This window comes from Micromonospora sp. A200 (assembly GCF_029893845.1).
GTDB classification, from domain to species: Bacteria; Actinomycetota; Actinomycetes; order Mycobacteriales; family Micromonosporaceae; genus Micromonospora; species Micromonospora purpureochromogenes.
On sequence record NZ_JARXXY010000008.1, the window covers coordinates 112,334 to 167,638 of the forward strand.

Sequence of the window (55,305 nt, forward strand, 5' to 3'; positions counted from 1 at the left end):
ACCCCAACGTGGCGAGCGTGCACGACTTCGGCACCTCGACCACGCTGCCCGGCCGCGAGGCGCCGTACATCGTGATGGAACTGGCCGAGGGCGAGACGCTCGCCGCGCACCTGCGCGCCGGGCCGCTGGACTGGCGGATCGCGGTCCGGGTCTGCGCGGAGGTGGCGGCCGCGCTGGCCGCCGCGCACGCGCACGGCATCGTGCACCGCGACGTGAAGCCGGCCAACGTCATGCTCACCCCGTCCGGGGTGAAGGTCCTCGACTTCGGCATCGCCACCCCGGCCGGCGCGCCCGACCACAGCCCGGACGGCATGGTGGTGGGCACCCCGGCGTACCTGGCCCCGGAGCAGTTCGACCGGAAGCCGGCGACCCCGGCGGCCGACATGTACGCCCTCGGCGTGCTCCTCTACTACTGCCTCACCGGCCGCCTGCCGTACGCGGCGGGGACGACCGCCACCCAGCTGGTCGGTGCCCGCCGACGCGTGGCGGCGGAGCCGCTGCCGCCGATCGAGGGGCTGCCGCCGGAGGTGGCCGAGCTGTGCCGCCAGTGCCTCGCCGACGACCCGACCCGCCGGCCGACCAGCCTGATGGCCGCGCTGCTGCTGGCCGAGGTGGTGGACGCCCGGGTGTACGTGCCGATGCTGGCGTCGGTGCCCCGGCCCCGTCCCGCCCCGGTCTCCGAGTGGACCGAGCGCGCCGCGACGGAGGCGACCGAGGCGGTCGCTCTCGACGACTGGTCCCGCACCGGGTCGGCCTGACCGGCGTTTCACCCGATCGAGTCCGGGAACCCGGGCCGGTGACTGACGGGAGGAACGCGATGCCGGATCCCAGTTCCTGGCTGAACGAGGCCACCGCGACCGCCTCGGGCGGCCACGTACGCACGGACGACGGCGGCTGGTCCACGGCGCTGGCGTCCCCGCTCGCGCCGCACTGCACGGGCCTGACGCCGGAGCAGCTGCTGGCCGCCGCGTTCGCGTCCTGCCTGCACCACGCGGCGGTGGAGGCGGCCGGCGAGATCACCGACGAGGCGCACACCCTGCAGGTGACCGCCGAGGCGAAGCTGGGCCGCGACGACGACGGCCGCTACCGGGCGGACGTGCACGCCTCCATCTCGTCGGTGGGCCTGACCCGCGAGCAGCTGGCCGACCTGGTCGAGTACGCCGACCGGATCTGGCCCTTCTCCAGCGGCGACGCCAGCCGGCACCGGTTGACCGTGACGCCCGCCGACGGGCGGCGCTGAGTCACCAGCGGAAGCCGGCGGTCACCGCCCGGTGGTCGGAGTCCGGCGTGCGCAGCACGTCGGCCGTGGTGGGCGTGAGGCCGCGGTAGAGCACGTGGTCGGGTCGGGTGACCGGCACCGACGAGGGCCAGGTGAAGCCGAAGCCGCGGCCGGCGTCGGCCTGGGCGTCGCCCAGCAGGCGGGTCAGCGGGTCGAAGACCCGGTCGGTGGTGGCGGTGTTCAGGTCCCCGAGCACCAGCAGCCGGTCGGCGCGGTCGGCGCGCACCGCCCCGGCCAGGGTGCGGACGCTCTCGTCCCGGGTGGCGGTGTCGCCGGCCCGGGCCGATCCGAGGTGCACCACGTAGACCGTGAGGTCGCCCCGCGGGGTGGCGACGACGGCCCGCAGCGCGCGGGTCCAGCCCAGCCCGGTGTCCACCCCGGCGGAGTCCCGGATCGGGTAGCGGCTCCACAGCGCGACGGTGGAGACCGACGCGCGGTGCGGGTAGCGCTGCCGCAGGTCGGCGGCGAGCCGGCCGGCGTCGTCGACCTCCTGGAGCGCGATGAGGTCGACCCCGGCCTCGGCGAGCGGGGCGACCGTGCCGGCGGGGTCGGGATTGCCCGCGCGCAGGTTCTGGCTGGCCACCCGGATGCCGGCCGGACCGCTGCCGGCGGCCGGTGGCAGCCAGACGCCGGCGTACATCAGCGCCCAGACCGCCGCCGGGAGCGCGACGGCCACCAGCGCCCGCCGGGAGCGGCGCAGCAGCGCGGCCAGGGCCAGCACCGGCACCCCGAGGCCGAGCAGCGGCGTCGCGCTGTCGAGCAGGCTGCCCAGGCCGCGCACGTTGGGCACCGCGCGGTGGCCGGCCAGCACCGCCGCCAGCAGCACGGCGAGCAGCATCAGGACGAGTCCGCGCCGGTCACCGGGGCGGTGCGCGGCACCGCTGACGGGCTCGTCGATCATGCTGTCGGTCACCGTCCGAATCGTACCGAGCCGCCGCCGGGGCGGCGGCGACAACACCTCGACCGCCGGCGACCTGGGCTTCCGCCGCGCGGTGGGCCGGCGGATCGGCGGTACGGCCGGCAGCCGTCGCCCGAACGGAGGAGGGCCGCCGCTCGGGCCCGCGCGGTCGGATCGCGCCGGATTCCTCCGGTTGTTTCCGACATCAAGGATAAGTAGGACTGGCGAGTTCGGCGCGGTTCCTGACCGACCGCCGGTAATGCCCAGTCGGATCATCGCAAATTGTGGCGCATGCCACCAATGACCCCGATGGCAAGCGGCGGTGGGCTCTCTAGCCTCGGCGGGTGCCTGCCGACGACTCCCCCCAGCAGCAGCCGCCCGGAACCCGACCGCATACCCGTACGGTCGATGCCGCATCGGGCGAACGGCGGATCGGCCGACACCGCGCCCCGGAGCCACCCCGACGCGGAGCGCGGGCCGTACTGGCCTCCACCCCGGCCCGAGTGGCCCTGGCCGGGGGCGTGACCTGCTGCCTCGGGTTGGTGGCGTTCGCCGGCGCGCACGACCCCGCCCCGCGCGGGAACCCGGTCAGCGAGGTGCTGGCGGACCGGGCCGAGGCCGCCGACCGCGCCTCCCGATCGCTGGACCGGGGCGCCTCACCGATCGCCGTCCCGGTCACGCCGATCCCCACGGCCAGCCCCAGCCCGTCGGCCACCCGGCAGGCCACGCCGAAGCCGAAGAAGCCGACCAAGCCCCGGCGGCCCCGGCCGGTCGCCGGCCTCACCCAGGCGCAGATGGACAACGCCAAGGTGATCGTGGACGTCGGCGTGCAGCTGCAGGTGCCCCGGCGCGGCCTGGTCGTCGCCATCGCCACCGCGATGCAGGAGAGCAACCTCTACAACCTGGCCAGCGACGTCCTCCCCGAGTCGTACGACTATCCGCACCAGGGCAGCGGCTCCGACCACGACTCGGTCGGATTGTTCCAGCAGCGCCCGAGCAGCGGGTGGGGCACGGTGGCCCAGCTGATGCGTCCCGCGTACGCGGCCCGGGCGTTCTACACGGCGCTGGCCGAGGTGCCCGGCTGGCGGGAGATGAGCGTGACCGCCGCCGCCCAGGCCGTGCAGGTCTCGGCGTTCCCCGACGCGTACGCCCGGCACGAGCAGCGGGCGACCACGGTGGTGGCGGCACTGACCTGAGCCGAGTCGGCGCGCTCAGGCCACCCGGGTGCCCGGCTCGGGCCGCTGCGCCGACACCTCGGGCGCGCCGGCGGCCGCCCGGGTCGCGGGCACACCACTCGTGGACGCGGCGGCGGTGGGCGTGTCGGCCGGCACCGCGTCGCCCACCATCCCGGCGAGGAGCTGGTCCACCCGGGCCTCCCGACGCCGCCGCTCGTGCAGCGCCGCCTCGAACTCGCGGCGGGCCTGCACCGCCTCGGCGTACACCCGCTCGCGGAGCTGCCGGGCCTCCTCGCGCGCGGCGTCGAGCTCGCCGCGGGCCCGTGCCAGGATCTCGGCGGCCTCCCGCTCGACCGCCGAGGCGGCACGGCGGGCCGCCGCCGCGGTGTCGTCCGTCGGCGAACCCTGGCGGTCGACCAGGCCGCGCAGCAGGGTCGCCTCCTGCCGGATCTGGTCCCACTCCCGACCCGCGCCGGCGGCGACCTCCGCCCGCGCCGCGAGCCGGGTCAACCGGACTCCCAGCTCGTCGAGGCAGGAATCGACCTGCCGCTGGTCGTAGCCGGTCTCAACGACGGAGAACCTCATACTGTCGCCCCCCAGGCAGCTGGTACGTCTTTCCCCAGGTTCGATCCTCGCGGCTGCCGCCCGGCGCCGAGGATGTTCGGGAAAAATGTTCAGCAACTGAGCGCCGGCCCGGGGCGGGGGCCAGCGGGGCCGGTCAGGAACGCTTGGGGAGCACGACCACCCGACCGAAGAACTCGTCGATGCGGCGGACCACGTCGTTGAAGTCGTCCAGGTCGATCGGCTTGGTCACGTACGCGTTGGCCTGCAGCGTGTAGCTGCCGACGATGTCGGTGTCCGCGTTCGAGGTGGTGAGCACCACGATCGGGATGGTCCGCAGGTCCTCGTCCTGCTTGACCTCGCCGAGCACTTGACGGCCGTCCATCCGGGGCATGTTCAGGTCGAGCAGGATCACGTCCGGGCGGCGGGCCTCGGTGTGCCGGCCCTCGCGGCGGAGGAACTCCATCGCCTCCTGGCCGTCGCTGACCACGTCGATGACCTTCTCGATCTCGGAGTCCTCCAGGGCCTCCTCGATCATCAGCACGTCACCCGGGTCGTCGTCGACGACGAGGATGCGGACGGGGTTCGCGGCGCCTTGGCCCATGGTGTACCTGTCTCATCTCGGGCGATGGGGACCGCACGGTCACCCGCTGGCGGGGAAATCTAGCCGATCAGGCGTCCGTCCTGCGACGCCGGGTCCGCCATGTCCGGTTGGTACGCCAACACGTCCGCGAGCCCGGTGACCTGGAGCACCCGGTCCACCCGGCCGCTGGCCCCGGTCAGCCGCAACCACCCGCCGTCGGCGGCGGCCCGGTTGTCCCCCCGGACGAACGCGGCGATGCCGGTGGAATCGCAGAAGGTCAGCTCCGCGAGGTCGAGCAGCAGGTGCCGGGCGCCGTCGGCGGCCAGCCGGTCGATCGTCTCGTTGAGCTGACCGACGGTGCTCATGTCCAGCTCGCCGACGAGCCGCAGGAACACACCACCACCAGCCCGCGGGCTGTGCGTGACGGTGAACGTCAACGTCGTCCCTCTCGCTCGCACCGCAGGCCAACCCTTGCAGTGGAGCAAGTATACGCAGGGTGCCCGGCACCGCCGCGATCAGCGCCGGGCGGCGTCGCCGGGCGCGGAGAGGACCCTCTCCCCCAGCGCCAGGAACCGCGCCGCGCGGGGAAAGTCACGCAGTTCCCGGTGGTAGTGGCCGAGGGTCAGCCCGACCGCGCCGGCCGGCACCCCACGGCTGGTCAGGATCTCCACCAGCTAGCCGACGAAGTCGGTGAAGAGCGAGCTGTCGTCGACGTACAGCGCCGCTGCCAGGAAATCCACGATGTACCCGAGGTCGCTGATCGTGGAGTCGAGCTGGGCGGGGGTGTAGTCGTGGACCGACGGCACCCGCTCGCGCAGGTCGGCCAGCGCGGAATCGATCAGCTCACCGCGCCGCTTCACCAGGCTGGCGTACTCGTCGTCGGCGAGGTGCGGCAGCTCGGCCGGGGGGATCCGGCGCAGCGCCCGCTCGTCGGCGACCAGGTCGGCCGCGCTCGGCGCGTCCGGCGCCCAGGCGACACCGAGGGTGCGGGCCCAGCGGCCGTCGTCGCCGAAGCCGCGCCCGCCCACCACCACCGGCACGTCCGACCGGCGGCAGGCCTCGATCATCCGGTACGCGTACGGCAGCCGCATCGGCAGCGCGCAGGCCAGGGCGACCGCGTGCGCGTCGTGCCGGTGCAGGTACGACACCAGGTGCGCGGCGGGCACGCTCGCCCCGAGGAAGGTCACCTGCCAGCCGCGCAGGCGCAGCACCTCGGCCACCAGCCGGGGCGGCAGGGCGTGCCACTCGCCGTCCATGCAGGCCACCACCACCCGCCCCCGGGTCGGGCGCGGGTTGGCCTGCGCCGCCACGGCGGCCACCACCCGCTCGCTGATGTGGGTCGCCGCGTGCTCCTGGGCGACGCTCCACTCGTTGCGCGCCCACCGCTCCCCCACCTCGGACTGCGCGGGCGCGACCAGGTCGAGCAGCACCCGCTCGGCCGGCACCCCGGCGTCGAGCAGCCGGACCGCCACCTCGATGGCGCCGTACTCGTCCGCCTCCTCCAGCGCGTCCAGGAACTCGGGGTACGCCTGGGCCGGATCGGCCTGGGTGGTGGGGGCGGTCACGAACGGCTCTTCCTCTCCTCCCTGGGCCGGCCCACCTCGGGTACGGCGTGCAGGTGCCGCGGCGGACGCCCGCCGGGGCCGGTGGCGCGCAGCGCCAGCACCGCGATGTCGTCGTGGTCGCCCTGGGCCAGCCAGTCGCAGGTGACCTGCTCGACCCGCTCGGCCAGCGCCGGCGCCGGCACCCGGTGGCAGCCGGTCACCGCGGTCACCAGCCGGTCCTGGCCGAACTGCTCGTCGCCGCGCCGGCCGCCGCGCGCCTCGGTCACCCCGTCGCTGTAGAGCAGGCAGGTCTCGCCCGGGGCGAGCCGGACGGTCACCTCGCCGATGCGCGGGTCCGGCACCACGCCGATGAGCATGCCGCTCAGCGGCACCGTCTCGACCTCACCGCACGCGCGCAGCACCAGCGGCGGCAGGTGGCCGCCACCGGCCATGGTCAGGGTGAGGCCGCCGTCGCGGTGCGGGCGGACGACGCCGAGCACCATGGTGGCGAACCGCCCCTGGCCGTGCGCCTGGGTGGTCTCCAGCAGCGCGTCGTTGAGCAGCTTCAGCAACCGGCCGGGGTGCGACTCGACCCGGTGCAGCGCCTGCAGGCACTGGCGCAGCTGGCCGGTGAAGACGGCCGCCTCCACCCCTTTGCCGGAGACGTCGCCGAGGAAGAACACCGAGCCACCGTCGGGGAGCCGGTGCGAGCCGTAGAAGTCGCCGCCGATGCGCAGGCTCGCCTGCGCCGGCCGGTACGCCGTGCCCCACTGCACCCCGGCGACGGTCACCGGCTCGACCGGCAACAGGCTGGCCTGGAGCGTGTCGGCCACCTCGGCCTGGTCGCGGTAGAGCACCGCCGTGGTCAGCGCGGCACCGGCCCGCGCGGCGAAGGCGCGGACCAGCTCGAGGTCGTCCTCGTCGTACCAGCGGGTGGCGCGGCGGGCGACCAGCAGCACGCCGGCCGGCGCGTCCGGGCCCGGCAGCGGGACCACCCGGGCGGCGACCTCACGGGCCTCCAGCCCTGGCAGCCAGCCGGCCTCCACCGCCTGCTCGACCAGCCAGTCGACCGCGTGCGGCTCGGCGCCGCAGAGCCCCTCGGCGATCGCCGTCGGCAGGGCGGTGGCGGACAACATGCCGCTGTCCACGGCCGCCGACTCGTCCTCACCCCGGGTCGCCCGCCACCAGCGGGCCCGACCGGCCCGGGGCGCGAGCACCAGGACGGCGACCTCGGCCAGGGTGGGCACGGTCAGCCGCACCACGGCGGCGGCGGCCCGGTCGGGATGCAACGGATTGCCGAGTTTCTCGCCGACGACCGCCAGGAACGCGGAGCGGGCCCGCTCGGCGAGCAGCGCGTCGGCACGGCTGACGCTGTCGGTGACGTCCTCGACGTAGTGACAGCTGCGGGCCCCGGAGAGCGGCACCTGGCGGACCCGCAGTCGGCGGCCGCGGTGGCCGAACTCGCCGGCGTGACCGGTGGTGAGCGCGGCCACGCCGGCGGCGGCCAGCGCCCGGCCGGGGACCACCTCGGGCAGCAGCCGCTCGGCGACGGGACTGAGATGCCGCACCACGCCGTCGGCGTCGCAGACGATCAGACCCTCGCGGAAGTGCTCGACCACCTCCGACCAGTCCGGCTCGGGGTGGCCACGGTCGGGCGAGAGCGGTGGCAGCGCCGACCCGGGTCGGCCGGCGACGTCGGACGACCGCGCCGGAGCCCGGGCGGCACTCGGCGTGGGGATCCGTCCGTCGCCCGGGTCCGAGCCCCTGACGTCGGCGGCAGTCACCAGCTGAGCCCCACTCCTCGTGTCGACACCCACGGTCCAGCGGAAACAGCGGGTATGTTCCAATCTCTGCGCCCCACCCTACGCGGGTGCGCCGGTACCGCCACCCCACTGCCGGGGCGCGGCCCCGATCCGCACCTGCGGGCGGAGCCGGACGGGTGTTGTTGCGATCCGGCAGAAGCACCTGCCCGACCGGCAGCCCTCGCGGAAAGGCGTGATCGAGTGCCGCACGGGAGGAAACCCGAGGCCACCCCGCTGAGCCTGGCCGTCGACCACTCCGATCCGGCGGCTCCCGTCATCTGCGTCGGCGGTGACCTCGCCTTCACCACGTCGGGGCCGTTGCGCGCCGAGGTCGACCGGGCTCTCGCCGAGCGTCCCCCGGTCCTCGTGCTGGACTTCGCCGACCTGCTCTTCATCGACAGCACCGGACTGTCCGTGATCGTCCACGCGTGGCGCGAGGGGCAGCAGGTCGGTACGGCCATCCGGCTGGGCTCCACCCCGCGTTTCCTGGACACCATCCTCGACATGACCGGCGTCACCGGTCTGCTGGCCCGGCCGCTGCCCACCGCCCGGACCGAGCCCGCCGCGGCCGATCTGCCCGGCCGGACCGCCTCCGCCTGAGCCCCGGCGTTCCCGATCGCGCGAAGCTGGGAACATGGGCGCATGCCCAGTCAGCTGTTGTCCATCGAGGTGACCCGGCTCGACGCCGGGGGCGCCCGGCTACGGCTGACCGGTGACCTCGACTTCGACAGCGCGCCGGAGCTGATCGCCGCGGCCGCCCAGGCCCGCGCCGACGGCCACCGGGAGCTGCTGATCGACGTCGCCGGCGTCGCCCTCTGCGACTCCTCCGGGCTCAGCGCCTTCGTGGTGATCGGCCGCGGCGACGCCGGGCCGGTCCGGCTGACCGGCGTCAACCCGCAGCTTCAGCACCTGCTGGACCGCACCGGGCTCGCCGAACTGCTGGCGGTGGAGCACCCGCCCGCCGTCGGCGACGAGGTGCGCGAGGCGGGCTGAGGGAGCCGTCCCGGGTCGGGGTGGCCCCCGACCCTGGGACCAGGGGTCGGGGGCCGGGAGGATGGTCTAGGTGGCCACGGCCGGTTGCAGGCGCGGCCCGTCCGCGCGCAGGTCGGTCGGGGACGGTGGTTCGGCGTCCTCCGGTGGACCGGAATCGGGCGTCTGGAACAGGTACCGGACAAAGTCCCCACCGACCTCGTTGACGTCCGATCCGGGCCACTGGCCGGCGCAGTCCATGCCCACCACCTCGCGGCCGGAACCGTCGGTCTCCTCGACCAGTGCCCACAGGCTCACCGGGTAGCAGCGGGTGGCCTCCGGGCCGACCTGCCACCGGGAGTACCAGCCGGGTCGGGCGGGGACGATCTCGACGATCCTCTTCATGACGACCTTCCCTTCCGCGTTCCTCGGAAGACCTCCGGTCCGCCCCGATCGTGCGGCCCGGACGGGTGAGCGTCCCTCACCCCCGGCGAGTGAACCCGCCGACCGGGTTCGGCCCGTTACCTTCCGCCGCGCGGTGGGAACGCGACGGCGGACGAGGCGAACCCCGACAGGAGCGAGGTGCCACCATGCGCAAGCAGATGGAGGGCGACAACCAGCGCCGCCGGGCCCTGGCCCGCGACGCGCGTCGGCAGGGTCTACAGCCGAGCGAGACCGGCACCAGCCTGAGCGCGTCGAAGCAGATCACCAGCCTGGACCGGGGTCGACGGTCCGGTCCCCCGCCGGCCGGCCGGCACAAGCCGGACAGCACCCGGGGCGGGCCGGCGCCCCCGCCGATGGCGGTGGCCACCGCGACCCGGCCCCTGCCCGACTCGGGGCAGGACAGCCGCGTGCAGCCGATGGGCTACCGCGAACTGGTCGATGAGGTCAGCCGGCGCGCGGGGGTGGACTTCCGCACCGCCAAGGTGGGCGCCGAGGCCACGGTGCTGGCGCTGGCCTGGGCACTGGACGAGGCCGAGCGGGAACGGCTGCTCGAGGCGGTGCCGGTGAAGTTGCACGACGTGGTGCCGGTGGACGGCATCGAGCGGCACCAGGACCTGCCGGGCTTCCTGGCGGAGGTGGGCCGGATCAGCGGGCGCACGCCGGAACAGGCCCGCTACCAGGCGGAGGCGACCCTGGCCGCGCTGGCCGACCACGACGGCGACCTGATCGAGTCGCTGGACGTGCCGGACGGGCTGCGTGACCTGCTCACGCCGCCGGAACCCGGCGGTGGCTTGGTCGGCGCGCGCAGCGCCGCCGCACCGCTGACCGAGGCGGAGCTGCGGGACGCCCTGGCGGACCTGCCCTACTGGTCCAGCGACCGCCAGTCGCTGGTGCGGACCATCGAGCTGCCCCCGGGCAACCTGGACCGGGTGCTCGACCTGCTCGACCAGCTCCGCGTGGACATCGGCCGCGGACCGCAGATCGGTCGCCCCGATCCGGACAACGCGGTGCTGACCGTCCGCAGCCGTAGCGCCGACGCGGTGACCGCCGCCGACGTGGACCTGGCCCACCGGATCGACGACGCGATCGAGGAGGCCGGCGCTGGCATGAACGCCGGCTGAGCCGGCCGGAGGCCGGGCCGGTGGGCGGTTGCGCCCGCCGGCCCGCGATCGTCCTTGATCGGGTAGCGACAACCGACACGACGCGCCGTCGCGAGTGACGGAGAACCTCACCCGACCATGGACCATGCCAGCACCACAGCTAGCGTGCCGGCATGGACAGCGAGGCGGACGACCGGCTGGAGCTGGTCGTCGACCCGGCCCGCCGGACCGGACGCACGCTGCTCGCCGGGGGCGTCGCCCAGTCGTACGTGGACGTCGCCGACCCCCGCCACCTGCACTTCGAGTACGTCCGGCGGATGGCGACCCTGGTCGACCTGGCCGCGCCGCCGGGGCTGCCCCGTGAGGTCCTGCACCTGGGCGGCGGCGCGCTGACCCTGCCCCGGTACGTGGCGGCCACCCGCCCCGGCTCCGCGCAACGGGTCGTCGAACGCGACGCCGCGGTGGTACGGCTGGTCGCCGAGGAGCTGCCGCCGGTCCCGCGGGCGGTGGTCGAGGTCGCCGACGCGCGGGACGCGGTCACCGGGTCGGCGGCGGACGCGTACGACCTGGTGCTGGCCGACATCTACCGGGCGGCGCGGATGCCGGGGCACGTCGCCGGCGTCGAGTTCGTCGCCGAGGTCGCCCGGACGCTACGTCCCGACGGTGTCTACCTGGTCAACGTCACGGATCTGCCGCCACTGGTCTTCACCCGGGTGCAGGTGGCCACCCTGCGTGCGGTCTTCGCCGACGTCTGCCTGGTCGCCGACCGACGGATGCTGCGCGGTCGCCGGTACGGCAACGTGGTGCTGGCCGCCGCGCACCGCCCCGGCCGACTCCCGGTGCGCCGGCTCGCCACCCGGGTGGCCGCCGACCCGGTGCCCGGCGGGGTGCTGCACGGGCCGGACCTCGACGCGTTCGTCGGCGGAGCCCGCCCGGCCACCGACGCCACCCTCGGGTTTCCCGGCCACCGGCCCGGGTAGCCGCGCCGGATGAGCACCGCCGACGACCGGTCCACCGCCCGCAGCGCACTGATCGTCATCGGCCTGGTGCTGGCCACGGCGCTCGGCCTGGCGCTGCTCTGGGCCACCCGGCGGATCCTCGTCTGGATCCTGGTCGCCGCGTTCTTCGCGGTGGCGCTCGCCCCGCTGGTCGACCTGCTGCAACGCCGGCTGGTGCGACGCCGGGCGCTGGCCACGCTGCTGGTCTTCCTCGCCGCCTTCGTCGTGCTGGCCGGGGTCGCCGCACTGATCCTGGTGCCGCTGCTGGACGAGTTGGCTCGCTTCGTCGACCGGGCCCCGGAGCTGCTGCGCGACACCCGCGCCGGACGCGGCCCCCTCGGCCAGTTCCTGGAACGCGTCGGGCTGCTCGGGTACGCCCGGCAGCACTCCGACCAGATCCAGCAGTACGGCGGGCAGCTGCGCCAGCCGGCGGTCGGGCTGGTCCGGGGCGTGGCGGAGACCGTCGCCGGCCTGCTGACGATCATCGTGCTGGCGTACCTGATGGTCCTGGAGGCTCCGCGGATCAGCCACAGTGTGCTCGGCCTGGTCGGGGACGGCCGGGCGCGGCGGCTGCAGCGGATCGGGCGAGAGAGCTCCCGCACCATCACCGGCTATCTCAGCGGGAACCTGCTGATCAGCCTGATCTGCGGCGTCCTGACGTACCTCGTGCTGCTCCTCACCGGGGTGCCGTTCGCTGCGGTGATCGCGCTGCTGGTCGCGGTCGCGGACCTGATCCCGCTGGTCGGGGCGGCCCTGGGCGCGATCGTCGCGGCGGGGGCCGCGTTCCTGCACTCCCCCACCGCAGGCGGGGTGGTGCTGGTCTTCTTCGTCGTCTACCAGCAGGTGGAGAACCACCTGCTGCAACCGGTCATCCTGGCCCGGGCGGTCCACCTCAACCCGCTGACCGTACTGGTCAGCGTGCTGCTCGCCGCCGAGCTGGCCGGGCTGGTCGGTGCGCTGCTGGCCATCCCGGCGGCCGGGATCGGGCAGATCCTGCTGCGGGAGTTCGTCCCCACCGGCGACCGCGAGCTGCCGGCTCCGACCGATCCGCGGGCCGGCCCGGCCGACCGCTGAGGTCGGCCGGGCGGGGGCGGGTCACCGGCGGACCGGCACCTCGGGCGACGAGCTCTCCAGCGGTACGGCGTGCGCCGGCACCAGCCCGAGCTGGGTGGCCGAGCGGGGCAGCGCGGCGTCGAGCACCCAGTCCGCCCCGACCCGCGTCCGGTTGCCGGGCATCGCCAGCAGGTGGTAGCCGCGGGTGACCGCCTTGGCCGGCAGCCCGGACAGGGAGACCTTCAGCGGGTTCGCCGCGGCGTCCTTGCCACCCAGGTCGACCACCCAGCCGAGGTCGTAGTGCTTGTACGGCTTGCGCCTGCCGTGGCCGTACGAGGCGGCGATGTTCAGCGCGGCGAGCTTGCCCTGCCGCTGCGCGTGCTGAGCGGTCATCGCACAGATCTGCCCCGCCCGGGTCAGGTCCGGCACGGCGGCGGCGTCGCCGCAGGCGTACACCTCGGGGAACCCGGGGACGCTGAGGTACTCGTCGACCACGAGCCGGCCCCGCTCGGTGCGCAGCCCCAGCTCGGCGACGAACGGGTCGGGGCGTACCCCGACGCACCAGACCAGCGTGCAGGTCGGCACGTACTCGCCGTCGGTGAGCTTCACCCCGTCGGCGGTTGCCTCGGCGACCGAGGTGCTCATCCGCACGTCGACGCCGCGCCGGCGCAGCACCCGGTCGGCCGTGTCGGACATCCGCTTGTCCAGCTCGGGCAGCACCCGGGGCGCCACGTCGAGCAGCATCCAGCGGGGCCGGACCTTGAGCCGGGGCCGCTGGCGGCGCAGCGCGTCGGTGAACAGCTGCCCGTGGGCGGCCACCTCCGTGCCGGTGTAACCGGCGCCGACCACCACGAACGTCGACCGGGCCCGCTGCTCGGCCGGGTCCTCGGCCTGCTCGGCCAGCTCGATCTGGCGGATCACGTGGTCGTGCAGGTAGACGGCCTCGGGCAGGCCGCGGAAGCCGTGCGCGTACTCGGTCACCCCGGGGATCGGCAGCAGCTTGTTGACGCTGCCCACGGCGAGCACCAGCCGGTCGTACGCGATCTTGCCCTGGTCGCCCTCGGGCTGGGTGAAGCCGACCCAGCGGTTCTGCAGGTCGACCCGGTCGGCCTCGCCGACGACGACCCGCACGCCGCGGAGGGTGCCGGTGAGCGGCACCGAGATCCGCCTCGGCTCCACGACCCCGGCCGCCACCTCGGGCAGCAGCGGCAGGTAGAGGAAGTAGTCGGTGGAGTTGAGCAGCACGATCTCGGCCCGGTCGCGCGCGATCCGGCTCAGCGTCTTCGCCGCGTGGTAACCGGCGAACCCGGCCCCCACGATCACCACACGAGGTTTCGTCATGCCCGCTCCCGTTCCCGTCGACCCGCCCGACAAACGTGCCGGCCGGGGCCGCGACCTGCGCGGCGGCAGCGCGGCCGGGGCCGCGACCGGCGGGCGGCAGCGCGGGTCGGTCAGGCGTCGTCGCTGAGCCGGACGTAGCCGCTGCGCCCCACCGCCTCGAATTCCCAGCACTGGCCGAAGGCGCGGATCCGCTCGCCGGCGATCCGTCCGATCTCCGGAGGAATGTCCGGATTCACCGACAGCCGCCCGTCGACCGGCTGGAGGTCCACATCACCCCGGACCAGCGCCAGCGGGGCGCCGGCCGCCCACGCCTGCGGGCTGCACGCGGTCGGGTACGGCACGGCGAAGAGCAGGCGCTCGCGGTCGAACCCGCTCATCGCCTCGGGCAGCCGGTAGCCGAACTGCTCGGCCGCCTCGATGAGGGCCAGGCAGATCCGGTTGGCCTCCTCGCGGTAGCCGTAGCGGACCAGGCCGAGGGCGGCCAGGGAGTTGTCGTGCGGCCAGACCGTGCCGAGGTGGTACCCCGAGCGCGTTGTAGAGCCGCTCCCCGTCGCGCCAGCTCGCCCGGTTCGTCAGCGACGTCGCCGAGAACGGCGCCACCGGGATGCGGGTGCGGGTGATCTACCGGCGGGACCGCTACCTGCGCGGCAGCGACCACATCTCGTTCCTGCGCGAGGGCTGGCCGGCCGGCCGGTTCACCGAGCCCAACGAGGACTTCGCCCACCAGCACCAGGACGTCCGGCTGGTCGACGGGGTGCAGTACGGGGACCTGCCGGAGTTCTGCGACTTCGACTACATCACCCGGGTGGCCCTGGTCAACGGCGCGGTGCTCTGGTCGCTCGCCCAGGCGCCGGGCACCCCGAAGGGCGCCACCGTCGTGACGACCAACCTCACCAACGACACCACCCTGCGCTGGCAGCGCGGCAACGAGCCGGACCTGGCCGGGTACGAGGTGGTGTGGCGGGAGACCACCGCCGCCGAGTGGCAGCGGGTGATCCCGGTCGGCGACGTCACCGAGGTGACCGTGGACCTGTCCAAGGACAACGTCTTCTTCGGCGTTCGGGCCGTCGACCGGGACGGCCACCGCAGCCCGGTGGCGTTCCCCCGGCCGGGGAGCTGACGACGTGCTGGTCGCCTTCACCTCGCGGATCTGAGCCCGGCTCACCGGTGCCCGCCGGCCACGACGGGCACCGGTCAGGCCGGGGCGGTGACCGCCCAACGCTCGTGGTCACGCCACGCCCCGTCGATGAAGAGGTAGTCCGGCGAGAAGCCCTCCAGCCGGAAGCCCAGCTTGCGGGCCACCCGCCTGGACGGCTCGTTGCCCGGCTGGATGTTCGCCTCGACCCGGTGCAGGCCCAACGTGTCGAAGGCGTGCGCCAGCACCAGCCCGATCCCGGCCGAGGCGTGCCCGGTCCCGCTGTAGGGCAGAAACGCGGCGTAGCCCAGGAAGCCGCCGCGCAGCGGACCCATGATGATGCCGCTGATGTTGACGTAGCCGGCGATCGCGCCGCCGGGCCGGTCGCAGATGAGGAAGCTCTGCTGGTCGCGACGGCGCGCCTTGGCCAGGTACGCGGCGAACTTCTCGGCGGTGTCGGGGGCGGTCAGCCAGGGGTGGTGCAGGTCGCGGCTGCGGCGGGCCGCGGCGACGAACTCGGCCTCGTCGGCGGGACGCGGGCGTCGGATGCCGACCGGGCCGGCGCTGCGCAGGTATCTCACGCCCGACGACTCTGGTCCCGACGGCAGGTCTTGTCCAACCGGAATCCGGGGTCCCGAGCCGAACGTGCCGACCGCCCCCGGCCTCAGCCCGGGCGGTGGTAGGTGGGCTCGGCCGGCATCGGCACCTCGAGGAAGGTGGCGCCCCGCAGGTCCAGCCAGGCCCGGTCGGGCGCCCGGACCAGCCGCAGGATCACCCCGGAGCAGACCGGGCAGCGGCCGACCAGCCCGGGCGCGTGGGAGAAGACGTGCAGCCCAGCCAGCGGGCCGAGCGAACCGCACGACTGGCAGCGTGAGGTCGCGGGGCTCAGGTCGACGGCGAACAACTCGCGCAGCGGACCGTCGAGCATGTTGCCGTCCAGGTAGGACATGTCGGTCATCGGGCCTCCTCGGGCGTTCACGCGGTGGGGCCGAACCGTTCCGTACGTACCCGCCGGCTCTGGTGACCCAGCCCCACCAGCAGGTCCGCCACGGTCTCCACGAAGCCGGTGGAGCCGCAGACGTAGCAGAGCGGTTCGAGGTCGGGCGGCCAGCCGTGGGTGTTCACGTCGGCCAGGCCGATCCGATGCGGCGCGCCCCGCCACCCGTCGGGCGCCTCCCGGGTGTAGACGTACGCCACGTCCAGCCCGTGGTCGTCGCGGGCCCGGGTGCGCAGCTCGTCGGCGTACAGGACGTCGGCCGGGGTACGGACGGAGTAGATCAGCCGGAACGGCGTCCGGCTGCCGGCGGCGCGCCGGGCCCGGACCATGGCCATCAGCGGCACCACCCCGGAGCCCCCGCCGACCAGCAGCACCGGCGCGGTCTCGTCGGGGCGCCAGACGAAGTAGCCGCCGAGCGGGCCGCGCACCTCGATCGGGTCGCCCTCGGCGTAGGTGTCGAGCAGGTACGGCGACACCTCGCCGTCGTCCACCCGCTGCACTGTCAGCGCGATCCGGTCGCCGTCGGCCGGCGCCGCCAGCGAGTACGACCGGGCCGCCTGGTAGCCGTCCTCGGCGGTCAGCCGGATGTCGACGTGCTGCCCGGCCACGTGCGCGGGCCAGCCCGGCGCCTCCAGGACCAGGGTGTGCGCGGACGGGGTCTCGACCCGACGTTCCACCAGCCGGGCCACCCGCCAGGAGAGCGGGGCGCTCAATCGCCGGCGTAGCGCTGCTCGCGCCACGGGTCGCCGTAGTCGTGGTATCCGGCGGTCTCCCAGAAGCCGGGGTGGTCGTCGACCAGCAGGCGGATGCCGCGCACCCACTTCGCCGACTTCCAGAAATAGAGGTGCGGCACGAGCAGCCGGGCCGGGCCGCCGTGCTCGGCCGGCAGCGGCCCGCCCTCGTACGTGTGCACCACCCAGGCCCGCCCGCCGCGCAGGTCGTCCAGGGGAAGGTTGGTGGTGTAGCCGCCGTAGGAGTGGGCCAGCGCGTACCGGGCGGTGGTGTCGACGCCGTCGAGCAGGGTGTCCAGCGAGACGCCCTGCCAACTGGTGCCGAGCTTGGTCCAGTGGGTGACGCAGTGGATGTCGACGGTCGGGTTCTCCTGCGGCAACCCGGCCATCTCGTCCCAGGTCCAGCGGAACTCGGTGCCGGTCTCGGTGCTGAGCACGAACTCCCAGGTGTCCACCGGCACCCGCGGCGTCGGACCCGCCGACAGCACCGGGAAGTCCTCCGTCAGGTACTGCCCAGGCGGCAGGGCCGGCCCGCTCGAGCGGCGCCGGCCCTGGAAGCCCGGTGACACGATTCCCACCCGTCAGTCGTACCACTGGCGGCGCCTCCGGCGGGGGCGTTCGGCCGTACCCCCCGCCCCGGCTGAGGGGGTCAGTGCCGCTCGGAGACGACCTCCGGCTCGCCGGGGACCTGGTCGCGGGTGGCGCGCAGGCTGGTGACGGTGACGACGATCAGCACGCCGATGATGACGCCGAGGGAGGCCAGCGTCGGGATCTCCGGTACGCCGGACCAGATGCCGTGCGCCCAGTGCAGGCCGAGCTTCACGCCGATGAAGGCGAGGATGATCGCCAGACCGTAGCTGAGGTGCACCAGCCGGCTCAGCGCGGCGTGCAGGACGAAGTAGAGCGCGCGCAGGCCGAGCAGGGCGAAGGCGTTGGTGGCGAAGACCAGGTACGGGTCCTCGGTGATGCCGTAGACGGCCGGCACCGAGTCGACGGCGAAGACGATGTCGGTGGCCAGCACCGCGACCACGACCAGGGCGAACGGGGTGAGCGCCCGGCGACCGTGCTGCCGGATGGTCATCCGGGTGCCGTGGTAGTCGTCGACCACCGGCATCACCTTGCGCAGCAGCCGGACCGACCGCATCTTGTTGATGTCGACCTCCTGCTCGTGCCCGGAGAGGGCGTCGCGCAGCAGCTTGATCGCGGTGACGATCAGGATGAGGCCGAAGAGCAGGAAGGCGAAGTCCAGGGTCTGCAGGGCGGCGGCGCCGAGGGCGATGAAGACCGCGCGCAGCACCAGCGCGCCGGCGATGCCGTAGAGCAGCACCCGCTGGGCCAGCGCCGCGGGCACCGCGAACGCGGCCAGCAGCAGCATGAAGACGAACAGGTTGTCGACCGAGAGGGACTTCTCGACCAGGTAACCGGTGAGGTACTCCACGCCCTGCTGGGAGCCGAACCGCGACCAGATCCAGGCGCCGAAGGCCAACGGCAGCGCGATGTAGAACGCCGACCAGCCCAACGCCTCCCGCATGGACACCTCGTGCGGGCGCCGGGTGACCAGGAAGTCCAGCACCAGCAGGACCAGCACGCCGACGATGGTGACCGCCCAGAGGGTGGGCGAGCCCACCGACGACAACTCGGCGGCAGACAGATACGACGATCCGGTCATGGGGCCTCCTCGAACACGGTGCCATGTTCGAGGTCTCCTTCACCCGCGCTTTCCCGGGCAACCACCCGAGGCGAGCCGGGCCCGCCGTACTGACCGGAATGGTTCGTGGGAAGTACTCCCCTCGTGCGTCAAGGTTAGGCGGGCTCACTGCGTACGCCAAGTCCGGCCGGCCCTGGTTGCCCTGGTCAACCGCTGGATGCCGGGCGATCGGCGGGGTCGGGGGTGGGACGTGGGAAGCCCCGTGGGCCTATGGTGACGCGATGACCGACGACGCCCCCACCACCCCGGTCGGCCCCCTCACCGGCGTACGCGTGGTCGAGCTGGCCGGCATCGGCCCCGGCCCGTTCACCGCGATGATGCTCGCCGACCTCGGCGCCGACGTGGTCCGGGTCGACCGCACCACCCCGGCCGACCTGCTTAGCCCCCCGGAGGACTTGCTCAACCGCAACCGCCGCTCGGTCGCGGTGGACCTGAAGTCCGACGCCGGGCGCGAGGTGGTGCTGGCCCTGGTGCGCGACGCGGACGCCCTGATCGAGGGGTACCGGCCCGGGGTGACCGAACGCCTGGGCCTGGGCCCGCGGGAGTGCCTGGCGGTCAACCCCCGCCTGGTGTACGGGCGGATGACCGGCTGGGGCCAGGACGGCCCGTACGCGCACACCGCCGGCCACGACATCGACTACCTGGCGCTGACCGGGGCGCTGCACGGCATCGGCCGGGCCGGGGAGCGTCCGGTGCCGCCGATGAACCTGCTCGGCGACTTCGGCGGCGGCGGGATGATGTTGGCCCTCGGCATCGTCGCCGCCCTCTACGCCGTCCGGGCCGGCGCCCCCGGCCAGGTGGTCGACGCCGCCATCGTGGACGGCGTGTCGGTGCTCAGCACCCAGATCCACGCGCTGCGCCAGCTCGGCATGTGGCAGGACCCGCGCGGGGTCAACCTGCTCGACGGCGGCGCGCCCTTCTACGACACGTACGAGTGCGCCGACGGGCGGCACCTCGCCGTCGGAGCCCTGGAGCCGCGCTTCTACGACGAACTGGTCCGGCTCACCGGCTTCCCGCTCGCCGGCGACGAGGCCCTCGACCGGCACGACCCGGCCAACTGGCCGGCGCTGCGCGAGGCGTGGGCGCGGCTGTTCCGCACCCGTACCCGCGACGAGTGGGCCGAGCTGCTGGCCGGCTCGGACGCCTGCGCGGCGCCGGTGCTGGACTGGCGCGAGGCGCCGGAGCACCCGCACCTGCGGGCGCGGGGCACGTTCGTGGAACACGCCGGGGTCACCCAGCCGGCACCGGCGCCCCGGTTCTCCGCGACCCCGACCTCCGTCCGCCGGCCCCCGCCCCGACCCGGTGAGCACACCGACGAACTGCTGGCCGAGGCCGGCTTCGACGCCGAGCGGGTCGCCGCCCTGCGGGCCGCCGGCGCGGTGGCCTGAGCCGTCCCGTCCCGGATCAGGCGCGGCGCAGCACGCTCCCGCCGGGGGTGAGCGCTGGCTCCACCATCTGCCGGTAGTCGCGCGGCAGCTGGGTCACCACGTCGTCGAACTCGCCGCCGGTGAGCGCCTCCCGCAGGGTGGTAAAGACCGCCCGGACGGCCTCCCGGGCGGCGGTCTCGTCGATCTCGGCCCGTTGCGCGACCCGGGCGACGAACTCGGCGGCGCCGAACCGCTGGGCCGCCTCGATGCTCGGGCCGGGCTTGAGGACCAGCTGCAACGGCGCGGGCAACTGGCTGGCGAGGTCGAGCACCTCCCCGCCGGTGAGCCGCTCGGCGAGGGTCTCCAGCGTCGCCTGGGTCAGTCGCACGGCCTGCTCGGAGCCGGTCCGGGTCCGTCGGGCGACCTGGTCGACGAAGGTGTCGTAGTTCATCGGGGCGCGCTCCCTTCGCGTCGGACGGGTGGCGTACCCGGCCCGCGGCGTCGGAAACGGCGCCGATTTCCTGGCCGGTCGGCGCGTGACCCGGGGCCGGACGGGTAACCGCCGCCGGTCGTGACCGGATCGAGGCGGCGAGGGAGCTCACGCCATGGCGAGTTACACCGACGTCCTGCAGTACCTGTCCAGCCTGGACTACCCGGCGGAGAAGGACGACGTGGTGCGCGAGGCGGAACGGGAGGGCGCCCCGCCGGAGGTGCTCAAGGCGTTGCGTGCGCTGCCGCCGGTGGACTACGCCAACGGCAACGAGGTGGCCCGTTCCGCCGCCATCGACGCCGCCCCGGAGCTGAGCCCGTCGCAGCGGGCCGCGCAGGAGCGGGAGCGCCACACGCGGGTCTCGCAGCACCTGCGCCGCATCTGAACCGCCGGCGCGCGGTGCGGGCAGCCACCGGGCCGCCGAGGTACCACCCGTGACCGGTCGGACGCCGCACGGGCACACCCCGGCCGCCGTCCAGCTCACCGTGATGGGCGTGGTCGGGTTGTGTGCCGGCGGGCTGTTCGCCGCGCTGGTCTCCCCCGGCCTGGCTCCGCTGGTGGGCTGGGACGCCGCGGCGTTGTGCTGGCTGCTGCTGGTCTGGCGGACGCTCTGGCCGCTGGACGCCGGGCGCACCGCGGCGCTGGCCGTGTACGAGGACCCCAACCGGGCCGTCCGGGACGTCCTGCTGCTGATCGCCTGCCTGGCCAGTCTGCTGGCGGTCGCGCTGGTGCTGACCAACGCGCGTACCGCGCAGCCGGGCGTGTACCGGGACGCCTCGGGCGCGCTCGCCATGGCCAGCGTGCTGCTGTCCTGGTGCGTGGTGCACACCGTCTACACCGCCCGGTACGCGCGGATCTACTACACCGGCCCGGACGGTGGGGTGGACTTCCACCAGCCCGGCAAGCCCTGCTATCTCGACTTCGCGTACGTGGCGTTCACCATCGGCGCCACGTTCCAGGTCTCCGACACCAACCTGACCAGCCACGAGATGCGCCGGACGGTGCTGGGGCACGCGCTGCTGTCGTACCTGTTCGGGGCGATCATCATCGCCGCGACGGTGAACCTGCTGGCCACGTTGGCCCGGTGAAGTCCGCGGGGCTCGGTGGGGGAAACAGGCGAGCGCCCCGGGTCACGAACCGCGACCTGGGGCGCCACGCGTACCTGTCCCTGGCGGGTCCACGCCCGAACCGGGTCGCGTACCGCCAAGCGGTGGATGCTCGCCCGAACCGGGCGGGCATCGCTGCCACGATCATCATACGATATGACATCACCCGTACGGCTGATTTTGCCAAGACTGTGGGCCACGGCACCCGTGGCTCAGCGGGTCACCTCGGCGTACCGCTGCTCCAGGTCGACCCGGGCCAGCGCGCCGACCAGCCACGCCAACCGCTCCGACTCGCCGCTGCCGGCCAGCTCGGCGAGGTCGTCGGCGGAGCGCCCGAGCCCCAGCCGGCGGGCGGCGGTCAACGCCCGCTTGTCCGCCACCGGCGCGACCTCCCGCCACAGCGCCTGCGTCTCGCGCAGGAACAGGTCGGCGACCGTGTCGTCCACTCCGGGCAGTTCGGTGAGCAGCGCCCGCTCCCGGCCCGGGTCGTGCCCGGCCGACGCGCGCAACCGGCGCAGGTCGCCCCGGTACCGCTCGACGACGGTACGGGCCAGGTCGCCCAGGAGATTGGCCAGCTCGTCGACGTCGCCGCGCTGACCGGCCTCGCGCAGCACGCGGGTCCGGTCGGCGTGCAGCGAGCGGGCCAGCCGGGCGGCGCTGTCCCAGCCGTTGTCGGGCAGGGCGTGGGCGCTGTCCAGGGCACGCCGGAAGTCACCCCGGCGGGCCAGCAGCACGGCCAGGCAGAGCAGCTGGAACAGACTCGACGGGTTGTTGGTCACCCGGAAGCCGTACTGCTCGGCGAAGCCACGGCCGGCGCCGGCGAGCCGACGTACCAGCCGCTTCCTGTCCTCGGTCATCACACTGCGGGTCATGCCCCGCGACTACCCGCCCCGACGGAGGACACGCCTGCCGGTCAGCCCCGGACGTCGCCGCGCCGGTCGCGCGCCTTGAGCCGGGTGGTCGGCATCTCCGGGGCGGGCAGCGGCGGGGCGGCGTCGTCGGCGACGACCCCGAACCGCCGGCCGGCCATCCAGTCCTCCCGGGCGGCGGCCACCTCCTCGTGCGACCGGCCGACGAAGTTCCACCACATGACCAGGGGCTCGTCGAACGGCTCACCGCCGAGCAGCATCAGCCGGCTGCCCGCGTCGGCCCGCAGGTCCAGCCGGTCCCGGCCGGCGCCCAGGTAGAGCAGCGCGCCGGGGGCGAGGTCCAGGCCGTCGACCTGCGCCGCGCCGGACATCGCCAACAGGCCGTACTCGAAATCGGGTCGCAGCGGCAGCGTCGCCGTCGCCGCGTCGCGGGCCTCGAGCTCGACGCCGAGCAGCGGGGTGTGCACCACGGCCGGCGAACGTTCGCCGCGCAGCTCGCCGACGAGCAGGGTGAGGTCGAGCTCGCCGTCGCGCCAGCGGGGCAGCTCGGCGTGGTGGGCGAAGTCGGCGGCGCCGGCCCGCGCCGGGTCCGGCAGCGCCACCCACAGCTGCACGCCGTGCATCACCGGCGGGTGCGTGGCGGGCGACCGCTCGGAATGGGCGATGCCGTGCCCCGAGGTCATCACATTGAGCTGGCCGGGGCGGATCGGCTGGACGCTGCCGAGGCTGTCCCGGTGCACGATCTCGCCCTCCAGCAGCCAGGTGACCGTCTGCAGGCCGGTGTGCGGGTGCGGCGGCACCTCCATCCCGGGCCGCTCGGCGACGTCGTCCGGGCCGAAGTGGTCGACGAAGCACCACGCGCCGACCAGCCGGCGCTGACGCTGCGGCAGCAGCCGCCGCACGGTCGTGTAACGCCCCAGCGGCACGTCGTGGCCGGGCAGCAGCACGCTGCCCGGATCGACCGGGGCCACGCCGGGCGGTCGGGTCTGTGCCGGCAACGATTCGGTACGGTCCACCGCCCGACTCTATGCCGACGGTGGGCTCGCGCACCGAGGGTGGCCCGCTTCCCGTGGTCCACTCCACCGTCGTCGCTGCCGCCCTGCCATCGTCCCGGCTCGCCCGGCCGTGCGGTGCCCGGTCCGCGCGCATCCTCGCCGGCTTCGGCGCTCTCGGCCGGGCAGCACTCCCGCGTCCCGTGTGCCGCGCCCCTACTCGGCGCCGATCGTGACCCGGTTGGCGCCACCCACCAGGTCGACGTAGATCCGGTCGACCGAGCGGTCCCAGTCGGGCGAGCCGACCGTCTCGCCGACGGCGAGGCCGTCGTGCCGATCGTCGTACACGGTGACGCCGCCGGCGCCGGAGGCGGCGCGGACCCGGACCGGCGGCGCGCCCGGCGCCCGGATCGTGAACTGGCTGACGCCGCCGGTCATCCGCACCGTCAGGGTGCCGACGGTGGGCGGCAGGCTCAGGTCGATGCGCGACGCCCCGCCGACCAGGTCCACCCCGGCCAGCCGGGCCTCCCCCAGGTCGAGCTGGTGTGCGCTGACCCCGCCCACCAGGCGGAGCCGCCACACCAGCCGCGAGTTGAGCACCACGTCGACCGAGGCCGCCCCGGGCCGACCGCTGGCGGCCAGGCGCAACCGGACCCGGTCCCCGAGCACCTCGGGCCGCGGCACCGCCCCGGAGTCACCGGGGCTGCTGATCCGGTAGAGCTCGTCGCCCAGTTCCGCGGTACGCAGCCGGACCGCACTCACCCCGTCGACCAGCTCGAACGTCGCCCGGCGGCGGCCGGCCACCGGCGCGGTCAGGCTCTCCTCGGCGGCCGCCTGCGCCTCCTCCGCCGCCTGTGCGGCCTCGGCCGCCCCCGCGCCGGCCGGCTCGGCGGCGACGGTGCCCGACGGCGCACCCCGTCCGCCGGAGAAGGCCACGCCGAGCCGGTCCGGGTTGGCCAGGGTGACGGTCACCGCGAGCGCGCCGAGCGCCAGCACCACGATCGCGGCGGCGGTCAGCAGTCGGGCGCCGCGCGGCCAGGACGGACCGTCCGGCGGCGGCTCACCGGTCACCACGACGACCGGCTCCCGGCCCTCCCCCGTGACCTCTGTCGTCGGATGGTCGTGCCGGTCCGGCTCCGCCATGGTGCTCCCCTTTCACGGTCCCCGCCGGGCAGTACGTAACCCGGGTCGGAACGGATCACCGGTGCAGGGGTGGGAGCTTGCTCTTTCTGCTGGCCGGGTGCTTGCGGCTCATTCTTCGGGTGAGCTCGTCGGGATGGGGGTTGGCCGTTTGAAGGCGACGGTTGCCGGTGTCGCTCGCTCCCCCGTGCGTTGCGGTGGTCGCTGGGTGGGGTGTGGCCCGCCGTGCCCGGCTCCGGGCGGTCAGGCTGTTCCCTGCGCTGGTCACGTCGGGCCACACCCCATCGGTGGAGGCGGGTGGAACGCCATGGGTGTCTCCGGCCGTCCGACACACCCATGGTGTTCCACCCGTCGACGGATCCGGATATGCCGCTGGCCGGCACCCCGGGTTCGGGGGTGCCGGCCAGCGTTGATCGTTCAGGTGGGTCAGTTGTTCCAGTGCTTGGCGACCAGGTCGGCGGCCTGCTTCTCCCACTGGGCGTAGTGGTCCGGGTAGGCCGAGACCTGCACGGTCTGGGCGGCCTTGGTCAGCGGCATGTCCTTCCAGCCGTCGACCTGCTTCAGGCCCTTGAGGAACGCCATCGTCGAGTACTCGGGGTCGGTGATCTGCTCGACGGTGCCCCAACCGCTGGAGGGGCGCTGCTGGAACAGGCCCTGCGAGTCGTGGTCGTTGCGGTCACCCAGGTGACCCAGGTTCTCCAGCTTCGACTCCTGCAGGGCGGTGGCGATGGCGACCACGGCGGCCCGCTCGTCCATGCCCGACTTCTTCGTCGCGGCGATGATCGCCTTCACGTTCTTGGTCTGCTCGTCGCCCAGGGTGATGTGCGACTGCTTGCCCTGCACGCCGTGCGGGATCAGCTTGCCCTTGTCCACACCGGGCTTGTCGGCCTGCACCACGGCAACGGCCTTGGCATCCATAGCCGGGGCGGCGTGGGCTTCGGTGACGGGGCCGGCGAAGACGCCACCGGCGAAGGCCAGACCAGCGATACCCAGAACGCTCTTGCGCAGAATGGTGGTGTTCATCAGAGTGGCTCCATTCGGGGGTTGGCGACGTGTCCAAGGGGGGTCGGACACGCGCAAGCACCACGACGGCGCTCAAAGATCAAAGGGGAAAGTCTTCGCCCCGGCAGGCTTCGCGAGCGGGGGCTCACGGCGCCGGGTCCATGTGTAACGACCGGCGGACCACCATCATTCCGGGGGCCCGGCATCCCGGGCCGGCCACGTGATCGGGCCAGGCCAGCGGGGGTGCTGCTGCGATCGTCCAGGTGATGTAACGACCCCGGGCCCGTCGTCATTCCGGTGCCCGGCACCCCGGGCGGCCCACGTGATCGGGCCAGGCCAACGGGGGGTGCTACTGCGATCGTCCAGGTGATGTAACGACCCCGGGCCGGCCACCATTCCGCCGCCAGAGTGCCGCCGGTCATGAGACGGATCGCCACTGGCCGGCCCAGACCGGGACATCGGACGGCACCCAGCCGGCACCGGAATCGGACAGTCCGCGCACGAGCGCGCCTGGCCGGCCAGCCAGGTCAGGCGCGCCCGCACTGAATCGGACAATCCGCGCATAGGCCCTGGAGTGGTGCAGGCGGCCTGTCGTCCCTCCCGGCCTTCGCCTGGGCGCCGAGATGAGGGCCCCTGTTATCGGCTGCACGGTTTGCGGTGTGTCGCGGCGACGTGGGCGCGGGAACCCGCGACACGCCGCAAATCGCGCGTTGGGATCCGAACCGGGGGCACCGCTCCAGACCGGGCGCGACGGGCGGGCCCATGGCGAGCCGCGGGAACGCCGTCCAGGGCAACGGGCCGTCGGCTGGAGTCAGGCGTCGGGGCGCCAGGAGGAGGCGCGGTAGACGGTGCCCCGGTGACCGCTCACCTCACCGACCTGCACCGGGCCGGCCGGGGGCGCCAGGTCGAACGGGTCGGGGGACGAACCGGCGGAGCTGCGGGCCTGGCGGGCACGGCGTACGCGGGTGACGACGAACCAGACCGCGGCGGCCACGCAGGCGGCGATGACCAGCTTCTGGAACGAACCGACGTACGACTCGACCACGTGCCAGTTCTCGCCTAGCAGGTAGCCGGCCATCACGAAGGTGGTGTTCCAGATCAGACTGCCCAGCGTCGTGTACAGCAGAAAGGTGCGGACCGGCATCCGTTCCACCCCGGCCGGCACGGAGATGAGGCTGCGGAAGATGGGGATCATCCGCCCGAAGAACACCGCCTTGACGCCGTGCTTGAGGAACCACGCCTCGGTCCGGTCGACGTCGCTGAGCTTGACCAGCGGCAGCCGGGCCGCGATGGCGCGCATCCGGTCGCGGCCCAGGGCGGCGCCGATCAGGTACAGCACCCACGCGCCGACCACCGAGCCGAGCGTGGTCCACAGGATCGCCCCGACGAGGCTCATCTTTCCCTGCGCGGCGGCGAAGCCGGCCAGCGGAAGGATGACCTCGCTCGGGATCGGCGGGAAGAGGTTCTCCAGCGCCACGGCCAGCCCGGCGCCCGGGCCGCCGAGCCGCTCCACCAGTCCGGTGACGTAGCCGACCGGCCCTTCCGCGGACGGTTCGGAGGTGGACACGACCGCGCGGGGGTTGAGCGCCAGGGAGCCAGGGATCATGGACCAAAGTTACGAGCCGGCGCGCGCATCGACCACGTCCGGTGCCCGCGCCGAGCCGATCCAGCAAGGGAGCCGACCCGTGCGTACGCCGCTCACCCTCGCGGTGGCCCAGCCCCACTGCGTCCCGTACGACGTCGCCGCCAACGTGGCGGCGCACGCCGCGCTGGTCCGCGCCGCCGACGCCCGGGTGGTGCTCTTCCCCGAGCTCTCCCTGACCGGGTACGAGCTGGACGCTCCCCCGCTCGACCCGGCCGACCCCCGGCTGGCGCCGCTGGTCGCGGCGTGCCTGGCGACGGGCACACTGGCGTTGGCCGGGGCACCGGTCGCCGACGACGCCGGTGCGGCGTACATCGGTGTGCTGGCCGTGGACGGGGGCGGCGCGCGGGTGGCGTACCGGAAGATGTTCCTGGGTGGGGCGGAGGCGGCGCGGTTCGTCGCGGGCCGGGAGCCGGCGGTGGTCGAGGTGGACGGTTGGCGGCTGGGCCTGACCGTCTGCAAGGACACCGGGGTGGTGGAGCACGCGGCGCGGACCGTGGCGCTCGGGGTGGACGCGTACCTGGCCGGGGTGCTGGAGGCGCCCGCGGACGCGGCGGTGACAGACGCCCGGGCCCGGCGGGTCGCCGCCGAGCACGGCGTGTGGGTGGCGACCGCCAGCTTCGCCGGGCCGTCCGGCAGGCACTACCCGCGGAGCGCCGGCGGCTCCGGGGTGTGGCGGCCCGACGGTACGCCGGTGGTCCGCGCGGGCGCCGCGCCCGGCGAGGTCGCCCGCGCCACGCTCCACTGACCACGGTCAGCTGTCGATTCCGCGCCGGCGGCGGCCAGCCGGTCCGGTGGCGCCGCGCGGGCGGGGGGCCACGCGGGCGGGGGCTGCGGGTTACCGTGAGCCGATGCTCGCCGCCACGCCGCTCGCCTCCGGCCGGGACGCCGACGTGTACGCCCTCGGCGCGGACCGGGTGATCCGCCGCAATCGCGACGGTGGCGACGTCCGCGCCGAGGGGGAGCTGATGGCGTACCTGCGCGGGCAGGGCTACCCGGTGCCTGAGGTGTTCCGGGCCGACGGACCCGACCTGGAGATGACCCGGCTGGTCGGGCCCACGCTGGCCGAGGCGCTCGTCACCGGCGTCGCCGACATCCGGTCCGGCGCCCGGATCCTGGCCGCTCTGCACCACCGGCTGCACGCCCTGCGCGCGCGGCGCTCACCCGACCCGGCCGCCCGGGTCCTGCACCTGGATCTGCATCCGGAGAACGTCATGGTCACCGCCGACGGGCCGGTGGTCATCGACTGGGGCAGCGCCGGCGAGGGCCCACCGGAGCTGGATCTGGCGATGACCGCGCTGATCGTCGCGGAGGTGGTCACCGACCCGGCCTCGCCGTTCGCCGCCCCTGCCGGCGAACTGCTGACGGCGTTCCTGGCGGAGACCGGGCCGGTCGGGCTGCTGGACGCGGCGGTCAGCCTGCGCGCGCGGACGGGGCCGCTCGACCCGCGGCGGGTCGCGCAGGCCGCGGCCCGGGTGCGGACGGCCCACGGGTGACCGGCAGCCTCGAGCAGCTCTGGCGCTACCCGGTGAAGTCGATGCTCGGTGAGCCGCTGACCGCCGCGACGGTCGACGAGCGGGGTGTGGCCGGGGACCGCCGGCTCGCCCTCGTGGACCGCGCCACCGGGCGGGTGGCCAGCGCCAAGCAGCCACGGCTGTGGCGGGGCCTGCTCACCGTCCGCGCGGCCGGCGGCGCCCCCCATCCGGTACGCCTCACCCTCCCCGACGGCACGCTGCTGAGCACGACGGACGACCGGGCGGACGACGCCCTCTCCGGGCTGCTCGGCCGGGCGGTACGGCTGACCGCGGCGGTGCCGGACGACGCCGTGCTGGAACGGGCCGACCCGGATGCGGTGCTGTCGGCCGGGGTGACGGCGGTGACGCCGACGACGCAGAGCCGGCTGGGCGGGGCGGCCCCGCCGGGCAGCCTGGTCGACTTCGCGACGGTGCACCTGGTCGCCACGGCGACCCTGGCCGCGCTCGGGCCGGTCGACCCGGTGCGGTACCGGCCGAACCTGGTCATCGACGCCGGCCTGGCCTTCGTGGAGAACGGCTGGGTGGGTCGGGAGCTGCGGGTCGGCGCCGGGCTGGTGCTGCGGGTGGTGGCGCCCACCCCGCGCTGCGCGGTGCCCACCCTGGCGCACGGACCGCTGCCGCCCGACCCGGAGGCGTTGCGGGCGGCCGCCCGACTCAACCGGGTGGTGCCGCTGCCGGCGCTCGGGCCGCAGCCGTGCGTCGGCGCGTACGCGGTGGTGGTGCGGGCGGGTCGGGTCGAGGTCGGCGACCCGGTCGAGGTGGTCTGAGCCGGGTCAGTCGTTGCTCCGCGAGCGCGGCCAGCCGGCCAGCAGGTCGCGCAGCTCGGACGCGGTGCCGTCGTCGATGCGGTCCTTCTCGACCGCCTCGGCGAGCCGGCCGGCCAGCTCCCGCAGCCGCTTGAGCCGGTCCTTGGGCTTGCCCTCCTCCAGCTCCGTGAGCGTGTCGCGCAGCTCGTCGGCGGTCTCCGGGTCGATGTCGCCGGCGGCCTCCGCCCGGTCGAGCAGGGCCGCGAACTCGTCGGCGAGCTGCCCCGCCGTGCGTGGCGTGGGCCGTTCGTCCCGCGACGGCGGGGCGGTGGACGGCTCCGCCGACGGGGTCGGCTCGACGGTGGGCTCGTCCTCCACCGCGGTGATCGGCGCGGCCGGGGTGCGGTGGTCGGGCCCGTCGTCGAGGACGAGCACGCCGACCAGGCCGAGCAGCAGCGCGACGCCGGCCGCGACCAGCACGCCCAGCGCCCGGTTCGGGCGGCGCGGCGGAGCGGCGACCGGGGGGGCGGGACGACCGGCGGGCGGCCGGGGCACCGCGGCGGCCCGGTCGACGAGGGTGGGCTGCGGAGGCGTCGGCACCGTCGGCAGCAGCGCGGTGGGCGGCTCGGCCGGTCGGCCGGCGCCGAGCCGGGCGGCGAGCTGCGCGGCGGTGGGCCGGCGGGCCGGGTCGACGGACAGGCAGGCCATGGTGAGCTCGGCGATGTCGGCGGGCAGCCCGGGGATCCGCAGCGGCGGCACCGGGGTGTGCCGCGCGTGCACCTCGAGGGCGTCCTCCCAGGTCTGCACCGGTAGCGGAGCCCGGCCGGTGAGGGTGCGGTAGAGCAGCGCGCCGAGGGCGTACACGTCGCTGGCCGGGTCCGGCGGGCCGGGCGTGAGCCGTTCCGGCGCGAAGTAGGCGGGGGTGCCCATCATCAGCTCGCCGGTCTGGCCGGCGAGCGGGTGTCGGGGCCCGGCGAGGGCGGCGATGCCGAAGTCGAGGACCTTGGCTCCGGTCTCGGTGAGCATGACGTTGGCCGGCTTGACGTCGCGGTGCACCACGCCGATCCGGTGCGCGGCGGCGAGCGCGGCCGCGACCTGACCGGCGACGCGGACCGCGTCCGGCCAGGCCAGCGGGCCGGCGGTGAGCCGGTCGGCGAGGCTGCGCCCCTCGACCAGCTCCATCACCAGGTACGGCACGACCACGCCGCCGGGCAGGGTCGCCTCGCCGTAGTCGTAGACCTGGGTGACGTGCGGGTGGGTGAGCCGGGCGGCGGCCCGCGCCTCCCGCTGGATGGTGGCCCGCAGCTGCGGGTCGGCGGCGAGCTGCGCGGCGAGGGCCTTGACCGCGACGGGGCGGTGCAGCACCTCGTCGTCGGCGCGCCATACCTCGGACATTCCGCCGAGGCCGATGGGCGCGCGCAGGACGTACCGATCGTGCAGGCGCGTGGCGGGCGTGAGCGACGACATGATGCTCCAGTCTGCCCGGCCCGCCCGGTCGGACACCAACCATGGTGCCCGGTTGGGCGTCGTCTGGCCGGAAAAGCACCCTACCGGGTGCTTACGCGGTGGCCTCGGCCACCCCGGCGGTCAGGGGCGGCAGGTCGGGGCGGGCGCGGGTGCCGGCTCCGTGAGGTCGGCGAGCCGGCGCAGTGCGTGCGCGGCGGCGAGCCGGACGGGCGCGAGGCGGTGGCGGCGGGCCCGCTCGGGGCGCACCGGCGCGTCCGGGCGGGCCGAGTTGACGTGGCGGGTGACCGCGTCGATGGCGAGGGTGAAGCCGGTCGGCTGTTCCATGGTCAACTCCTCGGTACGGGACGGGTGGAGGTGCGGACGACCAGCTCGGTCGGGAGCAGGATCTGCCCGGCGGCGTCGTCGGACGGTGGGTCGAGCAGCAGTTCGGCGGCGATCCGGCCCTTCTCCTCGGCCGGTTGCCGGACGGTGGTGAGGCCGGCCGCGGCCGCTTCGGCGACGTCGTCGAAGCCGGTGACCGAGACCGTTGCGGCCCGCTCCCCGAGGGCGTCCAGGGCGCCGAGCGCGAGCACGTCGGAGGCGGCCAGCACGGCCGTCGGCGGATCGTCGCCGGCGAAGAGGCCGGCCACCGCCTCGGCCCCGGCGGCCCGGCTGTTGCCGGTGGCGTTGAGCAGCGTGATGTCGGGCCAGCCGACCCCGACCGCGGCCAGGGCGTCGGCGAAACCGGCCAGGCGACCCCGGGTGGTCGGGTGCCGCGCGGCGTCGGCACCGGCGAGCCGCAGCGGCCCCGGTGGCGCCTCGGGCAGCACCGTGTCGGCGAGCAGCGCCACCCGGCGGTGCCCCAGGCCGACGAGGTGGTCGGCGACGGACCGGGCGGCGGCCCGCTCGTCGATGCCGACGTACCGGTCGGCGGGGGGCGCGGTGGTGACGAAGGGCAGCCCGCGACCGCGGATCACGTCCAGGGCCCAGTGCTCGTCGGCGGCGCAGTAGACGCAGAACCCGTCGACCGCCGCGTTCTCCACGGCCGCCCTGGCCTGCGTCGCCCCGGTGGGCAGCGGCACGAGCAGCAGGCTGGTGCCGTGCCGTTCGGCCGCGGCGGCGACACCGGCCAGGAACCGGACGGCGAACGGGTCGGTGAAGGCGTACGACAGCTGCGAGGTGAACAGGACGCCGATCGCGCCGGCGAAGCCCCGCCGCAGCGAGCGGGCCGTCGGGTTCGGGCCCGGGTAGCCGAGTTGCCGGGCGGTGTCGAGGATCCGGGTGCGCAGCGCCGCCGAGAGCTGGTCGGGGCGGCAGTACGCGTTGGAGACGGTGCTGCGTGACACACCGACCGCCGTGGCCACGTCCTGGAGTGTGGGTCGCACCCGGGCCCCCTTCTGGATCGATTCAGTCTGGATCGATTCAGAGACTAGCCGGACCGACTCGGAACGGTCAAGGGAAACGGACACCACACGACGAACGGCGCCGGCCGCAGCCGACGCCGTTCCTCGGGAAACCGGGCTCAGGGCTTGCGGGCGATCCCGCCGTACATGCTGACCTCCGCCACCGAGGGGCGCGGCTGCGGCTCGGCCTCGGCCCGCCACTCGGCCACCGAGCAGAGGCCGGGCTCGACCAGCTCCAGCCCCTCGAAGAAGCCGGTGAACTCGTCGAGGGTGCGCAGGTTGATCAGGCCGTGCGGACCGCCGCCCCGGGCCGCCGCCCTGGCCTCCGCGGCGACGGCCGGGGGGAGGTATTCGTGGGTGGCGTGCGACGCGGCGAGGTAGCTGCCGGGCGGCAGCGCCGCCAGCAGGCGGCGCACCACCGCGTACGGGTCGTCGGCGTCCGGGACGAAGTGCAGGATCGCCAGCAGCATCAACCCCACCGGCTGGGACAGGTCGATGGTGCGCAGCAGCTCCGGGTGGCGCAGGATCTTCTCGGGGTCGCGCAGGTCGGCGTCGATGTAGGCGGTGGCACCCTCGGGCGAGCTGGTCAGCAGCGCCCGGGCGTGGGCCAGCACGATCGGGTCGTTGTCGACGTAGACCACCCGGGACTCCGGCGCGAGCCGCTGGGCGACCTCGTGGGTGTTGTCGACGGTCGGAATGCCGGTGCCGATGTCGAGGAACTGCCGGATCCCGGCCTCACGGGTGAGGTGGCGCACCGCCCGCTGGAGGAAGCGCCGGTTCTCCAGGGCGCTGGTGCGGATGGTCGGGAAGCGGGCCGAGACGGCGTCACCGGATTCCCGGTCGGCCTGGAAGTTGTCCTTGCCGCCGAGCCAGTAGTTGTAGCGCCGGGCGGGGTGCGCCACCGAGGTGTCGATCCGGTCGCTCGGGTGGGCGGAGTCCGTGGTGGTACCCGGGGCCTCGGTGGTCACAGTCGCCTCCATGACTCTGCGCCATCGCGCGCGATGGCCTCCGTCCACTGTCGCCGGTCGCGGATCATGGTAGAGGCAGCCCCGCACACCGCGTCGCCCCGGGCGACGGTCACGCCGGGTAGAGCTCGTCGCGGAGCCGGGCCAGGATCTCCGGCGTCCGCTCGGGCGGCGTCGCCTCGACGCAGAGCCGCTCCATGGCCACCGCGTAGTAGTCGAGGTCGTCGCGCTTGTCGAGGTAGATGGCGCTGGTGAGCTGCTCGATGTAGACGATGTCGGGCAGGTCGTCGTCGCCGAACCGCAGGATGGTGAACGCCCCGCCGGCGGCGGCGTGCCCGCCCGCGGCGAACGGGATGACCTGCAGCCGCACCTGCGGCGACCGGGTGGCCTCGATCAGGGCGTCCAGTTGGCCGCGCATCACCGCCGGCCCGCCGATCGGGCGGCGCAGGGCGGCCTCGTCAACCACCGCCCACACCTGTGGCGGGGCGGCGCGGCGCAGCAGCTCCTGTCGGCGCAGCCGCAGCTCCACCCGCCGGTCGACCTCCTCGGCCGGGGCGTTCCGGTGGCCGAGCAGGACGACGGCGCGGGCGTACGCGGCGGTCTGCAACAGACCGGGAACGAACTGCACCTCGTAGGTGCGGATCAGCGAGGCGGCGGCCTCCAGGCCGAGGTACGCCTGGAACCAGCTCGGCAGCACGTCGCCGTACCGGTGCCACCAGCCCGGGCTGTTGGCGTCGCGGGCGAGCTTGAGCAGCGCCTCCCGCTCGTCGGCGGCGCTGACCCCGTACAGGGTGAGCAGGTCGGCGACGTCGCGTTCCTTGAAGCCGACCCGGCCCAGCTCCATCCGGCTGATCTTGGATTCGGAGGCCCGGATCTCCCAGCCGGCGCCCTCGCGGGTGACGCCGCTGGCCTCGCGCAGGCGGCGCAGCTGGGCGCCGAGCAGCAAACGCAGCACGGTGGGCCCGGTCGCCGGACCCCCTTCCGCGGTCGCCATCGCCACGTCGCCCTCCACCTGCTCACCTTGCGTCGGCCGGGCGCCCCACCCCCGACCGACGTGTAAGCATGCCATGGACGGTGGGTGATCCGAACTCCTCCGCGCGGCCGAGATGGTCCTGCCGACGGGACCGACTATCGATCGATCAGGTTGTCGAAGTCCCCGTCACGGGCGCCGAGGACGAACGCGGCGATCTCGTCCACTGTGTAGATCAACGCGGGGCCCTCGGGATGACGGGAGTTGCGGACCGCGACGCCCATCCTGCCGGGGAGTTCGGCCAGCTCGACGCAGTTGCCGCTGGGGTTGCTCCGCCGACTCTTCTGCCACCGCAGCTCAGGGAGCTGGGTGACGGGTACGCCGTTGTCGGGCTGCTGCATGAGGGGTCTTTCTGTGCGGTGATGAGCCGTCCGGCGTCGCAAGTGGGGGGTGTCGCGGCGGGGAGGACGGCGACGCCGGATCATGCCGTGCTGCACGTGCATCTGCTATTGCATCTGCATTGGACAGCGAGCATGATAACCCACGTGTGCGGTACCCGACCGTTCACTCTCGGTTACCCCAACCCGGGCAGCCCCCTGGGAAAACGACGGCTGGGCACCGCACGCCGGCTGGCGTCCCGGGCCGTCCGCCGACGCCGCGAGGGAGGTCTCGTGCCGGATCCGCTGAGCGTCGCGTCCGGCATCTCCGCGGCGGGTGCGCTCGTCTCGGTGTGGCAGCTGCGCCGCCGGGCGCTGCGGGCGGAGGCGGAGATCGAATATTTGCAGGCCGAGCTGGCCGCCGAGCGGCACGCCGCCAGCCACGACCCGCTGACCGGTCTGCCCAACCGGCGCGCCTTCTACCGGATCGCCGCCGCGCTGCTCACCGACGCCGGTGGGCGGCCGCTGATCGCCGTGGTGCTCGACCTCAACGACTTCAAGCAGGTCAACGACCGCTACGGGCACGCCGCCGGGGACCAGGTGCTGGTCAGCGTCGCGCAGCGGCTCACCGCCTTCGCCGGGGACAACCTGGTCGCCCGGCTCGGCGGTGACGAGTTCGCCGGCCTGCTGAGCAGCCCGTCGGTCGACCGGCGCTGGATCGACCACGCCACCCGCCGGCTCTGCGAGGCGATGGCCGCGCCGATCCCGGTGGGCGGGCGCAGCGTACGGGTCACCGCCTCGGTCGGCCTGGCGCCGGTCAGCGGCCCGACCCAGCTCGCCGAGGCGCTCTGCGCCGCCGACGCCGCGATGTACCGGGCGAAGGGCGTGACCACCCGCCGGTCCCCCCGACAGCTCCTGGACGCCCCGCGCCTGGCCGAGTGCTGAGCACCCGGCCGGGCGTCGTCGGGGCCGCTCAGACCAGCGTGACGAGGTACTCCTCCAGCGCCCGGTACGACTGCCGCGCGCCCTCCTCCATGCCCGAGCCCACCATCGCGTCCCGCTCGGCGGCGGTGTCGAAGCGGGTGGCGCCGGTGACCATCGTGCGGCCGTCCTGCTCGGTGAAGACGAGCGTCTCCACGGCCACGTGCCCGGGCGCGCCCTCGAACTCGAAGGTCTGCACGATCCGCTCGGGCGCCGCGATGTCGAGGAACTCGCCGCGGAAGGCGTAGGAGTTGCCGTCCGGGGTGTGCTCGACGAACCGGTACCGGCCGCCCACCCGGAAGTCGATCTCGACGTCGAGGGGGTTGCCCCGACCCCACCACCGCGCCAGGTGCGCGGGGTCGGTGTGCGCCGCCCAGACCATGTCGCGGGGCGCGTCGAGGACCCGGGTGAGCACCACCTCGCGGTCGGTGGGCAGCGCGACGGTCAGGTCACCGGTCGGGTTCATGGTTGTTCTCCTTCAGCTCTCGCAGGTAACCGTCCAACGTGTCGTACCGGTCGTCCCAGAGCCGGCGGTACTGATCGACCCACTCGGCGAGGAGCCGCAACGCGGCCGGCTCGATCCGGCACCGCCGCCACTGCGCCTCGCGGGTGCGCACGATCAGCCCCGCCGCCTCCAGCACGTTCAGGTGCTTGGAGATCGCCTGCATCGAGATCGGGAACGGCGCGGCCACCTCGTTGACCGTCGCCTCGCCGGCGGCCAGGCGGGCCAGGATGGCCCGGCGGGTCGGATCCGCAAGGGCTGCGAAGACGGCGCCGACCTGATCTGGTGAGGTCACTGTAATCAACCACCTGGATTATAAACCGATAAGTTGAATGTACTCGTCGGGGGTGCCCTGTCAAGGACGAACGCGCAAAATCGGCTCGGCCGAGCGACCTCGTCAGCGCCAGCCGTAGCCGGCGCGCAGGGCCTGACCGATCCGGTCGAAGCGGCCCCGGTCCAGCACCGCGCCCTCGCGCCGGATGCTGTCCTCGCGCATGGTCAGCACCCGGTCGAGGCGGACCCAGCTCGGGCGCCGGTCACGGTCCCACTCCCCCGGGCCGAGCGCCAGCCAGTGCCGCTGACCGTCGCGCTCGCCCTGGCTGGAGAGCATCAGCCCGAACAGCGTGCGGCTGTGCCGGCCGACCACCAGCACCGGGCGGTCCTTGCCCTGCCGGGGGTCGTCCTCGTACGCCACCCAGGTCCAGACGATCTCACCCGGGTCGGCCCGGCCGTCCAGCTCCGGGGCGTACGTCAGCTCCCGGCGCTGCAGGGCGCCGACCTGGCGGCGACGGGCCACCTGGGCCGGAATCCGGCCGGCGGTACCGGCCGGCGCGGCCGCACCTCCGGTCACCCGATTGAGCCGGGCGACGACGTTCCTCAACAGACCTGCCACGGGCGGCAGCCTAACCCCACCGCCGTCCGGGCGCGCGGCCCGCCGGCGGGGTAATCCGCTCGACCGGTCAGAGGCCGGGTGGCGAGGATCGGAGCGTGCAGGTTCCCCAGCGGCAGATCCGGGCCCGCTTCACCGACACGATGCTGACCGTCTACCAGGCGTACCCGCCGGATATCGCGGCGGCGGCCGGCCGCCACGATCGGCGCGACGCCGAGCTGAACAGCCGGGTCAGGCGGTGACCGCACCGGCCACGGCGGTGACCGCGGCGGCGGCAGCTCCGGTGCCGCGCCGGCCCGGGAGGGTCAGCGCGGACGGCGGGCCAGCACCAGGGTGGTCCGCAGGTCCAGCGTCACCGTGCCGCCGAAGCCGTCCACCGCCGCGCCGACCGCCGTTAGCACCCGCTCCCGCAGCTCCGGCGGGCGGCGCAGCTGCGGCGAGAAGGTGCGGACCAGGCGCTGGTAGGCGGCCGTGGTCAGCGGCACCGGGCGGCGGAACCGCTCGGTGCGGACCTCGACGAAGAACCCACTGGCGGCGATCTCCGCGCCGAACCAGCCGTCCGGGCGGTCGTGCTGCCGGTCCGGGTCCACCGACTCGAACGCCGCCCGCAGCGCCGCCGCCCGGGCCGGGTCGACGTAGTCGTAGCGGTGGGCGAAGAGGGCCAGGGTGCCGCCCGGGGTGAGCGCGTCGTGCGCCCGCCGGCACCGGGTCGCCGGGTCCAGCCAGTGCCAGGCCATCGCGCAGGCCAGCAGCGGCACCCCGCCGGGCGGCGGCGGCCACTCCTCGAAGGGGGCCACCACGACCTCGACCCCCGGGTGGCGGGCCGCCAGCACCGCGGCCATCCGCCGGTCCGGCTCGACGCAGGTCACCGGCGCGCCCAGCCGGGCCAGCAGCCCGGTGGCCAGGCCGGTGCCCGCGCCGACCTCGACCAGCCGGGGCGGCACCCCGCCGTGGTAGGCGAGGATGGCTTCGGCGAGCGCGGGCGGGTAGCCCGGCCGCGCGTCGTCGTAGTCGCCCGCCACCTCGCCGAAGACCTCCGCCACGACCGCCATCCTGCCACCGGTCGAACCGCCCGAAGGAGAGACATGATCGAACTGCCGGGAGACCTGCCGGTCGTCGAACGCACCGCCGTCCGGCTGGTGGTGCGCGACGCGCAGGACCGGGTCCTGCTCTTCCACACCCGCGACCCGGACCATCCCCGCCTCGGCACCTGGTGGGAGCTGCCGGGCGGCGGGATGGATCCCGGCGAGACGTACGCCGAGACCGCGGTGCGGGAGCTGCGGGAGGAGACCGGGTTCGTGGTCACCGCCGCCCGGCTCGGCCCGCCGGCCTGGCGGCGGCGGGCCAGCTTCATCCACCGGCAGCGCCGGCACCTGCAGGACGAGGTGGTGATGACGGTACGGCTCGACGCCGCCGGGCCGGACATCGACGGCGCCGAGCGGCTGGACTACGAGGTGGAGGACTACTTCGGGTTCCGCTGGTGGACGGTCGACGAGGTGGTCGGCAGCACGGAACGCTTCTACCCGGGGCGGCTGCCCGCGCTGCTCCCCCGGTTCCTCGCCGGCGAGGAGTTCGACGAGCCGTTCGAGCTGTGGTCCTGAGCGGGGGTGCCGACCGGGCCGGGGATGGGCACAGTAGGGGCATGACGACGACCCTGCACACCCCGCTGGCCCGCTACGCCGCCCGGCTGCACGCCGGCGCCGGCGACCGGCACCACGTCGCCTCACCGCTCGGCGCCTGGCTGCTGCTGGCGCTGGCCGCACCGGCCGCGACCGGCGCCGACCGGGACGAGCTGGAGGACGTCCTGGGCGTGAGCGCGCCCGCCGCGGCGGAGCTGGCCGGGGCGCTGCTGGACCGGCCCCACCCGCTGGTGCCGTCCGCCACCGCCGTCTGGCAGCAGACCGGCCACGACACCACCCGGCTGGCCGAGTGGCGGGCCACGCTGCCGCGTACCACCGCGACCGGGCCACTGCCCGACCAGCCGGGGCTGGACGCCTGGGCCCGCGAGCACACCCTGGGGCTGATCGACCGGTTCCCGCTGACCCGGTCACCGGACGTGCTGCTGGCGCTGGCCAGCGCCCTGGCCACCCGGATCTCCTGGGCCGACCCGTTCGACCTCGCCCCGGCCGGGCAGCTCGGCCGCGCCAGCGCCTGGGCCGGGCGGCTCGACCGGGTCCTCCGCACTCCCGCGCGCGGCCACCGGGCCTGGATCGCCGCGACCGGACCGGCCGGCGACGTCGCCGTGCACGCCGCGCCCGCCGTCGAGCGCGACGGGGCGGGCCTGCTGGTGGTGTCGGTCGTCGCCGACCCCTCGACCCCCGCGGCCGACGTGCTCGCCGCCGCGTACGAGGTGGCCGCCACGGCGGTCGACGAGGCGACGCCGGCCGGCCGCCGGTCGCTGTTCGCGCTGCCGCTCGGCGACGGTCCGGCGTGGACGGTACGGGAGAAGCGGGTGCACACCCGCGCCCCGGACGGCCGGGAGGAGCGGCACACGGCGGTGCTGCCCTGCTGGTCGGCGCGGGACGAGCACGACCTGACCGCCCCGGCACTGGGCTTCCCCGCGGTGGTCCGCACGCTGGGCGGGCTGCTCGGCGAGCCCACCCCGCGGCTGGAGGCGCGTCAGGCGGCGATGGCCCGCTACGGCCGGTACGGCTTCGAGGCGGCCGCGGTGACCGCCGCCTTCGCCCTGGCCAGCCTCGCCCCGGAGGGCGTCGCCCGCACCGCGGAGCTGCGCTTCGGCCACCCGTACGCGGTCGTCGCGGTGGCCACCGACCGCGATGGCGGGCCCTGGCACGGGGTGCCGGTCTTCTCCGCCTGGGTGGCCGAGCCGGAGGAGCCGGCGGCGACGGACCTGGCGGACCCGCCCGAGGAGTTCTGACCCGGCCGGGACGGGCACGCCCCGGCGTGGAGCCCTCCTCGGGGGAGGGCCCCACGCCGGGTCACGCCGCGACGGGCTCCCGTTCCTGCGCCGCCGCCCGCTCCGCGAGCCGCCGCTGCCGCTCCTGCGCGCCGATCAGGTCGTCGGGCAGCGAGTCCGGCACCTCGATGTCGAAGCGACGCAGCATCCGGATCGCGAACCCGCCCAGGGTGATCAGGACCAGGGCCAGCCCGAAGCAGACGTACGCGAATCCGATGCCCCGGCCCGGCCCCGTGCCGATCACCGCGCCCACCGACCCGGCCAGCGACCCGCCCGGGGCGAGCATCGGCTCGAAGAGGCTGGTCGTCGCCGGGGCGAGCAGCGCGAAACCGATCGGCAGCGTCGACCAGGCGATGGTCTGGTTGAGGCTGAACACCCGGCCGTGGAAGCGCTGCGGCACCTTGACCTGCACGATGGTCGCGTAGATCGACTGCGCGGTGGTCATCGCCATGGCCAGCCCGAAGGCGCCGACGCAGACCATCGTCACGGAGGCGTCCAGCCCGACCAGCACGCAGCCGACGGCGGTGCCGAGGTTGCCGACCAGCACGCCCACCATCCGCCGGCGCCGGGGCCCGCCCCACAGCGACATCAGCACGCCGCCGGCCACCGCCCCGCAGGCCTCGGCCAGGGCCACCTGCGCCACCTGGGTGGCGGTGCCGAACGAGAGCACCAGCGGCGTGGTGAGCACCAGCGCCGGGGCCAGGAAGATGTTGCCCAGGGCGAAGTAGCCCAGCATCAGCCGGAAGCCGCGGTGCTGCCAGGAGTAGCGCAGCCCGTTGGCGATCGCCACCAGCAGCCGCTCCCGGGGCCGCCAGCCGAGCAGGTCGGGGAAGCGCACCACGGCCAGGGTCAGCACCGCCACCAGGTAGCTCGCCACGTCGATGAGCAGGATGCCCTTGAGTTCGATGGCGGCGAGCAGGCCGGCGGCGAAGACGGGCATCAGCAGCATCGCGAAGCCGCTGGAGAGCTGGGTGATGCCCATCGCGTGCCCGAGGTAGCGCTTCGGCACCAACTGCGGCACCGCCGACTGGAACGCGATCCGCTGGAACGAGCTCGCGACCTGGCTCAGCGCGACCAGGGCGTAGATGTGCCAGAGGACCAGGTTGTCGGTCCAGAGCAGCGCGGCGAGCACCAGCTGGAGCGATCCGGCGGTGCAGCTGGCGATCATCATGATCCGGCGGCGGCTGACCCGGTCGGTGACCGCGCCGGCCACCGGCAGCATCAGCACGCCGCAGATCAGCGCCAGCGCCCAGAGCATTCCCAGGTCGGCCACCGACCCGGTGCGGGTGAACAGCCAGATCGGCAGCGCGAACGCGGTCAGCGCGGAGCCGGTGGTGGAGACGAGCTGCCCGGCGGTGACCGCGACGAACCGGGCCATGCTGGGCTTCACCACGGCCGGCTCCGGCCCGTCGGACCCGCCCACCCGCTGGTGGGCTGCGACCACCCAGCCGGCGTCGGCTCCCCTAACCTGCGTGGTGAGCGTGGAGACGTCCCCGGCGGTGACCGCCGGGTGGACCCGGGTGAGGATCTCCGCCAGCTCCTCGGCGCGGTACTTGAGGAAGAAGTGCCCGGCCTGGTCGAGCACCACCAGGCCAAGGATGTCGCTGAGGAACTGCCACTCGGCGTACCGCTCGGCGTGGTAGTCGGTCACCGGATCCTCCGAGCCGACCACCGAGATGATCGGCGCGCGCAGCTTCGTCGCGCCCCGGTCGAGCAGGCCGGTGAAGTACTCCTCGGAGGCCCGCGAGTCGGCCCGCATGTTGCTGATGATCCGGTCAGCCTGTTCCGGGTCCAGCTCGTCGGTGTCCACCCCCATCGACTTGAGCCAGCTCGCGTAGTGCCGGTTGCTGCGCAGTCGTTCGAGCCGGTTGCGCAGGGCGGCGAAGACGCCCCGGGGGCGGGCGAACGGGAACATCGCGCCGATGTAGACCGCTTCCAGGTCCCGCCCGGCGGCCTCCACCTTGCGGGCCACCTCGGCGACGATCGCGCTGCCCACGCCGCAGTGGCCGTAGAGGGCGATCGGGCCCTCGACGCGTTCCAGGATCTCCTCGGCGACCCGGCTGGTCAGCTCCTCGAACGGCAGGCCGTCCTCGCTGAGCCCGACGTCGTGGCCGGGGATGGCCAGCGACCACAGGGCATGGCCGGCGGGCAGCGCGTCCGCGAGGGGCTGGTAGACGATGGCGCTGCCGCCGCCGTACGGGACGCAGACGTAGCTGAGCCGCCGCTTCGCCGCCGGGATGGGCCTGGTCAGCTCGTAGAGCAGGCGGCGCGGCCCGTCCCCGCCGTCGTCGCCGCCGGACATGAACCGGGCCAGCTCGCGGATCGTCCGCTGTTGGAACAGGTCCATCACCCCGACGGCGCGCCCGCCGTGCGCCGCCTTGCGGATCTTCGCCACCACCTGGGTGGCGAGCATGGAGTGCCCGCCCAGGTCGAAGAAGTCGTCGTCGATGCCGAGCGTGGCCACGCCGAGCACCTCCGACCAGATGCCGGCGAGCAGCCGCTCGGTGTCGTCGCGCGGCTCGACCAGCGCAACCGACGCCTCCCGGGTGACCACCGGGGCGGGCAGCGCCCGGCGGTCCAGCTTGCCGTTGGGGGTCAGCGGGAGCGCGTCCAGGGTGACGAACGCGGCCGGCACCATGTACTCGGGCAGGGTTTCCTTCAGCGCCGCCTTCAGCGCGGCGTGCTCGGCCGCCCCGACCAGGTAGGCGGTCAGCCGCTTGTCGCCGGGGGTGTCCTCGCGGACGATCACCGCCGCCTCGGTCACCCCCGGCTGCTCGCGCAGCGCGCTCTCGATCTCGCCCAGCTCGATCCGCAGGCCGCGCAGCTTCACCTGGTGGTCGATCCGACCCAGGAACTCGATCACCCCGGCGGGCCGCCCGGCCCCGTCCCCGCTCGCGCCGGCCGTCGGGCGCGGGCCGGCGGGCGCGACCGCCGGGGCGGTCACCCAGCGGGCCAGGTCGCCGGTGCGGTAGAGCCGGGCGCCGGGCTCGCCGGAGAACGGGTCCGGCACGAACCGCTCGGCGGTGAGCGCGGGCCGGCGGTGGTAGCCGCGGGCCAGCCCCACCCCGCCGATGTGCAGCTCGCCGGCCACCCCGACCGGACAGGGGTTGCCGCCCGGGTCGAGGACGTGCAGCCGCAGGTTGGCGATCGGGGCGCCGATCGGCACGGTGGTCAGGCCCGGCAGCAGCGCCGGGTCGCACCGCCAGGCGCTGACGTCGATGGCCGCCTCGGTCGGGCCGTACAGGTTGTGCAGCTCGCACCTGGGCAGTCGGACGGTGAAGTCGACCGCCGTGGCCGGCGGCAGCTCCTCGCCCGAGCAGATCACCCGGCGCAGCGCCGTCGCCGTCTCGACGCCGGACTCGGCGAGGAAGACGGTGAGCATCGACGGGACGAAGTGGGCGGTGGTGACCTGCTCGGCGACCAGCAGGTCGCGCAGGTAGCCGGCGTCCTTGTGCCCGCCGGGCCTGGCCAGCACCAGCCGGGCACCCTCGCGCAGCGGCCAGAAGAACTCCCAGACCGAGACGTCGAAGCTGGCCGGGGTCTTCTGCAGCACCGCGTCGTCGGGGCCGAGCCGGTAGGTCCGCTGCATCCAGTCAAGCCGGTTGACGATGCCCCGGTGGGTGTTCGGCACGCCCTTCGGCCGGCCGGTCGAGCCGGAGGTGTAGATGACGTACGCCAGGTGCTCCGGGCCCGTCGCCGGCGTCGGGTCGTCGGCGGGCTGGTCCGCCCAGGTTCCGGGGTCGTCCAGGGCCAGCACGGTGGCGCCGGTGGTCGGCAGCGCGTCGCGCAGGTGCTCCTGCACCAGCACCACCGGCGCGGCGGCGTCGTCGACCATGAAGGCCAGCCGGTCCGCCGGGTACTCCGGGTCCAGCGGCAGGTACGCGCCGCCGGCCTTGAGCACCCCGAGCAGGCCGGTGACCAGTTCCACCGACCGCTCCGCGCAGACGCCGACCAGGGTCTCCGGGCCGACGCCGGCGGCGCGCAGCCGGTGCGCGACCCGGTTGGCCGCGGCGTTCAGCTCGGCGTACGTGGTCGACCGGCCCTCGATGGTGACCGCGACGGCGTCCGGGGTGCGGGCGGCGCGTTCCTCGACCGGCCCGTGCAGCGTCTGGGCGGCCGGGAAGTCGGCGGCGGTGTCGTTCCAGCTCGCCAGCAGCGCCCGCTCGGCGGGCGGGAGCAGGTCCAGGGCGGCGACCGGCGTGTCCGGGGCGGCGACGATCGCGGCCAGCAGGGTGGTCCACCGCCGCGCCATCCGCTCCACGGTGTCGCGGGTGAACAGGTCGGTGTTGAAGACCAGCTTGCCCCAGATGCCGTCGGGCACCTCGACGGCGTGCAGCTCGAAGTCGAACCGGGTGGCCCGCAGCTCCATCGGGGTCCAGCGGAAGCTCACCTCGTCGGCGTCGGATACGCCGGAGAAGCGGCCCATCTCGTAGTTCTGCAGGACGAACATGGCCTGGAACACCGGCGACCGGCTGACGTCGCGGGGCAGCCCCAGCTCGTGCACCACCTTCGCGAACGGCACCTCGGCGTGCTCGAAGCCGTCCAGCACGGCCCGTCGGGTGCGCTCCAGCAGCTCGGTGAAGGTCGGGTCGCCGGCCAGCTCGGCGCGCATCGGCAGCATGTTGATGAACATGCCGACGACGTCCTCCAGCTCCGGGGCGGACCGGCCGGCGACCGAGGCGCCGACGGCGAAGTCGTCCTGCCCGGCGTGCCGGGACAGCAGCACCTGGTACGCCGCGAGCAGGGTCATGAACAGGGTCCCGCCCGACGCGCGGGTGAGCGCGGCGAGCCCGTCGGTGACCGCCCGGTCGACCTGGAACTCGACGAAGTCGCCCCGGTAGGTCTGGGTGACCGGGCGGGGCCGGTCCAGCGGCAGTTCCAGTGGGGTGATCGCGGCCAGCCGCCGCTGCCACCAGTCCAGGTGCCCGCGGGCCTGCGGCCCGGCCAGCTCGCCGGCCTCCCAGTGGGCGAAGTCGCCGTACTGCACCGGCAGGGCGGGCGGCTCGCCACCCCGGTACAGGGTGATCAGGTCGCGCAGCAGCACGTCCACCGACCAGCCGTCGCCGACGATGTGGTGCTGACCGAGGAAGAGCACGTGGTCGTCGGCGGCGTTCATCCGGTCCGGAGTGCCGTCCTGCGGCGCGGAGGCCGGATTATCGTCGTCAGCGAGCCGGATCAGCAGGGCGCGCAGCAGCGGCCCGGCCGCCAGGTCGAACGGCTCGGCCGCAGCGGCGTCCACCAGCGCCTGCGCGGCCCGCTCGTCGGGGGCGTCCACGATGGTCAGCGGCACCTCGACGGAGTCGGCGACGACGACCGTGGGGCGACCGTCGGCGTCGGCCGGGAAACGGGTCCGCAGCGACTCGTGCCGGGCGGTCAGCCCGGCCAGGGCGGCGCGCAGCGCCGTGACGTCCAGCGGGCCGCGCACCCGCAGCGGCACCGCGATGTGGTACGCCGCCTCGCCCGGAGCGAGCTGGTCCATGAACCAGACCCGCTCCTGGGCGTACGACAGCGGCACCTCGACGCCCTCCGGCCGCGGCGTGATCCGGGCGGTGGGCGAGGCCTGCCGCCGGCGCAACCGCTGGGCGATCAGCGCCGCCCGGGCGGCCTCCCGGGCGGGATCCTTCAGGTCCGTCATGTGAGGTTGTCCTTCTCCGCCGCCAGCAACGCGGCGACCTCGGTCTCGGAGAGGTCGTCCAGCTCGGCGGCGATCCGCTGCTCGATCTGGGCGGCCAGGTCGGCGACGACGGGGCTGCTGAACAGCGCCCGCATCGGCAGGTCGACGTCCACCTCGGCGCGGATCCGGGCCATCGCCCGCATGCCGCGCAGCGAGTTGCCGCCGAGGACGAAGAAGTCGTCCAGCGCGCCGACCTTCTCCACCTGGAGGATCTCGGCGTACACCTCGGCCACCAGGGTCTCGGCGTCGGTGCGCGGCGGGACGTAGCCGTCGGGCGCCACGGTGGCCGGCGGCGCGGGCAGCGCGGCCCGATCCAGCTTGCCGTTCGGGGTCAGCGGCAGCGCGTCGAGCCGGACGAACGCGGCCGGCACCAGGTGGGCCGGCAGCTCGCGGGCCAACTCGTCGGCGAGGGCGGCCTCGTCGGCGGTGCCGACCAGGTAGCCGACCAGGGCCGGCTCCCCCGATTCGGTGCGCACCGCCACCGCGGCCTCGCGGACCTGCGGGTGGGCCAGCATCGCCGACTCGATCTCGCCCAGCTCGATCCGCATGCCGCGCACCTTGACCTGGTCGTCGCGGCGGCCCAGGTAGTCCAGGGTGCCGTCGGTGCGCCAGCGAGCCAGGTCGCCGGTGCGGTACATCCGCCGGCCGGGCGGGCCGTACGGGCAGGGCAGGAAGCGCTCGGCGGTGCGGCCGGGCCGGCGCAGGTAGCCCCGGGCCACCTGGTCCCCGGCGACGTACAGCTCGCCGACCACGCCGGGTGGCACCGGCTGGAGCGCGGCGTCGAGCAGGTAGACCCGCGCTCCGGCGGTGGGCCGACCGATCGGCACCGGTCCGGCATCCAGCGGCCGGCCGGGCGCGACGCGGGCGGCGACGCAGCCGACGGTCGCCTCGGTCGGGCCGTACTCGTTGACGACCGCAACGTCCGGGTGCGCGGCTCGCCAGCCCGCCAACTGCTCGCCGGTGAGCGCCTCGCCGCCGATCACCAGGTCGGTGGTCGGCGACAGCGCGGCGTCGAGCAGCGGCAGGTGGCTCGGAGTCACCTTGAGGAAGCTCGGCCGGCCGCCGACCCGGGCGTGCGGCGAGTCGATCCCGGCCAGCCGGACGGTGCCGCCGGCGGTGAGCGGGCCGAGCAGGCCGGTCACGGTGAGGTCGAAGGAGACCGGCGAGGGCAGCAGCGCGGTGCCGGCCAGCCCCGGGTAGGCGTCCCGGGCCCAGGCCAGGTACGCGGCCACGGCCCGGTGCTCCACCACCACGCCCTTCGGGCGGCCGGTGGAGCCGGAGGTGTAGAGCACGTACGCCGGGTGCTCGGGGCGCAGCGGGGCGGCCCGGTCGGCGTCGGTCAGGTCGCCGTCGGCCTGGTCGGCGCCGACCTCCCCGTCGAGCACCACCGCGCCGGCGGGCACCAGCGCGGCGGTCTCCGGCAGGGCCAGCACCAGCGTCGGCTCCGCGTCGGCGAGCAGGTACGCGATCCGGCCGGCCGGGTAGCCGGTGTCCACCGGGACGTACGCGGCGCCGGACTTGAGCACGGCGAGGACGGCGACCAGCAGCTCGGGCGAGCGGGGCACGGCGAGCGCCACCCGGGTCTCCGGGGCGACGCCTCGGGCCACCAGCGCCCGGGCGAGCCGGTTGGCGGCGGCGTTCAGCTCGGCGTAGGTGAGCGAGACGCCCTCGCAGACCAGCGCGACCGCGTCCGGGGTGGCGGCGGCCTGCCGCTGCACCCGCTCGACGACCGAGCGGAACGCCGGGGCGGCGTCCTCGCCGTTCCAGGCCCGCAGGACGAGGTCCCGCTCGGCGTCGTCGAGCAGCGGCAGCGCGGAGACCGGCTGCCCCGGGTCGTCGACGGCGGCGGTGAGCAGCCGCACGTACCGCGCGACCACCGCCTCGGCGGTGTCCCGGTCGAACAGGTCGGTGCGGTAGACCAGGCGACTCTCGCCGGTGGTGACGTCGAAGGCGAGGTCGTCCTTGGTGGTGCCCAGCTCCACCGGGTCCAGCCCGGAGTCGGGGATGAAGTTCAGCGCGGTCTGGAAGATCGGCTGCACGGACGGGTCGCGCTGCGGGGCGATCGCCTCGACGATCCGCTGGAACGGGGTCTGGCCGTGCTCCATCGCGTCGACCAGGCCGGCGCGGACCCGGCCGAGCAGCTCGGTGAAGCTGGGGTCGCCGCCGACGTCGCAGCGCAGCGCCACCGGGTTGACGAACATGCCGATCAGCGGGGTCAGCTCGGCGGTGTCCCGGCCGGCGGTGGAGACGCCGACCACCACGTCGGTGTCGCCGGAGATCCGCGACAGCAGGGCGGCGAACCCGGCCAGCAGCACCATGTACGGGGTGGCCGCCGACCCGGCGGCGAGCCGGCCGACCCGGTCGAGCAGCCCGTCGGGCAGGGCGAAGCGCACCTCGTCGCCGGCGAAGCCGAGCTGGGCCGGGCGGGGGCGATCCAGCGGGAGGCCGGTGACCGGCGGCGCCCCGGCGAGCTGGCCGGTCCAGAAGGCGAGCTGGCGGTCCAGCTCCGCGCCGGTGAGCTGGTCGCGCTGCCAGACCGCGAAGTCGGCGTACTGGATGGGCAGCTCGGGCACGGCGGCGGGCGCGCCGGTCAGCGCGGCCTCGCTGAACGCGGCCAGTTCGGCCACCAGCAGCACCGCCGAGTGGCTGTCGAAGACGGCGTGGTGCACCACGAACAGCAGCGTCCAGGCGTCGTCGAGGCGGACCAGCCGGGCCCGCCACAGCGGCGGGGCGTCCAGCGGGATCGGGGTGCGGGCCAGCTCGGTACGCAGGGCCGCGTAGCGGGCGGCCCGCTCGGCCTCGGGCAGGTCGCGCAGGTCGTCGGCGGGCAGCCGGACCGGCTCGTGCTCCCGCACCACCTGCACCAGGGCGCCGTCGTCGGAACGCAGGTGGGTGCGGAGCGCCTCGTGCCGGGCGACGACCCGGCCGACTACCTCACCGGCGGTGTCGGCGTCGATGCCGGCCGGGAAGCGCCACGGGGTGGAGACGTTGTAGACCGGCGAGGCGGTGTCCAACTGGTTGGCCATCCACACCCGCTCCTGGGCGAAGGAGGCCGGGAAGGTCCACTCCCGCGTCATGACGGCACCTCCCGCACGGAGCGGGGACGCATGTCGGTCCAGACGGTGTCCACGTGGGACAGGCACTCCTCGCGGGTGCCGGTGAAGCCGGCGTCGTGCCACCCGGCGGGCAGCTCCCGGTCGGCCGGCCAGATCGAGTACTGCTCCTCGTCGTTGCGGACGACCAGGAATCGGGAGTCGGCCATCAGTGCTCTCCAGCGCTCTCGGGGGTGTGCGGTTCGGCCATCGCCACGGCGATCCGGCGGGCCCCGGTGAAGGGCTCCCGGCCGTGCGCGGCGGTCATGTTGTCGACCACCAGCACGTCGTCGCGCCGGTAGTCGAAGCGGACGCTGGCGGCCCGGTAGGCGGCCCGCAGGTGGTCCATGACGTCGGCGGGGATCTCGCCGCCGTCGCCGTAGTAGGTGTTCGCCGGCAGCCCGTCGGCGCCGAACATGTCCAGCAGCCCCTCCTGGTAGTCCTTCGGAAGGGTGCTCACGTGGAAGAAGGTGGCGTGGTTGAACCAGCGCGGGGTGTCCGAGCCGGGCCGGTGGTGCACCACGTCGCGCACCGCCCGGGTACGCAGCCCGTCCGCGCCGACCCACTCCAGCCGGATCCGGTTCGCCGCCGCGTACGCCTCGACCTCGGCCCGGTCGTCGGTGCCGAACACGTCCTGCCAGCGGGTGCCGAAGTCGGCGTGGAAGTTGCGCACCAGCATCCAGCGCCGCCGGACGAACTCCTCGCGGACCGCCGGGTCGATCTCGGCGTACACCCGGCGGACGTCGGCGAGCGGGGTGGCGCCGAGGGTGTCCGGCGGGCTGATGCAGTAGAAGAACAGCGTCAACGGCCAGCGCGCCTGGTACGAGTTCTCGTTGTGCAGGAAGATCTCCTCGTCCGGTGGGTAGTCGGTCGAGGTGTAGACCCGGCCCTTGATGGCGTGCCGGGGTGAGGACCGCTCGGTGTAGGTCAGCGGCTCGCCGGAGAACGCGCGGACCACCCGGTCGAAGCCGTCCACCCCGCCGACGTCGAAGCCGCGGAACAGCAGCCCGCCGTGGGCGGCGAGCGTGGCGCGCAGCTCCGTCCGCCGCCGGTCGATGAGCTCGGTCAGTGGTGTGCCGTCGTTCTCGACGACCACCGGCAGCGTGGCGATCGTGTCGCTCATTGCTCTGTCACTCCTGTTTCTCGAAGCTCAGTCGCGGGGCAGCCGCGGGATGGCGGGGATGGTGGCCGGGGCGGGCTCGTCGGCGGGTGCGGCGCTGGCGCGCAGTTCCTCGATCCGGGCCGCCAGGCCGGCGACGGTCGGGGTCTCGAAGAGGCTGCGCATCGGCAGCCGTACCCCCGTCGCCTTGCGCATCGCGGCGATCAGCTGGACCGCGACCAGGGAGTTGCCGCCGAGGGCGAAGAAGTCGTCGTCCACGCCCACCTCGGCCACCCCCAGCCCGTCCTTCCAGACCTGGGCGATGGTGATCTCCAGCTCCGTACGCGGCGCGGCGGAGGCGCCACCGCCGGCCGGGACGGCGAGGGCCGGCTCGTCGGCGGCCTCCAGACCTTCGGTGGTGACCCGGGAGGCGCGGCTGCGGATGTCGTCGACGGTCCGGGTGGCGATCACGACCTGCGCGCCGAGCCCGGCGGTGAGGCTGCGGCGGAACGCCTCGGCCCCGTCGACCGGCCGGATGTCCTCGGTCGGCACACCCGGCTCCGGGGCGGCCGGCTGCGCCGGTGCGGCCGCCGTGGCCAGCCCGCCGGTCACCGCGCCCTGATCGACCCGGCGCAGCACGAAGTCGCTGATCGCGACCAGTTCCCGGCCGTCGGCGTCCCGCAGGGACACGTCGGCGGCGACGACCTCGTCGGTGGCGCTGTCGCGGTGCCGCAGGTGGCTGAGGAACTGCGCCGGCAGGTCGCCGCGCACCACGATCCGCCCGTACGACAGCGGCAGGTAGGTGCCGCTGCCCTGGCCCCGGCCGAACGCGGTGGCCACGTCCAGCAGCGCCGGGTGCAGCCCCCAGGAGGGCAGGTCGCCGACCGCTCCGGCGGGCGCGGTGATCCGGGCCAGTTCCTCCCCCTCGCCCAGGTGGTGCTCGGCCAGCGCGGCCCAGCGCGGCCCGAAGGTCAGCATGCTGGTGCGCCCCCGGCCGAACGAGGCGTCGTCGTCCACCCGCCGGCCGGTCACCGTCGGCACCCGCGCCGGCGGGGCGGGCTCGTCGGTCCAGCCGGCCGCGCCGCGGACGTGGGTGCGCAGCTGCCCGGCGGCGAGGCTGCGTACCGCGAAGTCCACGCCGTCCTCGGCGGGGGTCAGCTCGACCCGGTACTGCGCCACCGTGCCGTCGGGCACCGAGAACGGCTCCAGGAAGACCACGTCGCGCAGCTCCACCGCCGCGTCCCCGGTCGGGGCGGGCAGCCCGGCGGCCACCGCCGCCCGGACCGACTCCAGGTGAGCGGTGCCGGGCACCACCGGCACGCCGCCGATGCGGTGCTCGTCCAGCAGCCAGTGCGTGTCGGCGGAGACCAGGCCGTGCAGCACCACGCCGTCCGGGCCGGTCACCGACGTGGTGAGCACGGGGTGGTCCACCGGATGCGTGACGGTGTCCCGTCCGGCGGCCCGGAAGCCGGCCGGCGCGTCGGTCTCCACGGCCATGCCCACCTCGGCCCAGCCGCCCCAGTTCTGCGACAGCACCGGCGCCCGGAAGCCCGCGCCGGACCGGGCGTACGCGTCGAGGAAGCTGTTCGCCGCGCAGTAGTCGACCTGGCCGAAGCCGCCGACCACCGCGGTGATCGAGGAGCAGAGCACCACGAAGTCCAGCGGCAGGTCGCCGAAGACCTCGGCGAGGGCGAGGGTGCCGGCGAGCTTCGGCGCGAGCACCCGCTCCGCCTCGGCCCGCTCCTTGACCTCGGCCATGCCGCCGCCGGGCAGGCCGGCGGCGTGCACGATGCCGTCGATCCCGCCGAACTCCGCCTCGGCAGCCGCCCGGACCCGGCGCAGGCCGGCCGGGTCGGTGACGTCGGCGGCGAGCACCAGCACCGACGCGCCGGCCGCCTCCATCCGGCGGATCGCCGCGATCGCCCGGCCCGCCCGGTCCGCGCCGCCGTGGACGGCCAGGTGGTCGTCCCACCGCTCGCGCGGCGGCAGGCCGGAACGGGCCAGCAGCACCAGCTTCGCCCGGGCCCGCCGGGCGAAGTCCTCGGCCAGGGTGACGCCGATGCCGCCCAGACCACCGGTGATCACATACCGGCCGCCCTCGCGCAGCGCGCCCGGCTCGCCCTCGGCGTCGACGGTGACCTGCTCGTAGCCGGTCACCCAGCGGCGCGGGCCGCGCAGCGCCAGCTCCGCGCGGGCCGGGGCGACCGGCTGGCGCAGCTCGGCGACGAGCGCGTCCACGTCGGACGAGGCCGGGTCGGCGTCCAGCAGCCGGACGGCCAGCCCGGGCAGCTCCGCCGGGAGCACCCGGGCCAGTCCGGCCAGGGTGGCGTGCTCGGGGCGGATGAGGTCGGCGCCGGTCACGTCCCCGATGCCGGCGGTGACCAGGTCGAGGGTGCAGGCGCGCTCGTCGGCGGTCAGCCCGGCCCCGGCGAGCGCCTGCACCAGGTGCAGCGCGCTGAAGAAGCCCCGGTCCTGGGCGGCCCAGGCGGCGGCGACGTCGGTGCCGGCCGGGTCGCCGTCGAGGGCGAAGGCGTGCACCAGCCGCTCCGGCGGGTCGGCGGCGAGCGCCGCCACCAGGGCGTCGTGGTCCTCGCGGGCGCCGGGCCGCAGCCGGTACCCGCCGTCGACCGCCGCGAAGCGCTCGCCGGCGCGTACCACGGTGGGCGTGGCGCCCGCGGCCCGCAGCGCCGCGACCAGCGCGTCGCCGCGCGGACCGTCGGCCAGGACCAGGCAGCGACCCAGCGGCGCGGTCCGCGGCTCGGCGGCGGCCTGCCGCCAGACCGGCACGGCGAACCACTCCGGCAGCGGGCGCGGCCCGCGCTGCGCCGGCGCGGCGGGCGCCTGGTCCACCGGGTCCGGGTCCACCCAGTAGCGGCGGCGTTCGAACGGGTACGTGGGCAGCGGCACCCGGCGGGCGCCCGGATCGGCGTCGAGCCGCACCCCGACGCCGGCGCACCAGAGCGCGCCGGCGCTGGTGAGCAGGGTGGCCAGGTCGCCGCTGCGCTCGCCGGGGCCAGGCAGGCTGCCCAGCGGGGTCAGCGCCCGCTGGGCCGGGCCGGCCTTGGCGACCTGCATCCGGGCCAGGTTGGCCAGCTGCCGGCCGGGGCCGCACTCCAGCAACGCCCAGGTGCCCTCGGCGAGCAGCGCGGCCACGCAGTCGCCGAAGCGCACCGGCCGGCGCAGGTGCGCGGCCCAGTACGCCGGATCGGTGGCCTGCTCGGCGGTGATCCAGGTGCCGGTGACGTTGGACAGGAACGGGATCGCCGGCGGGCGCAGCGGCACCCCCGCCATCAGGGCGGTGAACTCGGCCAGGATCGGTTCCATCATCGGCGAGTGGAAGGCGTGGGAGGTGCGCAGCGCCTTGCTCTTTCCCTTGATCGTCTCGGCGAACGCGGCGACCTTGTCGCTCTCGCCGGCCACCACGCAGGTGCCCGGGCCGTTGACGGTGGCGATGGCCAGCCCCTCGGGCAGGCGCTCCGCGACCACCGACTCGTCCAGCGCCACGGCGAGCATCGAGCCGGCCGGCAGGGACTGCATCAGCCGGCCCCGCGCGGCGACCACCCGCAGCGCGTCCGGGAGACTCAGCACCCCGGCGACGGTGGCGGCGACGTACTCGCCGATCGAGTGACCGATCATCGCGGCGGGCCGCACCCCGGCCCGCAGCCAGAGGGTGGCGAGGGCGTACTCGACGACGAAGAGGGCCGGCTGGGTGTAGCGGGTCTCGGTGAGCTTCTCCCCCGCCTCCGGGTCGCGGCCGAGGATCAGGTCGCGGACGTCCAGCCCCAGCTCGGGGCGGAGCAGCTCGGCGCACTCGTCCACGGTGGCGGCGAAGGCGGGCTCCTGGGCGTAGAGCTGCGCGCCCATCCCGGCGTACTGCGAGCCCTGCCCGGAGAAGAGCAGGCCCACGCGCGGCGCGGGGCCGTCGACGACGCCGGACTGGCGGCGGCGCGCGGTGCGCAGCGCGGTCACCGCGTCCGGCAGGTCGGCGGCGACCACGGCGACCCGGTGCGGGTACTCCTGCCGGCCCACCCGCAGGGTGTGTGCCACATCCGCGAGCAGCCGCGGGCCGCCGTCGGTGGCGCCCGCCAGGTGCTCGGCGAGGCGCCGCACGGCGGTGTCCAAGGCGGTGGCGGTCCTCGCCGACACGTGCAGCAGCTGCGCCGGGCGGACCGTCGGGTCGGCCCGGTGCGCCGCCAGCGCCTCCTGGAGCACCACGTGGGCGTTCGTGCCGCCGATGCCGAAGGAGCTGACCCCGGCCCGGCGCGGCCCGCCGTCGGTGTCCCACTTGGTCAGCGTGTTCGCCACGTAGAACGGGGTGTCGGCGAAGTCGATCGCCGAGTTCGGGGTCTCGAAGTTGATGCTCGGCGGGATCAGGCCGTGCTCCATCGCGAGCACCGTCTTGATCACGCTGACGATGCCGGAGGGCTGGCTGAGGTGGCCGATGTTGGACTTCACCGAGCCGATTCCGCACCAGCCCCGGTCGTCGGTGTCCCGGGTGTAGACGGCGGAGAGGGCGGCGATCTCGATCGGGTCGCCCATCGCGGTGCCGGTGCCGTGCGCCTCGACGTAGCTGATGCTGCGCGGGTCGATCCCGGCCATCCCGACGGCCTGGGCGACCGCCGCCATCTGCCCGTCGATGCTGGGGGCGGTGAAGCCGACCTTGCCCGCGCCGTCGTTGTTGATGGCGTTGCCGAGCACCACGGCCCGGATCGCGTCGCCGTCGGCGATCGCGTCGGAGAGGCGCTTGAGCAGGGTGACGCCGACGCCGCTGCCCCAGACCGTGCCGTTGGCGGCGGCGTCGAAGGGCCGGCACCGCCCGTCCGGCGAGGTGAAGCCCTCCATGCCCAGGTAGCCGACGTGCGGCAGCTCGACGTTGACCCCGCCGGCGAGCGCCATGTCGCACTCGCCGTTGCGCAGCGACTCGCAGGCCAGGTGGAACGCGACCAGCGAGGTGGAGCAGGCGGTGTGCACGGTCAGGCTCGGCCCGCGCAGGTCCAGCCGGTACGACACGTTGGTGGCCACGTAGTTCGGCGAGTTGCCGGTGGCGATGGAGACCACCCCGTGCGGGCCGCCGCCGACGCGCTTGTTGCGCAGGACGTACCGGTGCAGGTAGGTGTTGCCGCCGGTGCCGGCGTACACGCCGACCGCGCCGTCGTAGCGGGCCGGGTCGTAGCCGGCGTCCTGCAACGCGGTGTAGCAGCTCTCCAGGAACAGCCGGTGCTGCGGGTCGGTGATCTCCGCCTCCCGGGCGGTCATCCCGAACAGCCCGGCGTCGAACTCGTCGTACCCGTCGACCAGCGGCGCCCGGTTGACCCACCCCGGGTCGTCGACCTCCTCCACGGTGGCGCCCCGCGCCAGCTGCTCCTCCCGGCTCAGCTCGGTGACCGACTCGACGCCGTCGACCAGGTTGCGCCAGAACTGGCGGACGTCGGCCGCGCCGGGCAGCCGGGCGGCGAGCCCGACGATCGCGATCGGCTCAATGTCGTCGTCGGCGGGGAGGTCGGGTGCCATCCGGTTGTCCATCTGCGTGTCCTTCATTGCGCGGTGCCGCCGGGGCGGCGGGGTGGGTTGCGGCGGGTGCGGCTGCGGCGGGCGGCGGCCCGCAGCGCGGCGCGGGCGAGTTCCGGCCGGTCGGCGGCGCCGTCGAGGCTGGCGGCGAGCGCCCGGACGGTGGGGTGGCGGAACAGGTCGAGCATGGTGATCGAGCGGCCGGTGGCGGCGGTGAGCCGGGCGTGCACCGCGGCCAGGGCGAGGGAGTGCCCGCCGATGTCGAAGAAGTTGTC

The 55,305-nt window shown here is 74.8% G+C and carries 56 protein-coding genes (2 of these 56 only partly in view); 19 read left to right on the plus strand and 37 right to left on the minus strand.

What is annotated here, in order from left to right:
- On the plus strand, positions 1-758 hold the 3' portion of the coding sequence (locus tag M2302_RS10135) for a serine/threonine-protein kinase (RefSeq protein WP_280837649.1). Its footprint begins 193 nt before the window's first position; only the last 758 of its 951 coding nucleotides appear in the window; its start codon lies beyond the left edge, outside the window; the stop codon is at positions 756-758.
- 59 nt (positions 759-817) lie between these two features.
- Positions 818-1,240 carry an OsmC family protein gene (locus M2302_RS10140; protein WP_280837650.1) on the plus strand — a complete coding sequence of 141 codons (423 nt, stop codon included), beginning with the start codon at positions 818-820 and terminating at the stop codon, positions 1,238-1,240.
- 1 nt (position 1,241) lies between these two features.
- Here the strand turns inward: M2302_RS10140 and M2302_RS10145 are convergent, their stop codons facing one another.
- Positions 1,242-2,192, minus strand: a complete 951-nt coding sequence (locus M2302_RS10145) for an endonuclease/exonuclease/phosphatase family protein (protein WP_280837651.1) — start codon at positions 2,190-2,192, stop codon at positions 1,242-1,244.
- A 329-nt stretch (positions 2,193-2,521) separates the two neighbouring features.
- On the opposite strand from M2302_RS10145, the gene M2302_RS10150 reads away from it, so the two are divergent.
- Positions 2,522-3,373 carry a hypothetical protein gene (locus M2302_RS10150; RefSeq protein WP_280837652.1) on the plus strand — a complete coding sequence of 284 codons (852 nt, stop codon included), beginning with the start codon at positions 2,522-2,524 and terminating at the stop codon, positions 3,371-3,373.
- Between the two features lie 15 nt (positions 3,374-3,388).
- Here M2302_RS10150 and M2302_RS10155 read toward each other — a convergent pair whose 3' ends face one another.
- The 6 genes from M2302_RS10155 to M2302_RS10180 form a co-directional block, all read right to left on the minus strand.
- Positions 3,389-3,937 (minus strand): ATPase, encoded by a 549-nt coding sequence (locus M2302_RS10155; protein WP_280837653.1) that lies wholly within the window; start codon positions 3,935-3,937, stop codon positions 3,389-3,391.
- 133 nt (positions 3,938-4,070) lie between these two features.
- A complete protein-coding gene (locus M2302_RS10160) occupies positions 4,071-4,517 on the minus strand; it encodes a response regulator (RefSeq protein ID WP_154937697.1) in 447 nt (148 codons plus the stop codon).
- Positions 4,518-4,576: 59 nt separating this feature from the next.
- The gene (locus tag M2302_RS10165; RefSeq protein ID WP_280837654.1) at positions 4,577-4,891 is read right to left on the minus strand and encodes an STAS domain-containing protein; all 315 of its coding nucleotides are present in this window, start codon (positions 4,889-4,891) and stop codon (positions 4,577-4,579) included.
- A 120-nt stretch (positions 4,892-5,011) separates the two neighbouring features.
- Complete coding sequence (locus tag M2302_RS10170) at positions 5,012-5,167, minus strand: hypothetical protein (RefSeq protein WP_280837655.1); 156 nt, start codon at positions 5,165-5,167, stop codon at positions 5,012-5,014.
- Positions 5,168-5,170: 3 nt separating this feature from the next.
- Entirely contained in the window at positions 5,171-6,061 is an 891-nt protein-coding gene (locus M2302_RS10175; RefSeq protein WP_280837656.1) for a cobalamin-dependent protein, read from the minus strand.
- Positions 6,058-7,824, minus strand: a complete 1,767-nt coding sequence (locus tag M2302_RS10180; protein WP_280837657.1) for a PP2C family protein-serine/threonine phosphatase — start codon at positions 7,822-7,824, stop codon at positions 6,058-6,060. The genes M2302_RS10175 and M2302_RS10180 overlap by 4 nt, the downstream gene beginning before the upstream one ends.
- 219 nt (positions 7,825-8,043) lie before the next feature.
- Between M2302_RS10180 and M2302_RS10185 the strand changes: the two genes are divergently transcribed.
- Together M2302_RS10185 and M2302_RS10190 are read left to right on the plus strand one after the other, a co-directional pair.
- Positions 8,044-8,442, plus strand: a complete 399-nt coding sequence (locus tag M2302_RS10185; RefSeq protein WP_280837658.1) for an STAS domain-containing protein — start codon at positions 8,044-8,046, stop codon at positions 8,440-8,442.
- A 42-nt stretch (positions 8,443-8,484) separates the two neighbouring features.
- A complete protein-coding gene (locus M2302_RS10190; protein ID WP_280837659.1) occupies positions 8,485-8,835 on the plus strand; it encodes an STAS domain-containing protein in 351 nt (116 codons plus the stop codon).
- A 66-nt stretch (positions 8,836-8,901) separates the two neighbouring features.
- On the opposite strand, the gene M2302_RS10195 is transcribed toward M2302_RS10190, so the two are convergent.
- Positions 8,902-9,216, minus strand: coding sequence for a hypothetical protein (locus M2302_RS10195; protein ID WP_280837660.1), 315 nt, complete (start codon positions 9,214-9,216; stop codon positions 8,902-8,904).
- A gap of 185 nt (positions 9,217-9,401) precedes the next feature.
- On the opposite strand from M2302_RS10195, the gene M2302_RS10200 reads away from it, so the two are divergent.
- From M2302_RS10200 to M2302_RS10210, 3 genes are all read left to right on the plus strand, one after another.
- Positions 9,402-10,376, plus strand: a complete 975-nt coding sequence (locus M2302_RS10200; RefSeq protein WP_280837661.1) for a DUF2267 domain-containing protein — start codon at positions 9,402-9,404, stop codon at positions 10,374-10,376.
- Positions 10,377-10,528: 152 nt separating this feature from the next.
- Positions 10,529-11,335: a fused MFS/spermidine synthase gene (locus tag M2302_RS10205; RefSeq protein WP_280837662.1), complete on the plus strand. Its 807-nt coding sequence runs from the start codon at positions 10,529-10,531 to the stop codon at positions 11,333-11,335.
- Between the two features lie 9 nt (positions 11,336-11,344).
- Positions 11,345-12,427, plus strand: coding sequence for an AI-2E family transporter (locus tag M2302_RS10210; RefSeq protein WP_280837663.1), 1,083 nt, complete (start codon positions 11,345-11,347; stop codon positions 12,425-12,427).
- Between the two features lie 21 nt (positions 12,428-12,448).
- On the opposite strand, the gene M2302_RS10215 is transcribed toward M2302_RS10210, so the two are convergent.
- Both M2302_RS10215 and M2302_RS10220 read right to left on the minus strand, forming a co-directional pair.
- Positions 12,449-13,747, minus strand: coding sequence for an NAD(P)/FAD-dependent oxidoreductase (locus M2302_RS10215; RefSeq protein WP_280837664.1), 1,299 nt, complete (start codon positions 13,745-13,747; stop codon positions 12,449-12,451).
- Between the two features lie 110 nt (positions 13,748-13,857).
- Positions 13,858-14,124, minus strand: coding sequence for a hypothetical protein (locus M2302_RS10220; protein WP_280837665.1), 267 nt, complete (start codon positions 14,122-14,124; stop codon positions 13,858-13,860).
- Between the two features lie 227 nt (positions 14,125-14,351).
- Here M2302_RS10220 and M2302_RS10225 point away from each other — a divergent pair, with 227 nt between their 5' ends.
- A complete protein-coding gene (locus M2302_RS10225) occupies positions 14,352-14,867 on the plus strand; it encodes a hypothetical protein (RefSeq protein WP_280837666.1) in 516 nt (171 codons plus the stop codon).
- Between the two features lie 74 nt (positions 14,868-14,941).
- Here the strand turns inward: M2302_RS10225 and M2302_RS10230 are convergent, their stop codons facing one another.
- The 5 genes from M2302_RS10230 to M2302_RS10250 form a co-directional block, all read right to left on the minus strand.
- Positions 14,942-15,463 (minus strand): GNAT family protein, encoded by a 522-nt coding sequence (locus tag M2302_RS10230; RefSeq protein WP_280837667.1) that lies wholly within the window; start codon positions 15,461-15,463, stop codon positions 14,942-14,944.
- An 83-nt stretch (positions 15,464-15,546) separates the two neighbouring features.
- The gene (locus M2302_RS10235) at positions 15,547-15,840 is read right to left on the minus strand and encodes a DUF6510 family protein (protein ID WP_280837668.1); all 294 of its coding nucleotides are present in this window, start codon (positions 15,838-15,840) and stop codon (positions 15,547-15,549) included.
- 17 nt (positions 15,841-15,857) lie between these two features.
- The gene (locus M2302_RS10240; RefSeq protein WP_280837669.1) at positions 15,858-16,592 is read right to left on the minus strand and encodes a ferredoxin reductase; all 735 of its coding nucleotides are present in this window, start codon (positions 16,590-16,592) and stop codon (positions 15,858-15,860) included.
- Positions 16,589-17,179: a sulfite oxidase-like oxidoreductase gene (locus tag M2302_RS10245; RefSeq protein ID WP_280837746.1), complete on the minus strand. Its 591-nt coding sequence runs from the start codon at positions 17,177-17,179 to the stop codon at positions 16,589-16,591. Before M2302_RS10245 ends, M2302_RS10240 begins: the two co-directional genes overlap by 4 nt.
- An 80-nt stretch (positions 17,180-17,259) precedes the next feature.
- A complete protein-coding gene (locus M2302_RS10250) occupies positions 17,260-18,279 on the minus strand; it encodes a TerC/Alx family metal homeostasis membrane protein (protein WP_280837670.1) in 1,020 nt (339 codons plus the stop codon).
- A 260-nt stretch (positions 18,280-18,539) separates the two neighbouring features.
- Here M2302_RS10250 and M2302_RS10255 point away from each other — a divergent pair, with 260 nt between their 5' ends.
- The gene (locus tag M2302_RS10255; protein WP_280837671.1) at positions 18,540-19,706 is read left to right on the plus strand and encodes a CaiB/BaiF CoA-transferase family protein; all 1,167 of its coding nucleotides are present in this window, start codon (positions 18,540-18,542) and stop codon (positions 19,704-19,706) included.
- A 16-nt stretch (positions 19,707-19,722) separates the two neighbouring features.
- Here the strand turns inward: M2302_RS10255 and M2302_RS10260 are convergent, their stop codons facing one another.
- Positions 19,723-20,136, minus strand: coding sequence for a DUF2267 domain-containing protein (locus M2302_RS10260; RefSeq protein ID WP_280837672.1), 414 nt, complete (start codon positions 20,134-20,136; stop codon positions 19,723-19,725).
- A 154-nt stretch (positions 20,137-20,290) separates the two neighbouring features.
- On the opposite strand from M2302_RS10260, the gene M2302_RS10265 reads away from it, so the two are divergent.
- Together M2302_RS10265 and M2302_RS10270 are read left to right on the plus strand one after the other, a co-directional pair.
- Complete coding sequence (locus tag M2302_RS10265; RefSeq protein ID WP_210777755.1) at positions 20,291-20,560, plus strand: DUF2795 domain-containing protein; 270 nt, start codon at positions 20,291-20,293, stop codon at positions 20,558-20,560.
- Positions 20,561-20,609: 49 nt separating this feature from the next.
- Entirely contained in the window at positions 20,610-21,263 is a 654-nt protein-coding gene (locus M2302_RS10270; RefSeq protein WP_280837673.1) for a DUF1345 domain-containing protein, read from the plus strand.
- Positions 21,264-21,493: 230 nt separating this feature from the next.
- Here the strand turns inward: M2302_RS10270 and M2302_RS10275 are convergent, their stop codons facing one another.
- The 5 genes from M2302_RS10275 to M2302_RS10295 all read right to left on the minus strand — a co-directional run bounded on the left by M2302_RS10275 (position 21,494) and on the right by M2302_RS10295 (position 26,890).
- Positions 21,494-22,153 (minus strand): hypothetical protein, encoded by a 660-nt coding sequence (locus tag M2302_RS10275; protein ID WP_280837674.1) that lies wholly within the window; start codon positions 22,151-22,153, stop codon positions 21,494-21,496.
- Between the two features lie 41 nt (positions 22,154-22,194).
- Positions 22,195-23,166: a pirin family protein gene (locus M2302_RS10280; protein ID WP_280837675.1), complete on the minus strand. Its 972-nt coding sequence runs from the start codon at positions 23,164-23,166 to the stop codon at positions 22,195-22,197.
- Between the two features lie 192 nt (positions 23,167-23,358).
- Positions 23,359-24,285 (minus strand): hypothetical protein, encoded by a 927-nt coding sequence (locus tag M2302_RS10285; RefSeq protein ID WP_280837676.1) that lies wholly within the window; start codon positions 24,283-24,285, stop codon positions 23,359-23,361.
- A gap of 423 nt (positions 24,286-24,708) precedes the next feature.
- Positions 24,709-25,305: a hypothetical protein gene (locus M2302_RS10290; RefSeq protein ID WP_280837677.1), complete on the minus strand. Its 597-nt coding sequence runs from the start codon at positions 25,303-25,305 to the stop codon at positions 24,709-24,711.
- 790 nt (positions 25,306-26,095) lie between these two features.
- Positions 26,096-26,890: a DedA family protein gene (locus M2302_RS10295; RefSeq protein WP_280837678.1), complete on the minus strand. Its 795-nt coding sequence runs from the start codon at positions 26,888-26,890 to the stop codon at positions 26,096-26,098.
- 79 nt (positions 26,891-26,969) lie between these two features.
- Here M2302_RS10295 and M2302_RS10300 point away from each other — a divergent pair, with 79 nt between their 5' ends.
- The 3 genes from M2302_RS10300 to M2302_RS10310 all read left to right on the plus strand — a co-directional run bounded on the left by M2302_RS10300 (position 26,970) and on the right by M2302_RS10310 (position 29,228).
- On the plus strand, positions 26,970-27,674 hold the full coding sequence (locus tag M2302_RS10300; protein ID WP_280837679.1) for a carbon-nitrogen hydrolase family protein: 705 nt from the start codon (positions 26,970-26,972) through the stop codon (positions 27,672-27,674).
- Positions 27,675-27,777: 103 nt separating this feature from the next.
- Positions 27,778-28,422 carry a phosphotransferase gene (locus tag M2302_RS10305; protein WP_280837680.1) on the plus strand — a complete coding sequence of 215 codons (645 nt, stop codon included), beginning with the start codon at positions 27,778-27,780 and terminating at the stop codon, positions 28,420-28,422.
- Positions 28,419-29,228 carry an MOSC N-terminal beta barrel domain-containing protein gene (locus M2302_RS10310; RefSeq protein WP_280837681.1) on the plus strand — a complete coding sequence of 270 codons (810 nt, stop codon included), beginning with the start codon at positions 28,419-28,421 and terminating at the stop codon, positions 29,226-29,228. The genes M2302_RS10305 and M2302_RS10310 overlap by 4 nt, the downstream gene beginning before the upstream one ends.
- Positions 29,229-29,234: 6 nt before the next feature.
- Here the strand turns inward: M2302_RS10310 and M2302_RS10315 are convergent, their stop codons facing one another.
- From M2302_RS10315 to M2302_RS10340, 6 genes are all read right to left on the minus strand, one after another.
- Positions 29,235-30,674, minus strand: coding sequence for a protein kinase (locus M2302_RS10315; protein WP_280837682.1), 1,440 nt, complete (start codon positions 30,672-30,674; stop codon positions 29,235-29,237).
- A gap of 120 nt (positions 30,675-30,794) precedes the next feature.
- Positions 30,795-30,998 carry a hypothetical protein gene (locus M2302_RS10320; RefSeq protein WP_154937752.1) on the minus strand — a complete coding sequence of 68 codons (204 nt, stop codon included), beginning with the start codon at positions 30,996-30,998 and terminating at the stop codon, positions 30,795-30,797.
- A 2-nt stretch (positions 30,999-31,000) separates the two neighbouring features.
- Positions 31,001-32,038 carry a LacI family DNA-binding transcriptional regulator gene (locus tag M2302_RS10325; protein WP_280837683.1) on the minus strand — a complete coding sequence of 346 codons (1,038 nt, stop codon included), beginning with the start codon at positions 32,036-32,038 and terminating at the stop codon, positions 31,001-31,003.
- Positions 32,039-32,175: 137 nt separating this feature from the next.
- A complete protein-coding gene (locus M2302_RS10330; RefSeq protein WP_280837684.1) occupies positions 32,176-33,036 on the minus strand; it encodes an SAM-dependent methyltransferase in 861 nt (286 codons plus the stop codon).
- 97 nt (positions 33,037-33,133) lie between these two features.
- A complete protein-coding gene (locus M2302_RS10335; protein ID WP_280837747.1) occupies positions 33,134-34,021 on the minus strand; it encodes a helix-turn-helix transcriptional regulator in 888 nt (295 codons plus the stop codon).
- 128 nt (positions 34,022-34,149) lie between these two features.
- Entirely contained in the window at positions 34,150-34,392 is a 243-nt protein-coding gene (locus tag M2302_RS10340; RefSeq protein ID WP_280837685.1) for a DUF397 domain-containing protein, read from the minus strand.
- 270 nt (positions 34,393-34,662) lie between these two features.
- Here M2302_RS10340 and M2302_RS10345 point away from each other — a divergent pair, with 270 nt between their 5' ends.
- The gene (locus tag M2302_RS10345) at positions 34,663-35,313 is read left to right on the plus strand and encodes a GGDEF domain-containing protein (protein ID WP_280837686.1); all 651 of its coding nucleotides are present in this window, start codon (positions 34,663-34,665) and stop codon (positions 35,311-35,313) included.
- A 28-nt stretch (positions 35,314-35,341) separates the two neighbouring features.
- Here the strand turns inward: M2302_RS10345 and M2302_RS10350 are convergent, their stop codons facing one another.
- The 3 genes from M2302_RS10350 to M2302_RS10360 all read right to left on the minus strand — a co-directional run bounded on the left by M2302_RS10350 (position 35,342) and on the right by M2302_RS10360 (position 36,743).
- Positions 35,342-35,815, minus strand: a complete 474-nt coding sequence (locus tag M2302_RS10350) for an SRPBCC family protein (RefSeq protein WP_280837687.1) — start codon at positions 35,813-35,815, stop codon at positions 35,342-35,344.
- Positions 35,799-36,146 (minus strand): metalloregulator ArsR/SmtB family transcription factor, encoded by a 348-nt coding sequence (locus M2302_RS10355; RefSeq protein ID WP_280837688.1) that lies wholly within the window; start codon positions 36,144-36,146, stop codon positions 35,799-35,801. The genes M2302_RS10350 and M2302_RS10355 overlap by 17 nt, the downstream gene beginning before the upstream one ends.
- 102 nt (positions 36,147-36,248) lie before the next feature.
- Entirely contained in the window at positions 36,249-36,743 is a 495-nt protein-coding gene (locus M2302_RS10360) for a type II toxin-antitoxin system PemK/MazF family toxin (protein WP_280837689.1), read from the minus strand.
- A 95-nt stretch (positions 36,744-36,838) separates the two neighbouring features.
- Here M2302_RS10360 and M2302_RS10365 point away from each other — a divergent pair, with 95 nt between their 5' ends.
- Positions 36,839-36,982, plus strand: coding sequence for a DUF4291 family protein (locus M2302_RS10365; protein WP_280837690.1), 144 nt, complete (start codon positions 36,839-36,841; stop codon positions 36,980-36,982).
- Between the two features lie 63 nt (positions 36,983-37,045).
- Here M2302_RS10365 and M2302_RS10370 read toward each other — a convergent pair whose 3' ends face one another.
- Complete coding sequence (locus M2302_RS10370) at positions 37,046-37,792, minus strand: methyltransferase domain-containing protein (RefSeq protein ID WP_280837691.1); 747 nt, start codon at positions 37,790-37,792, stop codon at positions 37,046-37,048.
- Positions 37,793-37,825: 33 nt separating this feature from the next.
- On the opposite strand from M2302_RS10370, the gene M2302_RS10375 reads away from it, so the two are divergent.
- Both M2302_RS10375 and M2302_RS10380 read left to right on the plus strand, forming a co-directional pair.
- A complete protein-coding gene (locus M2302_RS10375) occupies positions 37,826-38,341 on the plus strand; it encodes an NUDIX domain-containing protein (RefSeq protein WP_280837692.1) in 516 nt (171 codons plus the stop codon).
- 41 nt (positions 38,342-38,382) lie between these two features.
- The gene (locus M2302_RS10380) at positions 38,383-39,618 is read left to right on the plus strand and encodes a hypothetical protein (RefSeq protein WP_280837693.1); all 1,236 of its coding nucleotides are present in this window, start codon (positions 38,383-38,385) and stop codon (positions 39,616-39,618) included.
- A gap of 61 nt (positions 39,619-39,679) precedes the next feature.
- On the opposite strand, the gene M2302_RS10385 is transcribed toward M2302_RS10380, so the two are convergent.
- The 6 genes in view from M2302_RS10385 to M2302_RS10410 are tightly spaced (at most 27 nt apart) and all read right to left on the minus strand, a layout consistent with a single transcriptional unit that may run on beyond the window.
- Entirely contained in the window at positions 39,680-45,292 is a 5,613-nt protein-coding gene (locus M2302_RS10385) for a non-ribosomal peptide synthetase (protein WP_280837694.1), read from the minus strand.
- Positions 45,289-48,408 carry an amino acid adenylation domain-containing protein gene (locus M2302_RS10390; protein WP_280837695.1) on the minus strand — a complete coding sequence of 1,040 codons (3,120 nt, stop codon included), beginning with the start codon at positions 48,406-48,408 and terminating at the stop codon, positions 45,289-45,291. Before M2302_RS10390 ends, M2302_RS10385 begins: the two co-directional genes overlap by 4 nt.
- A complete protein-coding gene (locus M2302_RS10395; protein WP_280837696.1) occupies positions 48,405-48,593 on the minus strand; it encodes an MbtH family NRPS accessory protein in 189 nt (62 codons plus the stop codon). The genes M2302_RS10390 and M2302_RS10395 overlap by 4 nt, the downstream gene beginning before the upstream one ends.
- Complete coding sequence (locus M2302_RS10400; protein WP_280837697.1) at positions 48,593-49,546, minus strand: TauD/TfdA family dioxygenase; 954 nt, start codon at positions 49,544-49,546, stop codon at positions 48,593-48,595. Before M2302_RS10400 ends, M2302_RS10395 begins: the two co-directional genes overlap by 1 nt.
- 27 nt (positions 49,547-49,573) lie before the next feature.
- On the minus strand, positions 49,574-55,045 hold the full coding sequence (locus tag M2302_RS10405; RefSeq protein WP_280837698.1) for a type I polyketide synthase: 5,472 nt from the start codon (positions 55,043-55,045) through the stop codon (positions 49,574-49,576).
- A gap of 11 nt (positions 55,046-55,056) precedes the next feature.
- A protein-coding gene (locus M2302_RS10410; RefSeq protein WP_280837699.1) for an amino acid adenylation domain-containing protein crosses the window boundary here: on the minus strand, positions 55,057-55,305 show its 3' portion. The gene runs 3,279 nt beyond the window's last position; the window shows 249 of its 3,528 coding nt (coding positions 3,280-3,528); the start codon falls outside the window, past its right edge — the gene reads right to left on this strand; its stop codon occupies positions 55,057-55,059.

What these genes read in the sequence shown, in the direction of transcription:
- M2302_RS10330 (WP_280837684.1), bottom strand. Translation starts at nt 33,036, where the DNA reads ATGGAGGCGACTGTGACCACCGAGGCCCCGGGTACCACCACGGACTCC.
- M2302_RS10290 (WP_280837677.1), bottom strand. Translation starts at nt 25,305, where the DNA reads ATGAACACCACCATTCTGCGCAAGAGCGTTCTGGGTATCGCTGGTCTG.
- M2302_RS10235 (WP_280837668.1), bottom strand. Translation starts at nt 15,840, where the DNA reads ATGACCGACATGTCCTACCTGGACGGCAACATGCTCGACGGTCCGCTG.
- M2302_RS10200 (WP_280837661.1), top strand. Translation starts at nt 9,402, where the DNA reads ATGCGCAAGCAGATGGAGGGCGACAACCAGCGCCGCCGGGCCCTGGCC.
- M2302_RS10385 (WP_280837694.1), bottom strand. Translation starts at nt 45,292, where the DNA reads ATGACGGACCTGAAGGATCCCGCCCGGGAGGCCGCCCGGGCGGCGCTG.
- M2302_RS10250 (WP_280837670.1), bottom strand. Translation starts at nt 18,279, where the DNA reads ATGACCGGATCGTCGTATCTGTCTGCCGCCGAGTTGTCGTCGGTGGGC.
- M2302_RS10320 (WP_154937752.1), bottom strand. Translation starts at nt 30,998, where the DNA reads ATGGAACAGCCGACCGGCTTCACCCTCGCCATCGACGCGGTCACCCGC.
- M2302_RS10265 (WP_210777755.1), top strand. Translation starts at nt 20,291, where the DNA reads ATGGCGAGTTACACCGACGTCCTGCAGTACCTGTCCAGCCTGGACTAC.
- M2302_RS10140 (WP_280837650.1), top strand. Translation starts at nt 818, where the DNA reads ATGCCGGATCCCAGTTCCTGGCTGAACGAGGCCACCGCGACCGCCTCG.
- M2302_RS10205 (WP_280837662.1), top strand. Translation starts at nt 10,529, where the DNA reads ATGGACAGCGAGGCGGACGACCGGCTGGAGCTGGTCGTCGACCCGGCC.
- M2302_RS10370 (WP_280837691.1), bottom strand. Translation starts at nt 37,792, where the DNA reads ATGGCGGTCGTGGCGGAGGTCTTCGGCGAGGTGGCGGGCGACTACGAC.
- M2302_RS10405 (WP_280837698.1), bottom strand. Translation starts at nt 55,045, where the DNA reads ATGGACAACCGGATGGCACCCGACCTCCCCGCCGACGACGACATTGAG.
- M2302_RS10400 (WP_280837697.1), bottom strand. Translation starts at nt 49,546, where the DNA reads ATGAGCGACACGATCGCCACGCTGCCGGTGGTCGTCGAGAACGACGGC.
- M2302_RS10350 (WP_280837687.1), bottom strand. Translation starts at nt 35,815, where the DNA reads ATGAACCCGACCGGTGACCTGACCGTCGCGCTGCCCACCGACCGCGAG.
- M2302_RS10215 (WP_280837664.1), bottom strand. Translation starts at nt 13,747, where the DNA reads ATGACGAAACCTCGTGTGGTGATCGTGGGGGCCGGGTTCGCCGGTTAC.
- M2302_RS10285 (WP_280837676.1), bottom strand. Translation starts at nt 24,285, where the DNA reads ATGGCGGAGCCGGACCGGCACGACCATCCGACGACAGAGGTCACGGGG.
- M2302_RS10190 (WP_280837659.1), top strand. Translation starts at nt 8,485, where the DNA reads ATGCCCAGTCAGCTGTTGTCCATCGAGGTGACCCGGCTCGACGCCGGG.
- M2302_RS10305 (WP_280837680.1), top strand. Translation starts at nt 27,778, where the DNA reads ATGCTCGCCGCCACGCCGCTCGCCTCCGGCCGGGACGCCGACGTGTAC.
- M2302_RS10375 (WP_280837692.1), top strand. Translation starts at nt 37,826, where the DNA reads ATGATCGAACTGCCGGGAGACCTGCCGGTCGTCGAACGCACCGCCGTC.
- M2302_RS10160 (WP_154937697.1), bottom strand. Translation starts at nt 4,517, where the DNA reads ATGGGCCAAGGCGCCGCGAACCCCGTCCGCATCCTCGTCGTCGACGAC.
- M2302_RS10340 (WP_280837685.1), bottom strand. Translation starts at nt 34,392, where the DNA reads ATGCAGCAGCCCGACAACGGCGTACCCGTCACCCAGCTCCCTGAGCTG.
- M2302_RS10275 (WP_280837674.1), bottom strand. Translation starts at nt 22,153, where the DNA reads ATGACCCGCAGTGTGATGACCGAGGACAGGAAGCGGCTGGTACGTCGG.
- M2302_RS10260 (WP_280837672.1), bottom strand. Translation starts at nt 20,136, where the DNA reads ATGAACTACGACACCTTCGTCGACCAGGTCGCCCGACGGACCCGGACC.
- M2302_RS10195 (WP_280837660.1), bottom strand. Translation starts at nt 9,216, where the DNA reads ATGAAGAGGATCGTCGAGATCGTCCCCGCCCGACCCGGCTGGTACTCC.
- M2302_RS10210 (WP_280837663.1), top strand. Translation starts at nt 11,345, where the DNA reads ATGAGCACCGCCGACGACCGGTCCACCGCCCGCAGCGCACTGATCGTC.
- M2302_RS10315 (WP_280837682.1), bottom strand. Translation starts at nt 30,674, where the DNA reads ATGTCGTCGCTCACGCCCGCCACGCGCCTGCACGATCGGTACGTCCTG.
- M2302_RS10255 (WP_280837671.1), top strand. Translation starts at nt 18,540, where the DNA reads ATGACCGACGACGCCCCCACCACCCCGGTCGGCCCCCTCACCGGCGTA.
- M2302_RS10395 (WP_280837696.1), bottom strand. Translation starts at nt 48,593, where the DNA reads ATGGCCGACTCCCGATTCCTGGTCGTCCGCAACGACGAGGAGCAGTAC.
- M2302_RS10225 (WP_280837666.1), top strand. Translation starts at nt 14,352, where the DNA reads ATGCGGGTGCGGGTGATCTACCGGCGGGACCGCTACCTGCGCGGCAGC.
- M2302_RS10155 (WP_280837653.1), bottom strand. Translation starts at nt 3,937, where the DNA reads ATGAGGTTCTCCGTCGTTGAGACCGGCTACGACCAGCGGCAGGTCGAT.
- M2302_RS10220 (WP_280837665.1), bottom strand. Translation starts at nt 14,124, where the DNA reads ATGAGCGGGTTCGACCGCGAGCGCCTGCTCTTCGCCGTGCCGTACCCG.
- M2302_RS10295 (WP_280837678.1), bottom strand. Translation starts at nt 26,890, where the DNA reads ATGATCCCTGGCTCCCTGGCGCTCAACCCCCGCGCGGTCGTGTCCACC.
- M2302_RS10380 (WP_280837693.1), top strand. Translation starts at nt 38,383, where the DNA reads ATGACGACGACCCTGCACACCCCGCTGGCCCGCTACGCCGCCCGGCTG.
- M2302_RS10390 (WP_280837695.1), bottom strand. Translation starts at nt 48,408, where the DNA reads ATGACGCGGGAGTGGACCTTCCCGGCCTCCTTCGCCCAGGAGCGGGTG.